Source organism: Brevibacillus sp. HB1.1 (genome assembly GCF_013332445.1).
Taxonomy (GTDB): domain Bacteria; phylum Bacillota; class Bacilli; order Brevibacillales; family Brevibacillaceae; genus Brevibacillus; species Brevibacillus porteri.
The window spans coordinates 227,235-284,905 of record NZ_JABMIV010000005.1; the positions used below are offsets into that span (position 1 = coordinate 227,235).

Annotated in this window: 52 protein-coding genes (1 of these 52 only partly in view); 37 read left to right on the top strand and 15 right to left on the bottom strand. The window is 48.4% G+C overall.

Translation table 11 applies throughout. The annotated features are described in order from the left end of the window. The 7 genes from HPY27_RS15800 to HPY27_RS15830 form a co-directional block, all read left to right on the top strand. Positions 1 to 292 carry the end of a M4 family metallopeptidase gene (locus HPY27_RS15800; protein ID WP_174225406.1) on the top strand. Its footprint begins 1,295 nt before the window's first position, so only the last 292 of its 1,587 coding nucleotides appear in the window; its start codon lies off the left edge, out of view; it ends in the stop codon at positions 290 to 292. 245 nt (positions 293 to 537) lie between these two features. Further along, complete coding sequence (locus tag HPY27_RS15805) at positions 538 to 2,124, top strand: M4 family metallopeptidase (protein WP_174225407.1); 1,587 nt, start codon at positions 538 to 540, stop codon at positions 2,122 to 2,124. 137 nt (positions 2,125 to 2,261) lie between these two features. Beyond that, entirely contained in the window at positions 2,262 to 3,209 is a 948-nt protein-coding gene (locus HPY27_RS15810) for an aminoglycoside phosphotransferase family protein (RefSeq protein ID WP_174225408.1), read from the top strand. 1 nt (position 3,210) lies between these two features. Beyond that, positions 3,211 to 3,648 carry a hypothetical protein gene (locus HPY27_RS15815; RefSeq protein WP_174225409.1) on the top strand — a complete coding sequence of 146 codons (438 nt, stop codon included), beginning with the start codon at positions 3,211 to 3,213 and terminating at the stop codon, positions 3,646 to 3,648. A gap of 233 nt (positions 3,649 to 3,881) precedes the next feature. Then, positions 3,882 to 4,580, top strand: coding sequence for a class I SAM-dependent methyltransferase (locus tag HPY27_RS15820; RefSeq protein ID WP_174225410.1), 699 nt, complete (start codon positions 3,882 to 3,884; stop codon positions 4,578 to 4,580). A 137-nt stretch (positions 4,581 to 4,717) separates the two neighbouring features. After that, the gene (locus HPY27_RS15825) at positions 4,718 to 5,941 is read left to right on the top strand and encodes a Zn-dependent hydrolase (RefSeq protein WP_174225411.1); all 1,224 of its coding nucleotides are present in this window, start codon (positions 4,718 to 4,720) and stop codon (positions 5,939 to 5,941) included. Positions 5,942 to 5,991: 50 nt separating this feature from the next. After that, positions 5,992 to 7,176, top strand: coding sequence for a M20 family metallopeptidase (locus HPY27_RS15830; protein ID WP_017247441.1), 1,185 nt, complete (start codon positions 5,992 to 5,994; stop codon positions 7,174 to 7,176). A gap of 83 nt (positions 7,177 to 7,259) precedes the next feature. Here the strand turns inward: HPY27_RS15830 and HPY27_RS15835 are convergent, their stop codons facing one another. The 6 genes from HPY27_RS15835 to HPY27_RS15860 all read right to left on the bottom strand — a co-directional run bounded on the left by HPY27_RS15835 (position 7,260) and on the right by HPY27_RS15860 (position 11,959). Further along, positions 7,260 to 7,730 carry a DinB family protein gene (locus HPY27_RS15835; protein ID WP_017250699.1) on the bottom strand — a complete coding sequence of 157 codons (471 nt, stop codon included), beginning with the start codon at positions 7,728 to 7,730 and terminating at the stop codon, positions 7,260 to 7,262. Positions 7,731 to 7,746: 16 nt separating this feature from the next. Next, positions 7,747 to 8,250 (bottom strand): HugZ family pyridoxamine 5'-phosphate oxidase, encoded by a 504-nt coding sequence (locus tag HPY27_RS15840; protein ID WP_017250700.1) that lies wholly within the window; start codon positions 8,248 to 8,250, stop codon positions 7,747 to 7,749. A gap of 17 nt (positions 8,251 to 8,267) precedes the next feature. Next, positions 8,268 to 9,047, bottom strand: coding sequence for an ABC transporter ATP-binding protein (locus tag HPY27_RS15845; RefSeq protein ID WP_017250701.1), 780 nt, complete (start codon positions 9,045 to 9,047; stop codon positions 8,268 to 8,270). Between the two features lies 1 nt (position 9,048). Next, complete coding sequence (locus HPY27_RS15850) at positions 9,049 to 10,044, bottom strand: FecCD family ABC transporter permease (protein WP_174225412.1); 996 nt, start codon at positions 10,042 to 10,044, stop codon at positions 9,049 to 9,051. Positions 10,045 to 10,056: 12 nt separating this feature from the next. After that, positions 10,057 to 11,058 (bottom strand): helical backbone metal receptor, encoded by a 1,002-nt coding sequence (locus tag HPY27_RS15855; protein WP_173623129.1) that lies wholly within the window; start codon positions 11,056 to 11,058, stop codon positions 10,057 to 10,059. A 307-nt stretch (positions 11,059 to 11,365) separates the two neighbouring features. Then, positions 11,366 to 11,959, bottom strand: coding sequence for a MerR family transcriptional regulator (locus tag HPY27_RS15860; RefSeq protein ID WP_017250704.1), 594 nt, complete (start codon positions 11,957 to 11,959; stop codon positions 11,366 to 11,368). A 269-nt stretch (positions 11,960 to 12,228) separates the two neighbouring features. Between HPY27_RS15860 and HPY27_RS15865 the strand changes: the two genes are divergently transcribed. The 3 genes from HPY27_RS15865 (at position 12,229) to HPY27_RS15875 (ending at position 14,910) form a co-directional block, all read left to right on the top strand. Then, on the top strand, positions 12,229 to 12,426 hold the full coding sequence (locus HPY27_RS15865; protein ID WP_007726095.1) for a hypothetical protein: 198 nt from the start codon (positions 12,229 to 12,231) through the stop codon (positions 12,424 to 12,426). Between the two features lie 133 nt (positions 12,427 to 12,559). Further along, positions 12,560 to 13,255 carry a metal-dependent hydrolase gene (locus HPY27_RS15870; protein WP_017250705.1) on the top strand — a complete coding sequence of 232 codons (696 nt, stop codon included), beginning with the start codon at positions 12,560 to 12,562 and terminating at the stop codon, positions 13,253 to 13,255. A 1,196-nt stretch (positions 13,256 to 14,451) separates the two neighbouring features. Further along, entirely contained in the window at positions 14,452 to 14,910 is a 459-nt protein-coding gene (locus tag HPY27_RS15875; RefSeq protein ID WP_174225413.1) for a TspO/MBR family protein, read from the top strand. A gap of 12 nt (positions 14,911 to 14,922) precedes the next feature. Here the strand turns inward: HPY27_RS15875 and HPY27_RS15880 are convergent, their stop codons facing one another. After that, positions 14,923 to 16,215: an amidohydrolase gene (locus HPY27_RS15880; RefSeq protein WP_174225414.1), complete on the bottom strand. Its 1,293-nt coding sequence runs from the start codon at positions 16,213 to 16,215 to the stop codon at positions 14,923 to 14,925. Between the two features lie 219 nt (positions 16,216 to 16,434). On the opposite strand from HPY27_RS15880, the gene HPY27_RS15885 reads away from it, so the two are divergent. The 9 genes from HPY27_RS15885 to HPY27_RS15925 all read left to right on the top strand — a co-directional run bounded on the left by HPY27_RS15885 (position 16,435) and on the right by HPY27_RS15925 (position 25,623). Then, the gene (locus HPY27_RS15885) at positions 16,435 to 17,292 is read left to right on the top strand and encodes a MurR/RpiR family transcriptional regulator (protein WP_483296514.1); all 858 of its coding nucleotides are present in this window, start codon (positions 16,435 to 16,437) and stop codon (positions 17,290 to 17,292) included. A gap of 17 nt (positions 17,293 to 17,309) precedes the next feature. After that, the gene (locus HPY27_RS15890; protein WP_174225415.1) at positions 17,310 to 18,347 is read left to right on the top strand and encodes a serine hydrolase domain-containing protein; all 1,038 of its coding nucleotides are present in this window, start codon (positions 17,310 to 17,312) and stop codon (positions 18,345 to 18,347) included. 25 nt (positions 18,348 to 18,372) lie between these two features. Beyond that, positions 18,373 to 19,656 (top strand): ABC transporter substrate-binding protein, encoded by a 1,284-nt coding sequence (locus HPY27_RS15895; RefSeq protein WP_017250710.1) that lies wholly within the window; start codon positions 18,373 to 18,375, stop codon positions 19,654 to 19,656. A gap of 67 nt (positions 19,657 to 19,723) precedes the next feature. Beyond that, a complete protein-coding gene (locus tag HPY27_RS15900; protein ID WP_174225416.1) occupies positions 19,724 to 20,689 on the top strand; it encodes a carbohydrate ABC transporter permease in 966 nt (321 codons plus the stop codon). 33 nt (positions 20,690 to 20,722) lie between these two features. Beyond that, complete coding sequence (locus HPY27_RS15905) at positions 20,723 to 21,547, top strand: carbohydrate ABC transporter permease (protein ID WP_174225417.1); 825 nt, start codon at positions 20,723 to 20,725, stop codon at positions 21,545 to 21,547. Further along, entirely contained in the window at positions 21,534 to 22,514 is a 981-nt protein-coding gene (locus HPY27_RS15910; RefSeq protein ID WP_174225418.1) for an N-acetylglucosamine kinase, read from the top strand. The genes HPY27_RS15905 and HPY27_RS15910 overlap by 14 nt, the downstream gene beginning before the upstream one ends. Positions 22,515 to 22,641: 127 nt before the next feature. Then, positions 22,642 to 24,054, top strand: a complete 1,413-nt coding sequence (locus tag HPY27_RS15915) for a PAS domain-containing sensor histidine kinase (protein ID WP_069846121.1) — start codon at positions 22,642 to 22,644, stop codon at positions 24,052 to 24,054. A 12-nt stretch (positions 24,055 to 24,066) separates the two neighbouring features. Beyond that, positions 24,067 to 24,381, top strand: a complete 315-nt coding sequence (locus HPY27_RS15920) for a DUF3870 domain-containing protein (RefSeq protein ID WP_007725309.1) — start codon at positions 24,067 to 24,069, stop codon at positions 24,379 to 24,381. Between the two features lie 27 nt (positions 24,382 to 24,408). Beyond that, positions 24,409 to 25,623 (top strand): sensor domain-containing diguanylate cyclase, encoded by a 1,215-nt coding sequence (locus HPY27_RS15925; RefSeq protein ID WP_174225419.1) that lies wholly within the window; start codon positions 24,409 to 24,411, stop codon positions 25,621 to 25,623. On the opposite strand, the gene nhaC is transcribed toward HPY27_RS15925, so the two are convergent. Next, positions 25,620 to 26,972 (bottom strand): Na+/H+ antiporter NhaC, encoded by a 1,353-nt coding sequence (nhaC, locus tag HPY27_RS15930; protein ID WP_174225420.1) that lies wholly within the window; start codon positions 26,970 to 26,972, stop codon positions 25,620 to 25,622. The genes HPY27_RS15925 and nhaC overlap by 4 nt on opposite strands. Before the next feature lie 358 nt (positions 26,973 to 27,330). Between nhaC and HPY27_RS15935 the strand changes: the two genes are divergently transcribed. The 4 genes from HPY27_RS15935 (at position 27,331) to HPY27_RS15950 (ending at position 31,110) form a co-directional block, all read left to right on the top strand. After that, the gene (locus HPY27_RS15935) at positions 27,331 to 29,121 is read left to right on the top strand and encodes a hypothetical protein (protein WP_174225421.1); all 1,791 of its coding nucleotides are present in this window, start codon (positions 27,331 to 27,333) and stop codon (positions 29,119 to 29,121) included. 204 nt (positions 29,122 to 29,325) lie between these two features. After that, a complete protein-coding gene (locus HPY27_RS15940) occupies positions 29,326 to 30,249 on the top strand; it encodes an NAD(P)/FAD-dependent oxidoreductase (RefSeq protein ID WP_017250718.1) in 924 nt (307 codons plus the stop codon). A gap of 21 nt (positions 30,250 to 30,270) precedes the next feature. Further along, positions 30,271 to 30,519, top strand: coding sequence for a glutaredoxin family protein (locus HPY27_RS15945; protein WP_017250719.1), 249 nt, complete (start codon positions 30,271 to 30,273; stop codon positions 30,517 to 30,519). 36 nt (positions 30,520 to 30,555) lie between these two features. Then, on the top strand, positions 30,556 to 31,110 hold the full coding sequence (locus tag HPY27_RS15950) for a peroxiredoxin (RefSeq protein ID WP_017250720.1): 555 nt from the start codon (positions 30,556 to 30,558) through the stop codon (positions 31,108 to 31,110). A gap of 106 nt (positions 31,111 to 31,216) precedes the next feature. Here the strand turns inward: HPY27_RS15950 and HPY27_RS15955 are convergent, their stop codons facing one another. Then, positions 31,217 to 32,131 carry an NAD(P)/FAD-dependent oxidoreductase gene (locus HPY27_RS15955; protein ID WP_174225422.1) on the bottom strand — a complete coding sequence of 305 codons (915 nt, stop codon included), beginning with the start codon at positions 32,129 to 32,131 and terminating at the stop codon, positions 31,217 to 31,219. A gap of 399 nt (positions 32,132 to 32,530) precedes the next feature. Here HPY27_RS15955 and HPY27_RS15960 point away from each other — a divergent pair, with 399 nt between their 5' ends. From HPY27_RS15960 to HPY27_RS16010, 11 genes are all read left to right on the top strand, one after another. Beyond that, entirely contained in the window at positions 32,531 to 34,753 is a 2,223-nt protein-coding gene (locus HPY27_RS15960) for a hypothetical protein (RefSeq protein ID WP_174225423.1), read from the top strand. Between the two features lie 21 nt (positions 34,754 to 34,774). Then, entirely contained in the window at positions 34,775 to 35,959 is a 1,185-nt protein-coding gene (locus HPY27_RS15965) for a HEAT repeat domain-containing protein (RefSeq protein WP_174225424.1), read from the top strand. 17 nt (positions 35,960 to 35,976) lie between these two features. Then, complete coding sequence (locus tag HPY27_RS15970) at positions 35,977 to 37,419, top strand: glycosyltransferase family 2 protein (protein ID WP_174225425.1); 1,443 nt, start codon at positions 35,977 to 35,979, stop codon at positions 37,417 to 37,419. Then, on the top strand, positions 37,416 to 38,204 hold the full coding sequence (locus HPY27_RS15975; protein ID WP_174225426.1) for a response regulator transcription factor: 789 nt from the start codon (positions 37,416 to 37,418) through the stop codon (positions 38,202 to 38,204). The genes HPY27_RS15970 and HPY27_RS15975 overlap by 4 nt, the downstream gene beginning before the upstream one ends. A gap of 31 nt (positions 38,205 to 38,235) precedes the next feature. Continuing rightward, entirely contained in the window at positions 38,236 to 39,597 is a 1,362-nt protein-coding gene (locus HPY27_RS15980) for a nucleotide sugar dehydrogenase (protein ID WP_017250726.1), read from the top strand. A 44-nt stretch (positions 39,598 to 39,641) separates the two neighbouring features. After that, positions 39,642 to 41,474, top strand: a complete 1,833-nt coding sequence (gene glmS, locus HPY27_RS15985) for a glutamine--fructose-6-phosphate transaminase (isomerizing) (RefSeq protein ID WP_017250727.1) — start codon at positions 39,642 to 39,644, stop codon at positions 41,472 to 41,474. A 56-nt stretch (positions 41,475 to 41,530) separates the two neighbouring features. Further along, the gene (locus tag HPY27_RS15990; protein ID WP_017250728.1) at positions 41,531 to 41,737 is read left to right on the top strand and encodes a hypothetical protein; all 207 of its coding nucleotides are present in this window, start codon (positions 41,531 to 41,533) and stop codon (positions 41,735 to 41,737) included. Then, entirely contained in the window at positions 41,734 to 42,756 is a 1,023-nt protein-coding gene (gene glmU, locus HPY27_RS15995) for a bifunctional UDP-N-acetylglucosamine diphosphorylase/glucosamine-1-phosphate N-acetyltransferase GlmU (protein WP_173623112.1), read from the top strand. The genes HPY27_RS15990 and glmU overlap by 4 nt, the downstream gene beginning before the upstream one ends. Before the next feature lie 47 nt (positions 42,757 to 42,803). Continuing rightward, on the top strand, positions 42,804 to 43,670 hold the full coding sequence (locus tag HPY27_RS16000) for a hypothetical protein (protein ID WP_371813532.1): 867 nt from the start codon (positions 42,804 to 42,806) through the stop codon (positions 43,668 to 43,670). 3 nt (positions 43,671 to 43,673) lie between these two features. Further along, positions 43,674 to 45,350, top strand: a complete 1,677-nt coding sequence (locus HPY27_RS16005; protein ID WP_174225428.1) for a hypothetical protein — start codon at positions 43,674 to 43,676, stop codon at positions 45,348 to 45,350. Positions 45,351 to 45,425: 75 nt separating this feature from the next. Next, positions 45,426 to 45,932: a hypothetical protein gene (locus HPY27_RS16010; RefSeq protein ID WP_173623109.1), complete on the top strand. Its 507-nt coding sequence runs from the start codon at positions 45,426 to 45,428 to the stop codon at positions 45,930 to 45,932. Between the two features lie 57 nt (positions 45,933 to 45,989). Here HPY27_RS16010 and HPY27_RS16015 read toward each other — a convergent pair whose 3' ends face one another. From HPY27_RS16015 to HPY27_RS16035, 5 genes are all read right to left on the bottom strand, one after another. Beyond that, positions 45,990 to 46,811: a hypothetical protein gene (locus tag HPY27_RS16015; protein WP_174225429.1), complete on the bottom strand. Its 822-nt coding sequence runs from the start codon at positions 46,809 to 46,811 to the stop codon at positions 45,990 to 45,992. 337 nt (positions 46,812 to 47,148) lie between these two features. After that, on the bottom strand, positions 47,149 to 48,456 hold the full coding sequence (locus HPY27_RS16020; protein ID WP_100169659.1) for a YheC/YheD family endospore coat-associated protein: 1,308 nt from the start codon (positions 48,454 to 48,456) through the stop codon (positions 47,149 to 47,151). Between the two features lie 41 nt (positions 48,457 to 48,497). Beyond that, a complete protein-coding gene (locus HPY27_RS16025; RefSeq protein ID WP_017250736.1) occupies positions 48,498 to 49,874 on the bottom strand; it encodes a YheC/YheD family endospore coat-associated protein in 1,377 nt (458 codons plus the stop codon). A gap of 3 nt (positions 49,875 to 49,877) precedes the next feature. Further along, a complete protein-coding gene (locus HPY27_RS16030) occupies positions 49,878 to 50,966 on the bottom strand; it encodes a YheC/YheD family endospore coat-associated protein (protein ID WP_017250737.1) in 1,089 nt (362 codons plus the stop codon). Positions 50,967 to 50,971: 5 nt separating this feature from the next. Next, positions 50,972 to 52,417: a YheC/YheD family endospore coat-associated protein gene (locus HPY27_RS16035; protein WP_174225430.1), complete on the bottom strand. Its 1,446-nt coding sequence runs from the start codon at positions 52,415 to 52,417 to the stop codon at positions 50,972 to 50,974. Positions 52,418 to 52,508: 91 nt separating this feature from the next. On the opposite strand from HPY27_RS16035, the gene HPY27_RS16040 reads away from it, so the two are divergent. Together HPY27_RS16040 and HPY27_RS16045 are read left to right on the top strand one after the other, a co-directional pair. Then, entirely contained in the window at positions 52,509 to 53,666 is a 1,158-nt protein-coding gene (locus HPY27_RS16040) for a DUF445 domain-containing protein (RefSeq protein WP_174225431.1), read from the top strand. A gap of 214 nt (positions 53,667 to 53,880) precedes the next feature. After that, positions 53,881 to 55,191 (top strand): DRTGG domain-containing protein, encoded by a 1,311-nt coding sequence (locus HPY27_RS16045; RefSeq protein WP_017250740.1) that lies wholly within the window; start codon positions 53,881 to 53,883, stop codon positions 55,189 to 55,191. Positions 55,192 to 55,240: 49 nt separating this feature from the next. Here HPY27_RS16045 and HPY27_RS16050 read toward each other — a convergent pair whose 3' ends face one another. Continuing rightward, positions 55,241 to 56,530: an MFS transporter gene (locus tag HPY27_RS16050; protein ID WP_017250741.1), complete on the bottom strand. Its 1,290-nt coding sequence runs from the start codon at positions 56,528 to 56,530 to the stop codon at positions 55,241 to 55,243. A 125-nt stretch (positions 56,531 to 56,655) separates the two neighbouring features. On the opposite strand from HPY27_RS16050, the gene HPY27_RS16055 reads away from it, so the two are divergent. Then, positions 56,656 to 57,513 (top strand): helix-turn-helix domain-containing protein, encoded by an 858-nt coding sequence (locus HPY27_RS16055; RefSeq protein ID WP_173623106.1) that lies wholly within the window; start codon positions 56,656 to 56,658, stop codon positions 57,511 to 57,513. Positions 57,514 to 57,671 lie beyond the last annotated feature (158 nt).

A 57,671-nucleotide genomic window follows, 5' to 3' on the forward strand; every position in this document is an offset into this window, starting at 1 on the left:
CTACACAGGTCCAAATGACAACGGAGGCGTACACACTAACAGCGGTATCAATAACAAAGCAGCATATCTCCTCGCAGAGGGTGGTTCACACCACGGTGTAACGGTCACAGGCATTGGTCGCAATGACACAGCAAAAATCTACTACTACGCCCTAACAAACTACCTCAATCCAAACTCTAATTTCTCCGCTATGCGACAAGCAGCTATTCAATCCGCAACAGTTCTTTTCGGTGCTAATTCCCAACAAGTAGAATCAGTAAAAGATGCGTATGATGCAATTGGAGTGCAATAATCAAATAAAGTATTTTGTTACACGAAATATTTGTCATACTATTTGAAAAATTGCTTTGCTCCTATTGTGGGGCAAGGCAGTTTTTTGTATGTTGAGACAGCAGTGCATCTAAAGCAGAGAAATTTAATTGTAATAAATTTACAAAAAATAGTTTTCAAATTCAGAATTATGATAAATAATAAAAGATATAAACAACTATGAATTTACATAAAAAACAATATTTTCCAAGAAGGGGTTTAACAAGTATGAAAAAATCGGTTTTTGCAGTAACACTCAGCTTCGCATTAGGTACATCCACCTTCCTGCCGCTAGCTGCGCAGGCCGAATCCGAAAGTATCGTCTTTAGCGCTGAGTGGGATACCCCCGAATTTATCGGAGAAGAGTTCGAGGCAGAAGATCTGGATGGCGAAGACAAAGTTTGGGGATTCCTAGAGCAACATCAAGATTCCTTCCGCATTGACGGAGAAGTGAGAGACCACTTTAAAGTGCTAGATGAAGTGACAGACAGAGAGACAGACATGACTCACTACCGCGTACAAGAAATGTACGAAGGTATCCCGGTCTTTGGTTATCAGCAGACGATTCACGTAAACGAGGATGGAAATGTAACGGCATTCCTCGGGAATTACGCACCTAACTTGGCAGATAACGATAAGCTGACGAAAAAACCAAAGCTGAAGGCAGATAAGGCAGTAAAAGAGGCTATGAAGGATTTGGAGGATGAGATTGACGAAAAAGTGGAGAAGTTCGAGGTAAAGCCAAAAGGAAACCTCTATATCTATATCCACGAAGATGAATCGTATTTGGCTTATGAAGTGGAACTGAATTTCCTCGATCCGCTACCAGGCCGTTGGAAGTATTTCATCGACGCAAACACTGGTGACGTGATTAACAAATACAATATGCTCCATGAGATTACAGGGACGGGTACAGGAGTACTAGGTGACACCAAATCGTTTGAAGTAACGAAAGTAAGCAATACCAACTATACGGCGAAAGATACGACGCGCGGCAAGGGAATTGAGACGTACAATGCACAAAACAGATATACCCAACCTGGTACTCTAGGTTCTGACTCGGATAACAACTGGACAGATGGAGCAATAGTCGACGCTCATGCCTATGCTCAGGCAACCTACGATTACTACAAAAACGCACATAACCGCAACAGCTTTGACAACAAAGGTGCGAAAATCATCTCCACAGTCCATTACGGTAGAAACGATAACCGCGCATTCTGGAACGGCGTGCAAATGACATACGGGGATGGAGATGGACGCAGATTCGGCCCATTGTCCGCTGGCTTGGATGTCGTTGCTCATGAATTAACTCACGCTGTCACAGAACGAACAGCCGGTCTGATCTATGAAAACGAGTCTGGTGCGCTGAACGAATCCATGTCTGACATCTTCGGGGCGATGGTTGATAATGACGATTGGCTAATAGGTGAAGATGTATACACACCAGGAACACCTGGAGACGCACTACGCTCTCTCGAAGATCCAACCATTGCTGGCGATCCTGACCACTACAGCAATCGCTACATGGGTCCAAATGACAAGGGAGGCGTACACATTAACAGCGGAATCAACAACAAAGCAGCATATCTCCTCGCAGAGGGCGGTACACACTCCGGTGTAACGGTCACAGGCATTGGACGAGATGACACAGCAAAAATCTACTACTACGCACTAACAAACTACCTCAATCCAAACTCTAACTTCTCAGCTATGCGACAAGCAGCGATTCAATCCGCGACAGTTCTGTTCGGTGATAATTCCCAACAAGTAGAATCAGTAAGAGATGCGTATGATGCAATTGGTGTGCAATAATCACTAAAATATTTTGTGATACGAAATATTTGTCATACTATTAAAAATTGTCTTGCTCCTATTGTGGGGCAAGGCAATTTTTTGTATGTTGGTGATAATTAGTCGCGGGAGTATACGAAGTTAGAGAGGAGTACCACATGGATCATTTCAAAACCATATTGAGACACCATTATGATATAGACGCTGTTGATGTTACCCCTCAGCAAGGAGGATGGTCGGCGCTTGCTTATAAAGTCATCAGCGACCAGCGTTCCTATTTTTTGAAGGTCTATGAAAAAAGCAGAGCATCTACGCCCAAGTGGACAGCGCTGATCGACAAGTATGTCCCCATTATCCAGTGGCTATCACTCCAAAGCAGACTACAAGGCAAAATTCCAGTTCCACTGCTGACTAGAACCGCAGCGTATAAACATGAAGACGACATGGGCATCTATCAACTGTTTGCCTATATTGAGGGGAAAACCATTGGGAACCAAGCGTTAAACTCGTTGCAAGTTCGCCAGTTAGCAGAAATCATAGCGGAGTTGCATTTGTACGGAGAAGAAATCCCGGTCAGTACGGCTGCCATCAAGGAAGACTTCTGTATCCCATTTGCCAAGCAGTTTAGAGAAATGCTGAACGAAGATATCCACCCTCTGCCTGATGATGTGGATGAAATCGTCAAACCTTTTGCCAACATATTGGCTACCCGCATGAATGATTTGGAGAGGATTGCCGAGCAATTGCGAGGCAGTGAGGTAAAAATGAAGCTTTGCCATACGGACATTCACAACTGGAACCTGATGCATTCTGGTCAGCAGCTCATTCTCATAGACTGGGAAGGATTGAAGCTGGCTCCGGTAGAAGCCGATCTGATGTTTTTGGTAGATCAGCCTTTTTTTGAAGAGTTTATGGCTACTTATCGGAAGACACATACAAATTATGTGATCAATCGGCAAGCGCTGGAGTTCTATCAAATTCGACGTATATGGGAAGATATATATGAACTGTTAGAGCAGCTCTTGTTTGATGAGCAAGAGGAACAGGACCGAGTAGAGACGATCCGGCATTTGGAAGGGGAATTGAGGAAGATTGATGGAGGTTAACATGATCGACGTTACATACCTGAAACAATTATTCCTAAATAGAAGGGAAGATTTACATCTCAGATTGGGTGATATTGGTGATTTGCTGGAGTATGGAACCCATAACCCGAATGACGTTATAACATTTACAGAGTATGCCTTAGACCTTGCGATTGCAGAAGAAAGCTTTGTTGTAAAAGAAAGTTTGTTTCATCTACTTATGATTGCAGTAACCTTTCAAGGAATCGCAAGAAATGTAGAATGGGATCCATTAGCAAACGTTCTGCCTACACTAGACGACGCTATCCTCGTTTATGCATTAGCCATCATTGGTTGTTCAAAAAAACGAAAATTTATAAAAATAATTGAACCGTACTTACATTCTCCTACTGAATATATTAGGCAAACTGCCGCGGAAGCGTTGGAGGAAATCAATTATAACGTAGAAGAATCTCCATAAGGAATATAAGGAAGAATGGTGGGGGTGGGACAGCTTCTTGACAAGTTGCATCCAGGAGGTTATTGTGGACACCTAAAGTCTTTGATCTTAACGTATCCCCAGACTCTAACGGAGTCCTAGTCATTGTATAGGACAGCGCCAATTTTTTAAAAATTACGAATATTATATATCTATAAAAACTCTATAATGAAATGCTTTTCGTTTATCACATAATGAAACAATGGAGGTTACCTATGAACGAAGAAATTACATTCAACGCCAAAATGGTTCTTGCGTACGATGCTAACACGCGAATCTCGATTCCCACCTATGATCTTTTATTCACGATGGCCCAATCCTATTTTCGAGCTCAATTGGGAGAAAAAGCGGCATCATTGCTCGTGATTGGGGCGGGCGGGGGAAATGAACTTTCTGCATGGGGACCGTCTAACCCAAAATGGACGTTCACGGGAGTCGATCCTTCTGCCGAGATGCTTGCAATGGCGAAAAATAAAACGGTTCAACTGGGTATGGAAAGCCGCGTCCAACTCATTCAGGGAACGATAGACGATGTGCCATATCCAGACTCGAAGTACGATGCGGCGAGCTGTATCTTGGTTCTGCACTTCATTAACGATGAGCAGGAGAAGCTGAAGCTGCTCAGGTCCATTAAGGAGCATTTGAAACCGGGAGCTCCCTTCGTACTTGTTAGTGCGTACGGAGACCGCCATGATGCCGAACTTCGAAACAGATTACACATATGGAAAAGCTTTTTTTTAGATGTGGGATACGAATCAGCGAAAGTAGAAGAGATGGGAAACACCATCATGACAAAAGTTTCTTTTCTATCTGAACCTAAAATCGAACAGCTATTGAGAGAAGCTGGCTTTACGCATATAGGCAGGTTTCATTCTACGGGACTTTTTGGGGGATGGATTTGCCATGCGGAATGAATGGCGGCGGCAGTCTAGGACTTTATTTCGAGGTCCATGGCTACCGCCTTTTCAAAATAGACAGACTATTATACAATTAAGGACATAACCGTTAATCAACCGTTATTGGCTCTGTATAGAAGGAGGAGTGGCGCGTCATGATCAATTCGGATCGATTGTGGGATCGTTTGGGACAGCTTGGCAACATTGGGAAGCAAGAGGCGGGCGGCATCACGCGGTTGTCTTTTACGCCTGAGGAACGTGCGGCAAAAGACCTCGTCACAGGCTTTATGAAGGAAGCAGGTCTCACCGTTCGCGAAGACGAGGTTGGGAACTTGATTGGGCGAAAAGAAGGGAAAAATCCGGCCGCCCCTGTCGTTTTGATTGGCTCGCATATCGACTCCGTACCAAATGGCGGCGATTATGACGGTCCACTTGGCGTACTGGCTGGCGTAGAAGTTTTACAGACGATGCAGGAACAGGGGATCGAAACAGAGCATCCGATCGAAGTCACCGCGTTCACGGATGAAGAAGGAACGCGTTTTGGTTACGGGATGATCGGCAGCCGCGGTATCGCGGGTCTGATCAAGCGAGACGAGCTGGAACAAGCAGACAAGAATGGGGTCACGATTGCTGAAGCCATGCGGAAAACGGGGCTTGATCCGGACCGCACTAGTCTCGCGGCGAGAACTCCCGGAAGTGTGAAAGCGTATGTGGAGCTACATATCGAGCAAGGCAAGGTTCTAGAGAGCCGCGGGCTATCTGTCGGGATCGTGACAGGAGTGGCGGGTCCGCTCTGGTTGAATTTCGTGCTAGAGGGAGAAGCCGGTCATGCTGGGGCAACGCCGATGAATTTGCGTTGTGATCCGATGGCAGCAGCCGCTCAGGTGATGCTTGCTATCGAGGAAGAAGCGGGACGGACTGGAACCAGTGTCGGGACGGTTGGAAGGCTGCAAGCATTTCCAGGCGGAGTGAATGTCATTCCTGGACGCGTCGAGTTTTCGCTTGATTTGCGCGACGTGGACGAAGCGATCCGTGATGAAGTGGAACAGCGCATTTACGAACAGGCAAAAGCGATCTGTGCTGAGCGCAATGTGACATTGAAAGTAGAGCTGCTGCAACGCATAGCTCCTGCTGTATGCTCGGACGATATCCAGAATGCTGTAGGCGAAGCGTGTGAGGCAGAAGGCTTGGAAGCATTTAGACTACCGAGTGGCGCAGGGCATGATTGCATGCAGCTAGTTGAGCTGTGCCCGGTTGGCATGATTTTCGCTCGTTCCAAGGACGGCATTAGCCACAACCCAGCAGAGTTCACGACAAAAGAGGATTGTGCGAACGGAGCCCAAGTACTGTACCGCACCGTTTTATCCTTAGCAAAATAGGCATAAGAAATAGTAAGTGGGGGAGCCACGTAAATCAGGAGGAGAGCGGCATGACAGCAACGGCAGTGGTAACGCTTAATAAGGCGGTCGAAGAAATCAAGGATCAGGTAATCGCGTGGAGACGCTATTTGCACGAGAACCCTGAATTATCCTTCCATGAAGAAAAAACAGCACAGTTTGTATACGAGACACTGCTTACCTTTGGCAATCTGGAAGTGTCTAGACCGACGAAAAACAGTGTGATGGCCAGATTAATCGGTTCCGAGCCCGGAAAAGTGCTTGCCATGCGCGCTGATATGGACGCATTGCCGATTACGGAAGAGAATACGTTTGAATTCGTATCGAAAAATCCTGGCGTCATGCATGCGTGCGGACACGACGGACATACTTCCATGCTGCTCGGAACGGCAAAGCTGCTGTCCGGTATGAAGGATCAGATCAAGGGAGAGGTTCGTTTCTTCTTTCAGCACGCAGAGGAAGTATACCCAGGCGGAGCGGAGGAAATGGTACAGGCAGGTGTCATGGACGGCGTAGACATGGTGATTGGTACGCATCTGTGGTCGACGATGGAGTTTGGGACAGTGGGTATCTGCCCAGGTCCAATGATGGCAGCTCCTGATACATTCTGGATCACCGTTCTTGGAAAAGGCGGACATGCGGCGCTTCCGCATGAAACGATCGACAGCATCGCGATTGCATCACAAGTGGTGACTAACCTCCAGCACATCGTATCCCGCAATGCGGATCCGCTCGATAATCTTGTTCTCTCTGTCACACAATTTGTGGGGGGAACGACACATAACGTCATTCCGGGTGCTGTAGAGATTTGCGGGACAGTCCGCAGCTTTGACAAAAATCTGCGCGAGTCCGTTCCGGGACTCATGGAACGCGTGATCAAAGGCATTACAGAAGCACACGGCGCGGGGTACAAGTTCAAGTACGAATTTGGCTATCGCCCGGTTATCAACGATGCCGAAGTGACGAAATTGATGGAAGAGGTCGTAGAAGAATCACTGGGAGCAGAATGGGTAGAGCATATGCGCCCAACCATGGGTGGTGAGGATTTCTCCGCCTTCCAACAAAAAGCGCCAGGCTGCTTCTTCTACGTTGCTGCCGGAAACAAAGAAAAAGGTATCACTTATCCGCACCACCATCCACGTTTTACAATCGACGAGGAGGCGCTCGAAGTCGGCGTGAAAATGTTCGTCAACGCGGCAAGAAAAATCGTGATGTAAAGAGAGTGGCACACATGCAAAAAGAGCTTCCAGTCAAGAGAGACGGGAAGCTCTTTTTGGCGTGCGAAAGTCGGTATCAGACGTTAGTGGGTGAGTTCTTTTTCTTTGGTGTGAAATGATTTTTGAATCTGCGAAATTTGTCCGGCATGGATACCCGTGTGATACATGAGGCGACCCAATGCTTCTAAAGGAGTAGAAGACCCCAATGGCGTTTCAACGGGTTTGTGCCAAGCTTCCTCAGGTAAGTCACGCATCGCATCGATCAAGTGTTGGTTGGAAGCGGTCATGAAATCAGCGAGCTCTTGCACGTTGGTAAATGCAACTTTGGTTCCGGCAGGACCGCTTTTCGTCAATAGCTCTACGTCCGCTGGGATGCTCCGACCGAAAAACCATTCGGCAAACATGTACTCGACCTCAGCGCTATGGCGCAGCATATACCCGATGGAGACTGCATTCATGCTCAACCGCAAATCTTGTTCGGGCAAGCTTTTCGCAGTCTTGTGAAAACGTTCCTGGATGGTGAGCCAAAGTGTCAATGCGGTTGAATAGGTCATGAATGATGCTCCTCCGTTATTTTTTGGATGTGTGGCCATCTCGGTTGACGTGGACAAATTTATCGGCTGTCAGGTCAATGTCGTAAGCCTGACCGAACCCAGCTACATAGCGTCCCTCTGATGGTGTTAATTCGAACAAGGAAAAATCAAGGCCACGCAGCATATCCATCATGTTTTTTCCAAATGACTGTGCAAACAGCTCGAAAATCTCATCGTAACCCGCATTACCCAAATTCATGGCCGAACACACGAAGCGGGCGCGCTGGCGAGCAAACAGATTAGTCGCTTTCGACTCGTCTTCAATGAGCATGACATCGACTGCCGGATTTTCTTCCATGTAGCGATAGTGGTTCGCAATTTTACTAATGTAGATGTAAAACTTTCCATCGTATTTGACGAACGGGGCGTAGGAGAGAAACGGTTTTCCATGCTCGTCGACTGTGCTTAACATGAGTGTCTTCATGTTCGCAGCAAACGATTGGTACTGGGCCTTCATCGCTTCCTTATCCATCGCTTTCATACGAGCACCTCACTTGTTTAGTTTGCTTTTTTCAGTATGTGAATCCTGGGGCTAGAGCTGTCTGGCGAGTACTGAATCTCGGTTTCGACGCCGTACACTTTGCGAATCAGCTCCATCGTAAGCACATCTTGAGGTTTTCCAAAAACACGCAGGCTTCCGTCTTTGATCACACAAATTTTATCGCTGTAGGCGCTGGCGTGATTCAAATCATGCAGCACCATGACAACCGTCAGTTTCAAATCCTGATTCAGCTTGCGAACGAGCTCAAGCACATCCAGTTGATGGGCGATGTCCAAATAGGTAGTTGGCTCATCGAGCAACAAGATTTTCGGTCGTTGAGCCAAAGCCATCGCGATCCATGCACGCTGTGCTTCCCCGCCAGACAATGAGACGAGGTAGCGGTCCTTGTAGCTGAGCAAACCGGTTTGTTCCAAAGCCCACGTGACGATCTCATAGTCTTCGCCACTCAGGCGCTCAAACCATTTTTTATGGGGAACGCGACCATATCCGACCAGCTCTCCTACAGTCACGTCTGACGGGCACGTGTTGGATTGGCAAAGCATGCACATGATGCGAGAGATTTGCTTCATACTCAGGCTGTTCAATTCTTGATCCGCAATACATACACGGCCGCTTTTACAAGGAATCAGACGTGAAATCGCTTTGAGAATCGATGATTTTCCTGAACCGTTTGGCCCAATGATCGAAACAACCTCTCCTGCTTGGATATCGAGGGAAAAGTCATGGACGATCGACTTCGGACCGTAGCTGATGTTCAACGATTGCACCTGTAACATGTCACATGCCCCCTTTTCGCATCAAGTAAAGGAAATAAGGTCCTCCCACGATTGCCATGACAATCCCGGCAGGAATCTCCAAAGGAGCGAATGCAGTTCGACCAAACGTATCGGCCACAAGCAAGACAAGAGAGCCAAGCACGAGGCTAAACGGCAAGCTCAGACGGTAATCAGAGCCGACGAGCATGCGAGCCATGTGCGGCACGACGAGTCCGATAAATCCAACAAGGCCGACAGTCGATACCGAAACAGCTGCCAGATAGACCGCGATGATAGAAAGAGAGAGGCGCAAGCGATGCAAGTTCTGTCCTAAATTGTGAGCGACTTGTTCTCCGAGGCGTAAAATGTTTGCCTGCCTGATCGATAATAGCGCTGCGATCCATCCGACGAGCGAGTAGGGAAGCATCACCATGACATCGCCCATGCCTTTTCCGGACAGACTACCATTCATCCATTGCAGCGCACCCGGTAGCTTGTCACTGTACAAGATGGATAATAACCCGATTGCTCCACCGAAGACAGCATTGACGGCAACCCCCGATAAAATGATGCGCACAGGGGTTAATCCGCCCTGTTTTTTCCAAGCCATGGAGTAGACCATGCCTGCTGCTACTCCGCCGCCAATGATGGCAGCTAGGGGTACCAGGTAAGAATAGTCGGGCACGACCAGCATGATGAACAGCACCGTAACGGCTGCCCCGCTGGATACGCCAGTCAAACCAGGATCGGCCAGCGGATTTTGCATGACTGCTTGCAAGAGGGCACCCGATGCAGCGAGATTCGCTCCAATCAATAGTGCGAGAAAAATACGCGGAATCCGGATATCCCACAGAATGGTTTGACTAGCGGCATCGCCGTGTCCGAGTATGGCTTCTATCGTTTCGGCAAGAGAGAGGCGCACGCTCCCCAGACCAATGGAGAGCAGTGCAGCTACAACGAGCATGATGCAAGCTGTCACCAAGAGAGCTGCTTTCTTGCTCGGAATGTTCTGGGTCACTGGAAAAACTCCTTATTTGTTATACAGGATGTTCGCGAGCTCCTCGTAGGCAGCCGGGACTTTTACCAGGGAAGCGATCCCAAATGTGCTGTAATCGAGTGCTTTCATTTTGCCATTTTTGAATGCGCTCAGTTTTTCCCATGCACCGTTTTTCTTCACGTCTTCTTCGAATTTTTTGGTCACTGCGCTCGGATCGCCATGCGCTACCAGTAAAATGACATCGGGATTGGCAGCTACGATCGATTCCATATTGAGCGGCACGTATGTATCGGTTTGTTTCAGGACATAGGAAGCGACGTTGGATGCGCCGAGATTGCGGGCAAGGCTTCCGACAAACGTATTTTCATTCATGACCATAAGGGCCTCGGCTGAACCGAACAAGAACAATACTTTGGGAGCGGATTTCCCTTTGGTTGTGTCGATGATGGTTTTTTCCTTTTCCACGATGGATTGGAGAAACGCTGTTGCTTTCTCTTCCTGCTTGAACAGGCGTCCGAGTACGACGGTAGACAGTTTGAGCTCGTCGATTGAGTCTACAGGCAAGTAAGCAGTAGGTAGCGCGGCGGGCTTGAATTTTTTATCGATGCTCGCTTGGATTGAGGTAGGGCCGAGAATGATGTCAGGCTGAAGCTTCGCGACTTGCTCCAAATCAGGCTGGTGAGAAGTGCCGATACGCGGAACATTGTCGAGGGAGGCTGGTAGCTTGCTGCTTGTCGTCGGTACGCCTACGGGAGTGACACCCAGTTCGTTTAGTATCTCGGTAATCGCTACGGAAACCGTCACGACTTTGGTAGGTGGCTGGGTTTTGAATTGGGAAAGTAGCTCCTCTACTTTCTTTTCATCTGCGCTGATTGTATGAACGGCTTGTTGACTTGATGTCGACGAGTCCGACTGTGAGCTGGTAGCAGATTGTTGTGTTGGTGTGGCAGCTTCGGGGGACGTGGAATTGCTGCATCCAACTACACCTGTCAGTAGTAAAGCAATCATCCCGGTTTTCCATCCTGCGTGTTTCAATGTACGTAGCCTCCTGAAAATTTATGATAATGAGAATCAATCTCTTTTGAATTGATTATGATTATATAGAGAATGATTACTATTATCAATAAGAAATTTCCATAGAAAAGAATGGCGAAAACAGGAGAAAAACCGCGGAAAAAAGAGGAAAAGTAGAGAGGGGTGTGATAAGAGCGAAGGCTGCCCGGAGCAACTGGATAGAGCGTATAGCATGATGATCTGGTTATTTCGTAAGCGAGACGTCCGGGCATCCTAAGTCAGCTGGCAGTGAGAAAAAAGATAGCGATCATATAAATCTTGCAGCCGTTTAGCGAATCCGAAAAAGCTTCTGCCAGATCGATGTTTTCCGTTCAGCGTCTCTAATTTTGGCTAACTCGATTTTGGCATCCATAATGTCATTCATTGCCTTGGTCAAGCGGCGATCACGTTCTTTCAGGTTGTTGGTAATATAGGTTTCCTGCTTTTCTACACGTGCTAACAGCGCTAAGTAGGCGGCGTCTTGTTGCTGGACATGGGAAGCCAAGGCATGTAGCTTTACATCCAGCTCTTCAAGGGCAGCAGTATGGTTTAAAGCCGGATATGAGGAAACAGGGGGAAATGCAACCGCAACGGCCGTTTCCTTTCGGGCAGGTTCAGGTGCGCTTTGCGTAGCAACCATTCGGGCAGCTTCATCTTGTGGAATGAGTTGATCCTTTGTTAAGCTGTAAAACCGCTGAAGGCACGTAATATCTACCTGCCTGTACTCCCGACGATTCTGACTATCCCGCAAAAACCAGTAGCCGTGCTGTTCTAAGAGCATGCTCCACTTGCGCAAGGTGCTCGCCCCAATACCTAGCAGACCCGCAACATCTCTGCCACTGTACGTTCTCTCCCGCGCCAATAATTCGATAACCTCTCCCATGGAAATCCCTCCTCTACAAAAGTCCGCTCATCTCTTGCTATACGGTTTCTGTACGTGAAAATGGTTTTCCTTGTGGAATCGTGCGACAAAATCTCACAGTGTTCGTAAACGGATGGCTGTTTTGGCGTCAATTTGTCACCAGACGACAAAGTTGTTGAAAATGGGGACAAATGACGGACGGGTACAAGTACATTTTCTCTTTGACTCCGCTTTTGCTTAGTAGGGCTATGCCAAATGTTCATAGGATGCATGAGAAGGAGGGATTAACCATGGCATTCAAAGACCAGGTAAAAAAATTCGAAGGCAGAAATGTTAGGGTTGCCACTGTAGAAGGTACTTTTTTCGGTCGTCTGGTACAAGTAAAATCGACCACCATTATTTTGGAAGAGCGCAATGGTAATCGTCGCACCATTATTCGTGATTCGAAAATTATTGCCGTTACAGAGCATGACGGCGACGATTGCTAGGTACTGATTGTAGAAAATTAGGATTTGTTTCTCAGGCTGTCGAGTGATCGACGGCCTTTCCTATTCTTTACACCCTGCGGCATGGTAACATAAAAGGGACTGAAAAAACGCTGCTAATAGAGGGGGTACCACTATGTTGGATATTCGGTTTCACGGACATTCTTCCGTGCAGGTTACAAGTGAAGGGCATTCAATCATGATTGATCCATTTATTTCAGGAAGCCCAGTGGCAGCAACCAAGCTGGAAGACATCTCAGTTCAGTACATCCTTCTGACACATGGACACCAAGATCATATTCTGGATGCGGTAGAGCTGGCCAAGAAAAACGATGCGACAATCGTTGCAACCCATGAGCTTGCTACCTATTTGAGCTGGCAGGGAGTCAAGACCATCTCGATGAATCTGGGAGGCTCTGTCAAACTGCCATTTGGAAAAGTGAAAATGACACAGGCGTTCCACAGCTCCGGTGTCGTACTGGATGATGAGAAACAAATCGTGTACATGGGAATGCCAGGGGGCTTTGTGATCGAGCTGGGAGGAAAAACGCTCTATCACGCGGGGGATACAGGACTGTTCGGTGACATGAAGCTAATCGGAGAGCGTCATAACATCGATTTGGCGTTCCTGCCGATTGGAGATGTGTTCACAATGGGACCTGAGGATGCACTCGTGGCTGCCGAGTGGGTACAAGCCGATTTTGTTGTGCCCATTCATTACGATACATTCCCGCCGATCAAGCAGGATGGGGAAGCATTCGTAGCCGAGTTGGCTGAGAAAGACATCAGAGGCAAGGCATTGAAACCAGGCGAGACATTGCGTTTGCCATAACTCGATCTTGATACATAGAACCGCTAATCTACGGAGGATGAGATTAGCGGTTTTTTTATGGAGTTGCTATGTATGTGGCTGCGGTGGGGAGAAGAATATTTCCAGTCTAAGCTCCAGGCTCCGTCCTGCTGGGGGCCACGACTGCCCGCTCCGAAGGGATTCGCGGGGAAACGCAAAAGTGGTAGCCGCTTCGTAGCTCGGGCACGTTGCGCTTCTTTTGCCCGCAAATCCCTTCTCCGCTCGGTAGGACTCCACAAGTCGCTACGTCTGGAAATATTCTTCTCTGTCGTAACTGATGAGGCTCTACCATCTTTTAAAACTCGGATCACACGGAAAGCTCGTAGAGGAAACAGGAGAAATAAGCGAAGATCTTTGGTACACCGACCGAGACGCAATGAAAAAAAGAGAAACAAGCTCTTAGCGTCCACCTCTGAGACGCCTCTTGAATGGACCACTTTGGACGCGGGTTTCGCTTTTTTTCATGGAGTCGGGCAGTCAATCCCCCAGCGGGTGGGACAAGAAGCTGAGCGTTTTCTCCTGTTTCCTCCCCAGCACTACAGCAACAACTAAAGAATCCTATGTTTGTAGCTGCGGTGGGGAGAAGAATATTTCCAGTCTAGGCTCCAGGCTCCGTCCCGCTGGGGGTCAAGACTGCCCGCTCCGAAGGGATTTGCGGGGAAACGCAAAAGTGGTAGCCGCTTCGTAGCTCGGGCACGTTGCGCTTCTTTTGCCCGCAAATCCCTTCTCCGCTCGGTAGGACTCCACAAGTCGCTACGTCTGGAAATATTCTTCTCTGTCGTAACTGATGAGGCTCTACCATCTTTTAAAACTCGGATCACACGGAAAGCTCGTAGAGGAAACAGGAGAAATAAGCGAAGATCTTTGGTACACCGACCGAGACGCAATGAAAAAAAGAGAAACAAGCTCTTAGCGTCCACCTCTGAGACGCCTCTTGAATGGACCACTTTGGACGCGGGTTTCGCTTTTTTTCATGGAGTCGGGCAGTCAATCCCCCAGCGGGTGGGACAAGAAGCTGAGCGTTTTCTCCTGTTTCCTCCCCAGCACTACAGCAACGTACCAGTTTTTTTCCCATACGAAAAAGAAATCTCTGAAACTAGCATGAAAAGAGAACGACCACTCATAGATATAGAAGAGAAAGAAAAGAAAAGAAAGAAGAGGAAAGGGTGACTTCCTGGATGAGATTGGTGCACAATATTCTTCTATTTCTTGCAGGAGTGGTCGTTTATTCACTAGGTGGTCTTGCTTTTCCAGACGGTGGGGCCTGGTATGCTTCCCTTGCCAAGCCCGATGGAACACCGCCACTCTACTTGTTTCGTATCATCTGGCTCATTTTATACGCACTCATAGCATGGTCGTTACTGATCTTGATTCAAACGAAGCAAATAGACCGCGAGCTTTTGCTTCTATATGGAATCAATTGGTTTTTTCATCAACTTTTTTTCGTCTTGTTTATCGGTTATCAACTGCTCGTGTTGGCTGCGCTGGATACCATTCTGGTGATGTATTCGACATGGGTGCTCATTCGCGCCATTCGTCCCCACCATAAAATCGCATCCTCGCTGCTCATTCCCTATTTCATGTGGAGCGTGTTTACGATGTGTCTCGCGATTGGCTTCTGCCTACTCAACCTGTGAGCACAAAAGCAATTACAGACCCTCGACGAGTCGGCTGGCTCGTGCTGTCGCTTCTCTCTTTATTTCCTCCCAATGGAGGGTTTGGAATTGGCGCTGATGCATCAAGATTTCTCCGTTCACAATGGTTGTATCTACATCGGCTCCCGTCGCGCTGTATGCAAGCAGGGCAGGAATGTCATGGACAGGCTGCAGATGCGGTTTATCCAGATCGATCAGGATGAGATCAGCTCTCTTCCCAGCTTCCAGAGTTCCGACCTCGTGATCGATCGCAAGCAGCTTCGCACTTTCAATAGTAGCCATGCGCAAGGCTGCTTCGGCAGGAAGTACCGTCGGATCACCGTGCTTGAGCTTTTGCATCCAAGTCGCGGCTTTGATCTCGGCAAACATATCGAGAGTCGTAGCACTGCCAGCACCGTCTGTTCCCATCCCGACAGTGACCCCAGCCTCGATCAGCTCTCTGACAGGGGCGATGCCGCAGCCGAGCTTCAAATTGCTGACAGGATTATGTGCGACTCCGCCACTCATCCCGCGAAGAAGTGCGACATCGGAGTCATTCAAATGAACAGCATGCGCGAGCAAAACGTGCGTGTCGTGGAACATGCCCAGTTCATGCAAATACTCCGTGGGAGTCTGATTGTACTTGGCCCGGATTTTCTCTCCTTCCTCAATCGTTTCAGCCAGATGGATGTGGAGCGGGATTTGGCGCTTACGGGCAAGCTCGATGACTCCTTGCAAAGGCTTCGGCGGGCACGTATAAGGAGCGTGCGGACCGAGCATCGTCGTGATTCTGCCATCGCCAGCCCCCGTCCAGTTGTCGATGAGGTCTAAGGCATCGGCCATTCGTCGTCCTCCGTCATCCTCGAAAAAGACCATGCCGCGAGTCAAGGAAGCGCGTATACCGGAATCAAGTACCGCTTGGGCAACAGCATCCATATGCACGTACATATCGGCAAAAGCGGTCGTGCCAGAAGCGATCATTTCCGCGATTCCAAGTGTCGTTCCCCAGTAGACATCTTCTCTTGTCATCCGGGCTTCAGCCGGCAGCATCTTTTTGTCCAACCAATCCATCAGCTTGAGATCATCGGAAAAAGCACGCAGCAAGGACATGCTGGCATGGTTGTGCGCGTTGATGAGACCGGGCATCGCGACTCTATTTTTAGCTAGTATGACACGGTCTGCTTCCTCTTCAAGGGATGGTCCGATTTTGGCGATTCGACCATCCACGATCCAAATATCCCCGAGAAATGGCTTCTCTCCCTCAACCATCGTCAATATCATGCAGTCTTTAATCAATAACGTTTTCATGGAAAAATCCTCCTTTTTATTCCTGTTAGCGATGCAAGCGTAAAGCCTGACGCCACGAGAAAGTCAAGGAGGGAATTTTTAGAAAAAGAGAGAACAAATTCAGAAGAGTTGTGCTGAGCTTCGTGGTTTTGAAATATTGTTTATTAGATAACAATTGACGAGAGAAATAATGCTACATAAAATGTAGATAAGATTTGGGGGAAGAAAGCGATGTCACATATGTTAAATGGAGGGCTTGTCAGCCTACAAGCAATCTTGGATCAATTGAAGCCTTCGGAGCGAAAAGTCGCTGATTATATCCTGGCTCACCCGGAAGATGTCGTGAAGCTTTCTGTCCAAAAATTGGCGGAATTGAGTGGGGTTTCTGAGGCGACGATTATCCGTTTGGCTCGCTCTCTAAATATGAAGGGATATCAGGAGCTAAAGCTGCGCGTCGCAGGAGATTTGACGAAACAGACGGCGATGGGCAGTTATCAGGAGATTATGATGGAGGGTTCAGTTGAATCGATTATGCAAGCGGTCAGCTGGAACAACATTCAATCCATCCAAGATACGCTCTCCGTCTTGTCCAACGAAGAAGTAAAGAAAGCAGTCGACGTGCTGTCAGTAGCGAGGAAGATCGATGTCTACGGCGTCGGTGCATCGGCAGTCATCGCTGACGATATCCGGCAAAAATTTTCGCGGATTAACTTGTGGTGTGAGGCTTATTCGGATTTTCACGCACAATTGACGTCGGCAGTCACTTTAACGGAAAAAGACGTGGTTATCGGCATATCTTATTCAGGACAGACCGAAGACATTATTCAATCGTTGACGGAGGCCAAGCAGCAGGGAGCGACCATCATTACCCTGACCAAATTCGGACCCTCGCCAGTAGCCGAACTAGCCAACATCCGGCTGTTCACTAGCTCGGTAGAAAAAAGCATTCGCAGCGGAGCCATGGCTTCACGCATTGCCCAATTGAACGTCATCGATATTTTGTTTATTACCATGATCAGCAGGATGCAAGAGCAAGTCATTCCCCTGTTGGAAAAATCAAGGCTTGCTGTCAGTCGGACGAAACGCTCATCGACGTAGGAGAAGGGAGGGAAGACATGGACGATCTGGAGCTGCTATTGCAAGGATGGGTGGACAACGGTTTGCTGCCGGGAGCTGCCTTGCGAATCGTACGTGATCATCGTATCTGGTATGCGTGTGATGTCGGAACGACGAGTATCACCAAAGACCAGCGGATGACGCCGGATACCATGTTTGACCTGGCGTCGCTCACCAAAGTGACAGCGACGCTGCCTGCTATCCTCTTGCTCGTGCAGGAGGGAGTGGTAGCGCTAGATGATCAGATTGGCCGATTTTTTCCCGATTGTCCCGCTGATAAAAAGCGGATCACACTCGCGCAACTGCTTGCGCATACCTCAGGAATGCCAGCAGATTTGGCAGAGAGAAGACGCGATAGCGCGATCGATTTGCCAGAGTTGTTGTATGCGCAAGAATTGATTCACGAGCCAGGGACCCAAGTAGTTTACAGTGATTTGGGCATGATCTGGTTGGGCCTCGTTATCGAGCAAGTAACCGGAGAGCGCTTGGACCAGTTTGTTACCCGACGCATCTTCACCCCATTGGGCATGGTACATACCGTCTACTGTCCAAATCAACAAATTTATCGGAATATTGCGTCTACTGAGTATTGCAGACTCACCAACGCCTACATTACAGGCGAGGTTCATGATGAGAAAGCATTTGCGATGGGAGGGGTTGCCGGACATGCTGGACTATTTTCAACGGCTGACGATCTGTGCCGATACGCGATGAGCTGGTTGTACCAAGATCCTCGAATATTTGCGAGCGAATGGTACGAACTGGCGATTCGCAATCATACGGAGCAAGCAGGGGGGAGTAGGGGCTATGGCTGGGAGCTCAATCAAGCACACACCACCTTGAGCTGTGGAAGCGGCTTGCATCGTAAGAGCTTCGGGCATACGGGCTTTACTGGAACCAGTATGTGGATCGACCCGGAGCAACAGTTTGCTGTCATCTTTCTCACTAACGCCGTTCATCTAGGCCGCAATCATCAGCTTCGGCAATTACGTCCGATTTTGCACGATGCTGTTACGGCCCAGCTTTTTCAGACCTAAGAGAAGAAAAAGGGGAGGGTTTCGCATGAAGCAATTTCGTTTGCGCTATGTAGCTTCAATGGTGTTGGCTGCAGTTATGGTGGTGACAGGATGTAGCAGTGGAGGAACCGAAACAGATTCTGGCGGCGGGCAGAGTGGAGGACAGCAGGTAACACTCTCGATGCATAGCTGGCGTGTAGAAGACACGGAGGGCTACAAAGCCATCATCAAAGCTTTTGAGGCAGACAATCCGAATATCAAGATCGACTTCAAACCATTCAAAGCAACGGAGTACAATACCATCCTGAACACGGCGCTCCAAAGCGACAGTGGTCCAGATATTTTGCAACTGCGTCCTTACGCTCCAGGGATTACCCTAGCTGAAGCTGGACATCTGGAGCCTCTCGACAATGTACCAGGAATATCTACCATACCAAAAGACGTCCTCGCAGCGGCCACAGGTAAAGATGGGAAAGTCTACGGTGTCCCACTATCCCTGAACTCCACCCAATTTTATTACAACAAGAAAATCTTCGAGCAAAATGGCCTTCGGGCACCGAAAAGCTGGGATGAGCTGATCGCGACAGCCAAAACATTGAAAGAGAAAGGAATCGTCCCGATCTCTTTCGGAGCAAAGGAAGGCTGGCTCCTCTCTCTCAGTCATGGTGTGATTGCTCCAGCTAGCTACAACGGAACGGACTATCTCGACAAGCTGCTGAAAGGAGAAAGTGACCTGAAAAGCGCCGAGTTCCTCCAATCCGTGCAGCGTATGCAAGCACTTATCCCTTATTTCCCGGAAAATTATGTGGGTCTCGAATTGAATGATATGCGGACGTTGTTCGCCACGGAAAAAGCAGCGATGTTCATCAATGGCAGCTTTGAACTGGAAGGAATCAAGAAGCTCAACCCCGATTTGCCACTTGATTTCTTCCCGATGCCAACCGATGACGGAAAACAAGTCCTGACAACCTGGGTCGATGGTTCCTATGCCGTCAATGCCAAGTCCAAACATAAAGCAGAGGCATTAAAATTCATGGAATTCATGGCGACGAAAAAGTTCGGGGAGCTATTCGCAAATCAGTTCAAACGAATCAGCGCGGTGCCAGGTGTATCGACTGACGATCCGTTGGTAAACAAGATGGCAGAGCTGTCCCAAACAAGCGCCACACCTTATTTAATGGTCGTCAACTTCGCGGAAGGAAAACCGACCACGAAGCAAACATTGGAAAACGCCCTTCAAGGCATGTATTTAGGCAAGCTCACCCCTGAACAGGTCGTAGAAGAAGTACAAAAGTCGGCGGCTACCTGGTTTCCTCCCTTTAAAAAGTAGAAAATAGCAGACGGAAAGTGGGAGTGGACCCGAGTGGGGTTCACTCCCGGCTTCTGAATAGGCCGCGATGATTTTCGTAAAAAAGGGGTGGGGTATCATCGAGACGGTAAATAGGAAAAGCATTCGAACAAAGGGGCAAGGGCGTTGGCTGATTCACTTGTTTCCGTTGCCTGCACTTGTTATTTATACGTTGTTTGTCGTGTACCCGATCTTTTCGGCATTCTTATACAGCTTGTACGACTGGAATGGCATCAAGCGCGGGGTTTTTGTCGGACTGCAAAATTTCATTACGCTGTTTACAGTAGAGCCTTTCAACGAAATGTTCTGGAATGCTTTTCGGCATAACGTCTTCTACTTTGTGGTCGAAATGATTGTGCAAAATGGGATAGCTTTCGGACTGGCTTTTCTCATCTATCGCAAAATACGAGGTTCCGGGTTCCTCAAGATCGCTTATTTCATGCCAAGGCTGTTGTCTGTTATTGTAATTGGATTTTTATGGAAGTTGATCTTAAATCCGAATTACGGTGCACTCAATACATTTTTGGGAAAAATTGGTCTAGAAGAGTGGGCCAGACCATGGCTCGGTGACCCGGATACAGCGCTTCTCGCAATTATTTTGATTAACTGCTGGTTTGGCATAGGCTTTGCCATGCTGATCTTTTTGGCGGGACTTCAGTCGATCCCGGAGGATTTGATCGAGGCGGCAAGGTTGGATGGGGCAACAGGCTGGCGGATGCTGTGGAAAATGATTTTGCCGCTGTGCATGCCAGCGATCACGATTATGACGATATTTACGTTCATTCAGGCGTTTGAAGCGTTCGAGCTCGTCTACGCCATGCAAGGCTCGATGGGTGAGCCGTTTTATTCGACGGATACGCTAGCTGTTTACTTTTATCGTATGGCGTTTAGCAGCGGAGCTGGGGATGTCACACTTGGACTCGGTTCGGCGTTGGCTGTCGTGTTGTTTTTTATCGTGGGATCTGTGTCGGCGCTGTCACTCTATTTGATGAGGAAACGAGAAGTCCAACACTAGTTGCGTATTCCTGAGTGGAAAGGAGGATGCGATGTGAAGATGACTGTAGGTGGGAGAGCTGTATCTTATGTGCTGGCGTATTTATTTGCGTTAATCGCGCTATATCCGATCGTACTGATGATTTCTTCTTCCTTGAAAACAAATATGGAGATATTTGCGAGTCCGCTCTCGCTTCCGAAGGCGTTTAGCCTGGATACGTATAAAAAGCTGTGGGAAGCCGTGCCTTTTGCTGATTTTTTATGGAACAGTGTATTCGTCAGTGCCATGTCTGTCATGTTGATTACGGTTTTTTCAGCGATGGCGGCTTTTTACTTGTCGCGATTTTCTTTTAAATGGACAGGGGGGCTATACTTCTTTTTCATTATTGGCCTGATGATTCCGATCAAGCTGGGGATCGTTCCTTTGTTTTTGCTGATGAAAAATCTCGGGCTCTTGAATTCATTGTGGTCGCTGATTCTGATTTATACGGCGAGTGGTATCCCGATCTCTGTTTTTATTTTGACGGGCTTCTTTCGGACGTTGCCGATTGAGCTGGAGGAAGCGGCGCGGATTGATGGGTGCAGCCATTTTCAGGTGTTTTGGCGCGTGCTCTTGCCGCTGATTCGTCCGGCCTTGGCTACGGTAATCATTATTAATTTCATCCATGCGTGGAACGACTTTTTCTTCCCGTTGATTTTCATTCAAGAGGAAGCGCTCAAGACGATTCCGGTAGGCATGATGGTGCTGTTTGGAGAATATGAAACGGATTGGAGCCTGCTGTTTGCTGGGCTCACATTGTCTGCCTTACCGATGATCATCGTGTTTTTGATGGCATCGCGGCAGTTTATGGAGGGGTTGACGGCAGGTGCAGTCAAGTAATGCGGAAAAGTGGTTTATCGGGATCGATGGAGGCGGAAGCAAAACCAGGGCAGCGATCTGCAATAAGGCGGGACAGGTACGGGCAATTGTGGTGGGGGAATCATCAAACCCGCTCTCCAGGAGCTGGGGGGATGTGGAAGCTACTCTGCGCCAACTCATTGAAGCTGTGAGAATAAAGGCAGGTGCCAGAGAAGAGGAAGTAGCCGGGCTGTTTATCGGGCTTGGCGGTGCAGATCGTCCGCAGATTAAGGAAAGAATTCAACATGCCTTTGCCGATGAGTGGGGAGAACGGCTGCTGATTGATAACGATGTAATCGCAGCTCTTTATGCGGGAACATGGGGGCAGCCAGGCGTCGTTCTCCTTGCCGGTACAGGTTCGATTGCCTGTGCCTTTTCAAAAGACGGAGCGCGGCACCGCGTAGGCGGATGGGGGTATTTGGTAGGAGATGAGGGCAGCGGGTTTGATTTGGGCAAAAAAGCGGCAATCGCTGTATTGCGCGAATACGATGGGCGCGGTGAATCGACAGTACTGACGCGTATGTTTATGGATCACTATGGCGTAGAACGTCCTGATGAGCTGATCAATCTGATCTACGGGGGAAGCAATCCGCGAATGGAGCTGGCAAAAACGAGTCAGCTCGTGGAACAAGCCGCAACACTAGGCGATGCGGTGGCGAATGCTTTGATCATGCAAGCAGTGGAGGATTTGCTAGAGTTGGCCGATGCTTGCTTACAAAAGGTCCAGGAGCCTGTACCGGTCGTTTTGGCGGGGGGATTGTTAACTGCCGGTACAAACCTTCGGGAACAACTGGTTGCGAGAGCTTCGTTTCAAACAGTGATTCCCACGATTTCACCTGTCGCCGGTGCACTGGTCGCGGCAATTACGAGGCTGGGCTTGGCTGTTGACGATAAAATGGCAGAGCAACTGCGTGTGAGCGCAGCGGTACTGGAAAAATTGCACATTTAAATTTTCCGGGGGATGGAAACAACAGAACGAATAGGGTAAAATTGGGTGAGAATAGGATTTGAGAACGTTGCAGGCTATTTCCGTAATTTGGAGTAGCCGTTTTCTCGTCCCAGGAGGGAGGGGCACGATGAAAAACTTATTGGACAGTGGATGGAGAAGTGGTCATCTCTATCGTTCCTTCTTTGATCAAATGATTCAGGCCACTTTTCTGCTCGATCAATTTGGTAGAGTTTTTAAAGGCAATCCTGCCTGCCAAGTGTTGAATGGCTACTCCGTAGAAGAATGGGAAGGGTCCTCATTTTGGAAGCTGGCTGTTTCGGAAGAACAGGAAATGGTACGCCTTCAAACGCAATTTGCGATGAATGGCGATCCGAGACCTTTTTACACCGCTTTTCGTCATAAAGATGGGACAAATATTCCTGTGCATATTACATATGGAACTTTTTGGGAGGAAGGCACGTCTATTGGGTATTATGCGATGGTGCAGAGGCTGCCGGCCGCGTTTGGGGACGGATATGGTTCCAAAAGGTGCAGAGTATTGGATATTTCCGGTGAAGGTGCGTTCATCTACCATGCTGGGGAGCTTCAATACGTCAACCAGGCAGGGATGCAACTAGTTGGGGCTTCCGGCTTGGACGAACTGTTATGGTATCCTTTTCAGTCGTTTTTCCATCCCCGTGATGTACCGAAGATCAAGGGACTCCTCCGCATTTTGGAGCAGGGGGAAACGGCCGCGCCGATTGAGGTTGAGCTGATCCGCTTGGATGGCAGTCGAACGGAGGTAGAAGTATGTGGAACATCCGTGCCGATGCAGGACAAGCCCTCTATGTACATACTGATCCGAGATATCACGGAACGCAAACGGGCGCAAGAATTTTTGCAAAACTCGGAAAAACTCGCGCTAGTCGGGCAATTGGCGGCAGGGATCGCACATGAAATACGCAATCCGCTTACCTCGTTAAAAGGCTTTGTGCAATTAATGCAAAAGGATGGCATGAGAAAGCCAGAGTATTTTTCGATCATGAGCTCGGAATTGGCGCGGATCGAGATGATTGTCTCAGAGCTGTTGGTCTTGGCGAAGCCGCATACTGCGGTGTTTGAAGCCCGCGATCTGACCAACCTGATCACGCATGTGGTGACGCTTTTGGAGACGGAGGCGATTTTGAAAAAGGTCATGATTCAGGTCGTTTTCGAATCGGAAGTCCCCTTGATCCACTGTGATGAGAATCAGTTGAAGCAAGCCTTCATTAACTTTTTGAAAAATGGGATCGAAGCGACCGCAGGGAATGGAGAAATTGTGATTCGACTGCGATGTGAAGATGACCGAGTCGTCATTCGGTTTGAAGACAATGGAGTGGGTATCCCGGCCCATCAGCTGGCGAGATTGGGAGAGGCTTTTTTCACGACCAAGGAAACGGGGACGGGCCTGGGATTAATGGTGAGCCGCAAAATTATCGAGAACCATCGGGGGACTCTGCGGTTGATAAGCACTCCAGGTAACGGAACGGCAGTCGAGGTATGCTTGCCGATCAGCAGCTAGGAGGACGACTGGATGAACAAAAATACGGTACTGACAGCAGGCTTCGCCCAAATCCCCAAGGGAACTACCTTGTACGAGGTTTCTACCATGGTAGGCTGTGTACTCATCATTGATGTAGACGCCGAAGTGATTTGCGATGCCAGCTTTACCTTTGTCATGGACAAGACGAGCGAGTTTTTAGTGAGCTTGCTTGTAGGCAAGACGGTTGCAGATGGAATGCAGGAGATCACAAAGGCGATCCAAGAACGTTTTTTAGCACCTGGTCAGGGAGCTGTCTTGCAAGCCATCCGTGCAGCTATTGAGCGATATCATGAAAAAAAAGCGTAAAGCTACCCAATAGCCGGAGGGTTGAATATGCATGAGAAGCACGACGTTAGAGAAGCGTATGCAAGACAGTTGTTGGAGCGTTATAGCCAATGGCTCAGCAACATAGAAGAAGTCGAGCTTGGCGAGGTTGAAGCTTTATCGCGTGAGGTAGACAGTATGCTGTCGGAACAGGACAGTGTCTTGCATGCGGAGCTGCTGAAGCAGATTGTGGAGCTGCGAAATAAGGTAACCGAAATGATGTGGATCTCCGAGCACATGAAGATTTTACACGACCTTAGCCACATTTTTGCGAAAACGTTTGAGGAAAGCAAAATTTTGTGGAAAGCATTCGAGCTGGTCTCGCGTGTGATGCGAGCAGATGCTTTCTTTATTGCCTTTTATGATGAAGGCGACAGTGAGATCAAAATCCCGATCAGCATCGATGATGGGGTCAATTACGGTCCACTCACGATTCCCTACGGGCAAGCGATGGTGTCCAAAGTGATTGATACACGGGAAACAATCCACATCAAAACGATGAAGAACGAGCCAAGTGAGCCAGAAATGATCCGTTGGGGAAGTCCGGAAGTTGATACGAATACATGCATTTTCGTTCCACTCATGCTGGGGAATCAGATCAAGGGCGTTGTTTCTGCCCAGTCTTATCGCGAATTCGCCTATAAAAAAGAGCACGAGGAACTACTGAAAATCATTGGTTTTCAGGTAGCAAGTGCTATCGAAACGGCGCGTTTGTATGAGCGAATGTACCAGATGTCGTTTCAGGATGAGCTGACAGGGATTGCGAACTATCGTGCTTTCCATCGTGATTTGGAAAAGTTGCTGAGTGAAGAGGATGCGTCTGTCTCTTTGATTATGCTGGATTCAGACAGCTTAAAAGCGGTGAACGACCATTACGGTCATCATGCAGGGGACGCACTGATTAAGCAAATTGCCGAAGCGATGAAAGAAGTGGCGGGACCAGAGGATACTGCCTATCGTTATGCAGGAGACGAGTTCATGCTGCTCTGCCCAGGATCGTCCCTAGAGATAGCGGAGGAAAAAGCGCATGCCATTCGGGAGTATTTGCGCCTGCGCCCCTTAACACAGGACGATTGCTGCATCTTGATTGCGGTCAGTGTCGGCATTGCGCGCTATCCTCAAGACGCAAACACGGCAGATGGCTTGAAGCGGGCAGCAGATGAGGCACTGTACCGCTCCAAGCGCAAAGGAAAAAACTGTACGACCGTGTATGCAGCCGGCTAAGCTTTCTGCCGACGCATGGCAAATAGAAACGTCAAAATTGGCGAGATCCACAGGTAGATGACGTAAGGCAAGTATTCCAGTGTGGATACATGCAAGGTAGCGGTAAAGAATGCACCACTTACCCCCCATGGAATGAGTGGGTTGACGAGTGTCCCGCAGTCTTCTAGAGTACGAGACAGTCGTCTGCCCGCCATTCCGCGAGCTGCGAATGCTTCACGGAACATCTGTCCAGGGAGTAGGATGGACAAATATTGTTCTCCTGTCAGCAGATTCACGAGAATAGAAGAAGATCCGGCAAGTCCGACCATCTCAGCGTCTCGTTTGATTCGATTGATGAATCCGGAAAAGAGTGAATGAAACACACCGCTGTATTGCAGGATGCCCCCTAAAGACAAGGCAATCAAAATCAAGGCGAGGGACCAGGTCATTGACAACAGTCCACCGCGGTCCACAATTGATGCAACGGCTTCATTGGCGATATTGCTGACGAAGCCTTTTTGCATGACAGTCATCCATTCGACGGGAGAGGTAACGCCTTCCGAAAGAGCAGCTGTGACAATCCCGCTCAAAATCCCGAATACCAATGTAGGCAAAATCGGTTTTCGCAGCGCTGAACATAACAGGACGACGAATGCTGGCAGCAACGATAAAAGGCCAAGTGAGAAGTTTTGTTCCAAAGCAAGCTGGATTTCTTGAATGGCGTCTAGGTTAACACTGGCACTTTGTCCTTGAAATCCGAAGAAAATAGCGGTAATGAAAAGGGCAGGAATCGCAGTGCGTGACATGAACTTGACGTGCTCCGATAAGGAAACGCCTGCAATGGCTGCTGCAAAGTTGGTCGTGTCTGAGAGCGGCGACATTTTATCCCCGAAGCATGCTCCACAAATAATGGCTCCGGCTGTAATCAATGGATCAAGTCCGAGTGCAGTCGAGACCCCCATCATCGCGACCCCTACCGTACTAATCGTGGTAAAAGAGCTTCCTGTAACGGAAGAAACGATTACTGTCAGAAACAGGGCGGAGAGTGTGAAGTACTCCGGTGAGATGATCGAAATGCCGAGGTGCAGAATCATCGGAACGGTTCCACTCATCATCCATACCCCGATCAAAATTCCGATTAAGGAAAGAATCAGCATGGGGGCGATCGCGGTTTGAATTCCTTTGATCAAGCCCTCCTCCATTTGCTTCCACGGAACGCCGAACAGAAAGAGAAGAGTGGCAGCTCCAATGGTTGCGAGGAAGAGCGGCATATGCGGCTCAACTTTGCCCCAGAAAAGGGCGGGAAACAAGATTCCGAATACGGTGACAAGCACCCAAATACTTTGCGAAAAAGATAATGGCTTGTTCATAATGGCAACTCCTTGTAAATCAGGCTGAAGCAGTGAGAAGGTACATTTTTACTTTCGTACTTTTGTGCTTTCTTGCTTTTTTGCTTTTGTGCGTTCAAGTGTTAGTGGTACTTTATCCTGAATTACTTGTTTCGTCAACGAAATCGGGTGAATTCGGAATCATAAAATAATTCAGGGTAGTGGGGTTTTAGGATCGACCAGGTAACTTTGAATAGCAGGAAGTTATACGGCGAACTCAGAATATACTATTCTTTGCACCATCCATACTCTGTGAAAATATCCCATTTCATACCAAATGTAATTCTTCTGACTCATGTAGAGGATATGGATAGAAAAGTTGTGCAAGGAGTGATCAGCGGTGTTTAGGAACAAAGCGCTTACTACCAAGCCGCAAAGCAATCTAGCTAACGGTAAACTTCCCTCAAACAAGGATACCGACTTAAATGAACGTACTCAATTAATCGGTGGCGCTGCACTAACACCGAAAAAGGCACTACAATTGCAAAAGACTTTAGGAAATCGAACTGTCATACAGCTTATGAAAAGTTTGTCTGGCGGAAAAGAAGAAGATAAAGATGAAGACCCGGCTGAATTACCTACGATGAAATCTGAATCATCTATGGAGGATGACGACATTTATTTTTCAGGGGATGAAGTCGAAGAAAGAGATGAAGAAACAACTTTAACAGAGAGAGAAATGATGGAAATCATTCTGAAAGTAGGCAATAAGAATAAGCAAATACTGGACAAAAGTCCGCGTCCAGTTCCAAATGAAGAGGGAGTTTATTATATAGATGATCCATATAAACGTAAAGTATTTGCCAACTGGAGAACCCAAAATTATATAGAGTCAAATAAATTTCAAATTGGACATCAATATTTAAGCATACAAAATGGGAGGGGCAACTTCATAGCCGCTGGGGGAAACCAGCTCCATTCGCAAAAGACAAAGCGGGACGAAAATATGAAGGAGCCGCCAGCTGATTATGATAATTTGATTGAGGGCATGAAGCAAGAAGGAGCTAAAGATCCAGTTGCAATCATGATCTACAAATTAGCGACAGGAGGAAAAATAACAGGACATGAAAGAGAAGCAGCTGGAGAAATAATAGAGAAAGAGATAAAGGAAGATACGAAACAAGAAGAAGATCGGGTATTTAAAAATGATAGATTATCAGATGCCGAGCTCTCTGTTATTTTGCTTTATTGCTTGAATCATGAGGTTCCCTATATGAAATGGCGTCGAACATACATGACTGAGTCCCTGCAAAAATTTGTGAGTATTACCGGTATCTCAGAGCTTGCTCGAAGTTTTGATGCCGAAAAAGTGGATGAGCATACCAAAAAAACTTCGAAGAGTCCTTACTCAGCGGAAACGTTAATAAAAATGAGCTTGAAGACACTGATACAGAATACAAGCAAACTTTCGGAGAAAGAGCCTCCAGAAAAAGGACCGACGCAGATTACTACACTGAAAGAGTTGTTTTACAATGGGGAAAATAGTATCTTTCTTGGCGCCAAGACAGGTAGAGGAGCTCAGGTTTTGAAGCATCCGCTCGATTCCAATTACGATAAAGAATTGAAACGACAGATGTCGATATTCCCTAAAAATAAGAAGATGTTTAAAGAACTGCTAAACTCAGTAACTAGAGGAAGAAAAACGATCTCCATAGAGGAGATAGAGCAAATTCGTAAGTCGTCTGAAGCTTTGATCGAAGCCGAGTGGACACGTTACTTAGTGGAAGTTGATACTTTGATTAAGGATATCAATGCTGCCCTCGATGATCACAAAGAAATAGCAGACGATAACATCTACGATATGGAAAAGATTATTACCGTTTATGAGGGGTACCTGAGTAAAGTTGATAAAAAAATCAAGAGATTAAATATTGAGGTAGATAGATTTCAAAAGGCAGAGACGAAGGATGAAAAAGTAAATAATAAAATAGCTGATGCAACAACTAAAATAGGCCAGTTGAATGCTGTTCATCTAAAACTAAAAAATGTGATTGGGGAAAAGAAAAAAAGAAAATACGTTATGTATCGTAAAAAAACCAGAAGTGGTAGCGCAACTGTGAACAGTGATAGCACACCCAAGAACAGTGATAGCACAACAGAAGAGATCAAAAAAAAGCAAAAGACAAATTAATAATTAGATTGCCTAAACGGCACTGATCAGTCAAGTCCGCTCCTCCTAAGAGGGGCGGACTTTTTTGATGTGCTTCTTTATAATAAGAACTTATTTAAAATGATTATAAAAAGATATTGACTTTCAAATTATATCAAGTACAATGATAATTGTTCCTAGTTGATAATAATTATAATTTGATAATAAAGAAAGGGGGAGCCGTTCATGTATGATGTCATCATCATCGGCGGAGGACCAGCTGGTGCTTCCGCTGCCATTTATACAGCTCGTGGAAATCTAAAGACGCTCGTCATCGATAAGGCACCCGGAACAGGGGCACTTGCCCTGACACATAAAATCGCCAACTACCCAGGGGTGGAAGGCGAGATGACTGGAAAAGAACTGTTGGATAAAATGCGCAGACAAGCGGAGGGCTTCGGTGCAGAATTCATCCAGACTACGATTTCTGCGGTAGATGTAGAGGATGAGGAAAAAAGCATCTTCACGGCGCATGGTACTTTTGAAGCGAAGGCCGTGATCGTAGCGACTGGTTCCAAAGGACGTAATCGTATGCTTCCAGGAGAAGAGCAATTGCTCGGGCGAGGCGTAAGCACTTGCGCGACATGCGACGGAGCTTTTTATGAAGGCAAGCATGTTGCGGTCATCGGTGATACGGAGGAAGCATTGGAAGAAGCGCATGCACTGACCAAATTTACGGAAAAAATCACTTTCTTGGTGCCGCGTGCTGATCTTCAAGGGGTAGAAGAATTACCTGAGCTACCGAACACGGAAATACATTTCCGTACACGCCCGTTGGAAATTGTGGGAGAGAAGTCGGTCGAAGGGTTGCGCATTCGCACAGCAGAAGGAACAGAAGAAATGCTGTCCGTAGATGGAGTATTCGTCTTCCTGTCTGGCAGCAAGCCGGGTACCGATTTCTTGGATGGACAAGTTCCCCTCGATGAGGAAGGATTTATGATGCTAGATGAGTTCATGCAGTCTTCTGTTCCAGGCGTGTTTGGAGCGGGTGAAGTGCGCAAAACACCTGTGAAGCAAGCAGTAGTCGCTGCGGCAGACGGTGCTATTGCAGCTATGGCTGTAGACAAATACATCAACAAGCGTTCCAAAGTTGTCCCTCAATATAAATAGAAGAAAAGGAGAGAAACAATCATGGCACAAGCAATCGTATACTCCAGCACGAATTGCAACTTCTGCAAGCAATTGAAGACGTATTTGACAGAACAAAACATTTCTTTCGAAGAGCGAAACATCGATGAAAAAGAAGAGTACGGCCAGGAGCTGAGCCGTTTAGGAATGATGTCTGTTCCCTTGACACTCATTGGCGAGAAGCAAATTTTGGGCTTCAACCCGACACGTATCAAAAAAGCACTGACAGCATTGGAAGAGGCTGCGAAGTAATTTTCATCAGAAACCATATCAAAGGAGAGATTTATCATGACAACACAGCAAACGATTCAACTTCAAGTAGGAAAACCAGCACCTGACTTTCACATGCTCACGACCAAAAACCTCGAGACACTGGAAGAACGTGTGTCGCTGGCTGATTACAAAGGAAAATGGCTGATTTTGTTCTTCTGGCCGTTTGACTTCACATTCGTTTGCCCGACAGAGGTAACTTCGTTTAGTGACAACATGGAAGAGTTCGAAGATTTGGATTGCGAAGTGCTGGGCGTATCCACGGATAGCGTACATACGCACCGGGCATGGATCAAAACACCACGAGATGAAAACGGCATCGGTGAAGTAAACTTCCCGCTTGCGAGCGATTTCAAAAAAGAGACGGCACGAGCTTATGGTGTCTTGGATGAAGAGACTGGTGCCGCTCACCGTGGCTTGTTCATCATTGATCCAGACGGCATTCTGCGCTACCAAGTGGTAACTGACATGAACGTAGGCCGCAGCGTTGCAGAGACGACTCGTATTTTGCAAGCCCTGCAAGCTGGCGGTCTGTGCCCGGCGAACTGGAAGCCAGGACAGAAGACGTTGTAATCAAAAAGGAGCCATTGCTTCTATAATAAAGAAGAGGGACAATCCCACCCGTCAATGCAGACGGAGGGATTGTCTTTTTTTATGAAAGGAACATGTCGAGATGGAGTTAACGTTGACGGTTCCATTCCTCTAAAAGCAGTTCGTTGTTGATACTCATTCCAGCCGCAGAGCCTAGAGCTGCGGCAGTAATCACCTGGTACTGTGTAGTTGCTGCATCGCCTGCACTGTAGACACCCGGTACGCTCGTTTTCCCAAAGCTGTCGACGATGACCGTTCCTGCTTCCGTTACCTGGCAACCTAATGCTTTCGGCAAGTCAGATCCAGCTACGAGCTTGGGAGCAAACAAGATCCCCGTGCACGAAATGCTATTGCCATCTGTAAGCTCAACGCGCTGCACCATCCCATCGACAGAGTCAATGCATTCAATCGGGGAGTCAAAGACAGGAACGCGATGCTGCAACAGCTCCAACCTTTGTTCTTCTGTGAATTCATCTGGTCCATTGGTGCAAATGGTGTATTGATTAGTCCAACCAGACAGCATTTTTGCCAAATGAAATGCCTTTTCTCCGTTAGCGATCAAGACGAGTGGCTGGTCGCGTAATTCCCATCCATCGCAATATGGGCAGACAAAAGCACTTCTTCCATACACTTCTGCTAATCCGTTAACAGGTAAAGGGAGATCCTTCATTCCCACTGCGAACAGCAGCTTTTTGCTTTGATAAGTCGTTCCCTGTGCAGTCGTAAGGAGAAAGCTACCATCGTGTCCTGTGATCGTTACAGCTGTATCCTCCACGAAATGGACAGAGGGGTAGGCGCTGATTTGCTCCCTTGCAATGTGGCGAAAATCGCTCGGAGTGATGCCGTCTCTCGTAAGAAAGCCATGCGACTCCCGTGTAACGCGATTGCGTGGACGGCCTTCATCGATAACGACCACACTTTTTCTTGCCCTGCCAAGTACGAGAGCGGCACTCATACCTGCTGGTCCGCCGCCAATAATCCCTACATCGATAAGTTTATTCATGTTTGAACACCACCCTTATAGATCCTTTATATCTATAATAAACAAACCTTTTTAAGAGTCAAGCTGAGAAACACTTTATATTCTTTTTGTAAATAATCCCTTATGTCGACAAAATCTACCGACTTCCAAATAGTAGCAACCTACCATTTTCACTAGCGAAAAGGAAAAAAAAGGAACGAGCAAATGTACCCAGTCGCCAAAAAATGTGGGCCAGAAGACAGGGCGGGTTGCAGGACTTCCCTACAAAAAACGTAGGACGATGGAGCCGAATCTGTCCTAACATTACAATTTCATGACAAATCTGAAAAAGACACAATAGTGAATTTTGTCTATGGGAACGATTTGCTCTCTATGTTTACAATGACTGTGACGTGGCAACATATCGGAGGTTGACGAGGAATGGAGCCAACAAAAAAGAGAAGATGGCGCTGGATGAGCCTGACTATGCTGTTCGTGGTGGGGGTAAGTGCTTTCTGGTGGTTTTGGGCAGCAGATCGTGTCGAAAGTATGGAGACGAATACAGGTGCTCAATTAAAATTTCGCGCGAATGGCGAGCTGTTCGAGGTCTATCAGAATCAGAAATGGCAGCCCTTTTTCGCGAAAGGCGTCAATCTGGGGGCATCGTTACCGGGTCATTATCCGGGTGAGCTTCCCATCACAAGAGAGGATTACATGCGCTGGTTCGCGATGATCGACGAGATGGGAGCGAACGTCATTCGTGTGTATACGATCCATTCTCCTGTCTTTTATGAAGCATTGGTCGATTACAATCGGCAAAAAGAAGGGGACCCTCTCTATTTGATGCAGGGCATTTGGAGTCCAGAAGAGCTGTTGATTGAAAAGAAGGATGCCTATCTACCAGAGATTCGCGAGGAGTTTCGACAGGAAATCAAGGATGCAGTCGGCGCTGTCTACGGAGACATCACTCTGCCGGAAAAACCGGGAAAGGCAAGTGGTACATACCATGCGAATGCAGGCAAATACTTGATCGGCTGGCACACAGGGACCGAGTGGGACCCCGCGATGGTGCAAAACACCAATCGCCTGCATCAAAAAGTTACTCCCTATCAAGGGAAGTACTTCCACGCGAAACCGAATGCAACCGCTTTTGAGACATGGCTTGCTGAAATGGTGGATACCGTCGCAATGGAAGAGAGCAAATACGGTTGGCAGCATCCGATGACCTTCACCAATTGGGTGACCACAGACCCCTTATCGCATCCTGGAGAGCCGATCCATCATGAAGATATGGTCAGTGTCGATCCTACCCATATAGAGCCAACGCAGTGGGAGGCAGGCTACTTCGCTTCCTATCACGTGTACCCGTATTATCCGGATTTCTTCCGCTACGACACTACCCTGCAACAGCTGAAGAACGATGCAGGGCAAATCGATACGTACAAAGCGTATTTGCGACAACTGAAGCAATATCACAAAAACATGCCGATCATGGTGACGGAATTCGGGGTCCCGGCATCGGTAGGAGTCGCCCATCTGGGCAATTTAGGGCGCAATCAAGGTGGTCATTCAGAAAAGCAGCAGGGAGAGGTCGATGTCGAGCTTTTGCAAGAAATTCATCAGGAAGGGTATGCGGGAGCAATCGTATTCGTCTGGCAGGACGAGTGGTTCAAAAAAACGTGGAACACGATGCGGTTTGAGCTGCCCGAAGATCGGCGCTCTCTGTGGATCAACGTGTTGACCAACGAATCTCTGTTTGGAGTTCTCGGCATGTACCCGAACAAAGAAGGCGTGCTGACCATCGATGGGGATCGCACAGACTGGGATCAGCTCGTGCCGGAAGAGAAGCAACGCCTCGATGTGCAAGTCCCAGGCGTCGACGAAATCTGGATGACACATGATGAAGGGTACGTCTATTTCCTTGCCCAATTGAAGGAAGAGTTTGACCCTGCAAAACAACAGCTCTATGTGGGCGTTGATACGATTCCTGGCGGGAACAAGCGAGCTGCTCAGCTTCCCGGCCTGACGCTGGATGAGGGGCTAGAGACGTTGATCGCGTTGGGAAAAGCAGACGAGAGCCAGATTCAAATCGCTGCCAATTACGACTTTCACGCACGCTTATACGGAAAACGCTACGGCATGCTTGCGGTCAAGGAAGAGGAGAAAAAAGACAATTCCGGGATTTTCAAGCCGTGGAAGCTGGCCGTTAGCCTGGAGATGGAGCCGCCAGACAGCAAGAAGTACTATCCGATGGAGGAAGTCGATGTCGGCAAGCTGATCCGGGGAACGACAAATCCCCAAGACCCGCAGTACGACTCACGAACCGCGTGGCAAGCGAAGGGCAAAGTGGTAGAGCTGAGAGTACCGTGGATGCTGCTTGGATTTACAGACCCGAGCTCCTTGTCCGTTATGAGCTATGAAGATGATGGCAAAAGCTTTACGACGAAAAAGACAAAAGGCATTCGCATCCTGCCGCTCCTGGTGGATACAGCGACCAAACAAATCGTCGGGCAAAACGATTATGCAGTGACGAAGCTCCCGATGTATACATGGCAAGGCTGGGAGCAGGTCGGCTATCACGAACGCAAAAAACAGAGTTATTCCATACTAAAAAAAGCATTCCATGAGATTGAGGCTCCGGTGAAGCTGGAGACTCAGCCTTGATTGGATAGGAGAGTGGCAAACGTGCAAACACCATTGGCGACGGCAATTGTTTTTCTGTACGCGCTATGTGGATTGACAGTACTAGGCTTGATTGTCTTGTTCGCACTGAAGCTACGCAACATTTCGGTGGAGAAACAGACCATGCGTTGTCTGGAAAAATATCGCGACTATTTCGTTTACCTGCAAGCACACGGGGAAGAAGAGGAGCGCTTGCAAGTGCCTTATGGCGTAGTAACGCAAAAAGAAAAGCAAATCATTCAGAAAAAGCTGTTTGAGCTGATGGAGCGGGTCACAGGCATACATCGGGACAAGCTGATCTGGCTCTGCGAGGATATGGGACTCGTAGAGCTGGACATGCAAAGACTAAATGGCAGGTGGAAATGGACGAGAGTGGATGCCGCTTACAATTTGGGGATCATGCGCTCCAAGCTCGCCGTGCCTGCCCTCTTAACCTTCCTGCAAAAAAACACGAATGACACCAGTGTTTTTATCATTGCGCGCTCTGTCGCCAAATGTGCACGCAACACAGAAGATTTGCGGGAAATGGTGACCCATGTCGTCGGAGCGAAGAAAAATGTCCACCAGCTTATCGTGGACATCATCAGTGATTCGCAGGTGGATACGGCACCGCTTTTTGCACAGTTTTTACAAGAATCCGATGCTGAACTGGTCCAAATCGGACTGATTGGATACACCGTTCATGTCCAGCCCGGCATTGAGCCTGCCCTATACCAGCTCATTCAATCACCTGACAAGGAAGTCCGAATTAAGGCAGTCAAGCTCATGTGTCGGGATATCCGCTATATGAATGAGCAGACAGTCACTGACTTTATGAATCACAAAGATTGGGAAATTCGCGCAATGGCAGCGAAGGCAATTGGCTCACTGAAATTGCTTTCGTACATTCCCTTGCTGAAAAAGGCGGTGGGCGATGCGAACTGGTGGGTTCGTCATCACAGTGCACGCAGTCTGGCACAGCTAGAGGTCGAAGGCTTTGCGGCCCTTTGTGAAATTTTGCAGGAAGAGAGAAACGGTCATAAGAGCGAGATGGCTCATCAAGTGATCCAGGAGGAGCTGGAAAAAGAGAAGCTGGTTTTACAGGGTGCGACAGCGACAGAGAAGCTCGTGCAATACAACGAAAAGCTGCATTTGTACCGCAAGTCGTATCGCAAAACGATCTCCACGGTTCATGCATTGGAAAGATAGAGCGAAAGGAGGCTGTCATGAGAGATTTTCTACTTTACTACGGAGTATTTGCGGTCTATTACGTCATCGCGATCAACTCTTTGTACTTCATCATCATGCTGTTCTCGTTCAAGAGCATCATGGGAATCTTAAAAAGCTCCATCTATTCGAGATTCCAGACACTTTCAGGCTCTGAGCACGTTCCGCCGATTTCGATTCTCGTGCCGGCTTACAATGAGGAACTGACGATTATTGAAAATGTAAGGTCGCTCTTATCCTTGAACTATCCACGCTACGAGGTACTCGTAGTCAACGATGGATCAAAGGATGCTACCTTGCAAGTAATGATTAACGAGTTTTCAATGGTTTACTCCGAGCACATGCCGGTACAGCCGCTTCTTCATACGTCGAAGATCAGGGGAATCTACCACAATCCGGCTTTTCCGAATCTGTATTTGATCGACAAAGAGAACGGAGGAAAAGCTGACTCGCTCAATGCGGGGATCAATCTCTCCCACTATCCGTTGATCGCTTCCATTGATGCAGATTCCTTGCTGGAAAAAGACGCGCTGATTCGCATTGCGAAGGTGTATATGGAAAACCCGGATGAAACAGTTGCCATCGGCGGAGATATCCGCATTGCCAACGGCTGCAAGATCGAAGACGGTGTCGTGAAGGACATTCGTTTGCCAGACAAGTTTTTGCCGATGATGCAATCCGTCGAATACCTCAAGGCGTTTCTCGGTGGACGGATCGGCTGGAGCGCGATCAACGGATTGATTATCGTCTCAGGCGCGTTCGGTGTTTTTCGCAAGGATTACATCATCAAGGTAGGCGGTTATCGCGAGGGGTATCCGGGTGAAGACATGAACATTATCATCAAGCTGCACAAGTACATGCTGGAAAACAAGCTGCCGTACCGAGTGGCATTTTGCCCCGATGCGGTCTGCTGGACACAAGCGCCGGATACGCTCAAAATCTTGGGTAGTCAACGGCGCAGATGGGGACGCGGCAATCTGAAAAACATGATTGAGTACGGCAGATACATGGCGTTTCGCCCCAAGTACAAGCTCTTCGGGATGCTCACGCTACCGTTTAATATCTTGTTTGAAACCTTGAATCCGTACTTTCGCATCACGGGTCTATTGGCCCTCATCGGTTATACCATGCTGGATATGACCAACGGCTACGTCCTCTTAATCTACGGCTTGCTCAATGTGCTGTATGGCATGCTGCTTGGCATTGGCTCCTTATTGCTGGAGGAAATCGCGTTTCGACGGTATCCGCGTTTTCGAGACATCGTCAAAATGCTTTTCTATACGATTCTGATGTTCTTCGGCTATCGGCAAATCGGCGTCATCTGGAGATTCCTCGGTCATATTGAATATTTGCGCAACAACAACTCGTGGGGAACGATGACGCGGACGAGCTGGCAGACGAAGGGCAGCGAAAACATTTCAAGTTTGGAGGCTAGATCATGAGTAATCTCGTACCTGTTTTTTACGAGCATCTGAGCAAGATGGAAGAGAAACAATTGGCGTGTGGGGTTATTCTGGCGGCTTGCAAAACCCTCACCAAAGAGTCAATGGAGCTGATCAAGCAAGACCTGGGCACTCGTTCAGGAGACGGCTCCGAGATTGCTTTGCACTACGCGTATGACAAAAACAAGCAGCTCTTCGGAATACTGCTTGAGGGACAGAAGCTCTCGAACACCCATTTCTATGCTTTGCGTGTAAAAGACTATTTGCAAGAGCACAAACTGCTTGCGGGCAGCTTCTTGATTGCGAGTTTTCCCGAAAGCTCGCGCTCGTCCGGTCAAATGCTGATGCGGATGATCCAAGAGATGAGAGAGCCAGGCGCTCATGGGGAGATCAAGATTTATGAGCAGAATCCCGCGCAAAAAGAGGAGCCGGCAAGTATTTTACTGGTTAACCATGATGAGACTGTCAACGAGTTTTTGAGCATCTACTTTCAGCGCAAAGGCTATCTCGTTACGGTAGCCAATGACGGGATGGACGGCATGGAAAAATATCAGGAGGTCGCCCCTGATCTTGTGATTACCGACCTGAATCTCCCTATCCTCAATGGATACCAGCTCATGGAAAAAATCAAGCATATCAGCGCTTCCATGAGCAAGATTATGGTGCTCACAGACAAACGTCTGGAAGAAGATGTGCAGAAATCATTTGCGATGGGAGCATCTGACTACATTACGAAGCCATTCTCCCCGGTAGAACTGGAAGCCAGGGTGAAAAGGCTGATATAAATTCTAGAAAGAGAAAGGGAGAGAAACGAGGATGGCGAGATACGAGGAACTGCAACAAAAGATTCAACGAAAGACAGCGAGAGTGGGTGTCATTGGGCTTGGGTATGTAGGGTTGCCGCTGGCGGTAGAGACGATCAAGAGTGGTTATACCGTAATCGGAATCGATCTGCATGGCGGGAAAATCGAGAGCCTAAAAAGAGGAGAGTCTTACGTACAGGATATTTCCAATGAAACCTTGCAGGAATGCCTCGCGACCAATCGCTTTTTTCCGACGACTGATTATAGCGTAATCGAAGAGCTGGATGCGATCAGCATTTGCGTTCCTACTCCACTTAGTCCCAATCAGGACCCAGACACCTCTTACATTACAAGCGTTGTCGAGCAAATCAAGAGATTCATGAAAAGAGGAATGCTCATTACGCTGGAGAGCACAACCTATCCGGGAACGACGGAAGAGCTGATCCAGCGCGAATTTGAAAAGCTGGGCTATCGTGCCGGCATCGACTTTTTCCTCTGCTACTCGCCGGAGAGGGTCGATCCGGGCAATCGCAAATACAGTACGTACAATACGCCAAAGGTGATCGGCGGGACGACAGAACGTTGCATGGAGTTAGGCACACTCTTGTATGGCAGCTTGGTCAAAACCGTTGTGCCAGTCTCCTCGCCAAAGGTGGCGGAGATGTCCAAGCTTTTGGAAAACACCTTCCGCAGCGTCAATATTGCCTTCATGAATGAGATGGCAATGATGTGCGACAGAATGGGCATCAATGTTTGGGAAGTAATCAAGGCCGCATCGACCAAGCCTTTTGGGTTCATGCCGTTTTACCCGGGACCCGGAATCGGTGGGCATTGCATACCGCTCGATCCGATGTATTTGTCGTGGAAGGCCAAGGGCTTTCGTTTTCACAGCCAATTTATTGAGATCGCCCAATCGATTAACGACAACATGCCGGACTATGTGCGCAATAAGACTGCACAGGTGCTCAACATTTACGCCAAAGCAATCAACAGCTCGCGCATCTTGATTCTCGGCATGGCCTACAAGCCGGAAGTAGATGACCTGCGTGAATCACCTGGGCTGGAGATTTACGAGCTGTTCAAGAATAGCGGAGCAACTGTCGACTATTACGACCCGTATGCGCAGAGCTTTGTGAATAAAAAAGGCGAGATCGTCCATTCCATTGCCAATGACTATGAGGCATTCAAGACTTACGATTGCATGGTGCTCATTACGAATCACCAATGCTTTGCCTATCAGGAGCTGGCGGACTTGGGAGTGGCCATTATCGATACACGCAATGCGTTTGAGGGCATCACGAATCCGAATGTATATCGCATCGGAACCTCCGTCGCTATTAGGCAGGAGAAGGAAGTCGTCAGCTTGCTCGCATAATACAAAGTCCGAACATTTTACGCAACAAGGGAGGAACCGAAGACATGTGCGGAATTATGGGATATATCGGAAACAGGGAAGCGCAGCCGATTCTAATCAATGGGCTGCGAAAGCTGGAATACAGAGGCTACGATTCAGCTGGCATTGCGATTTGTGATGGAGCAACCATCGGCATTCGCAAGGCAAAAGGCAGAATTGACGTACTGGAGAGCCAAACCCAAAAGTCCGGCTTGCAGGGCTCCATCGGTATTGGTCATACGCGCTGGGCGACTCACGGAAGACCGTCTGACGAAAACTCTCATCCTCATTTTGATCAATCCGGCAAGTTCTCGATCGTGCATAACGGCATTATCGAAAACTATCTGGATCTCAAGCAGGAATTGATCGAAAAGGGCGTGACGTTTACTTCGGAGACGGACACGGAGGTCATCGTGCACCTTTTGGCGCAGGAATACGACAACAACCTGGTTGCGGCAGTACAGAAGGTCGCTGGCAAAATTCGCGGAGCATTTGCCCTCGGTGTGATGACGGAGCATGAGCCTGACAAGCTGATTGCAGTTCGTATGGCGAGCCCGTTGATTATCGGGGTAGGGGAGAATGAGAATTTCATTGGTTCTGATATCCCGGCGATCCTGGAGCATACGCGCGATGTGTACGTTCTCGAAGATGGAGACCTGGCGATTCTGACCAAAGATTCTGTTCACGTCATGCGTCTGGATACGACGGAGCCAATCGAGCGAGAGCTGGTGCGAATTGAGTGGGACAAGGAGCAAGCGGAAAAAGACGGCTTTGCTCACTATATGCAAAAGGAAATTTATGAGCAGCCGCGGGCCCTGCGTAATACCATGACAGGTCGAATCGATGCTACCCAGCAAAAGGTTATTTTTCCTAATCTTCAGTTATCAGAAGTGAATGCCAAGCGTGTGGAGAAAATCTACATTGTCGCATGCGGTACCGCTTATCATGCAGGCTTGATCGGCAAGCATGTGATCGAGCGACTGGCACAGATTCCGGTAGAAGTAGATGTAGCGTCGGAGTTTCGTTACCGTCGCCCACTCTTTCAACCCAATACGCTTACGATTGCCGTCAGCCAATCAGGGGAGACAGCAGATACGTTGGCAGCCATGCGTGAAGCCAAACGAAACGGCTCAGCCGTACTCGCTATTACGAATGTAGTCGGCAGCTCGATTGCCCGTGATGCTGATGACGTGATTACGACGAATGCAGGTCCGGAAATCGCGGTGGCTTCTACAAAGGCATACACCTCGCAGCTGATTGCGTTTTACTTGCTCGGCATCTATTTGGCGCAAGCGAAAGGGACACTGGACGCTGACACACGTGCTTCACTGCTTCACCAACTGACCGCACTCCCGGATCAAGTCGAGCATATACTCGCGCATGCGGATGAGATACGTCATTTCGCTGAATCAATCAAGGACGAGCAGCATCTGTTTTTCATCGGACGAGGACTCGATCATGCCGTATCTATGGAAGGCTCGCTCAAGCTGAAGGAAATCTCATATATTCACTCGGAGGCGTATGCGGCAGGGGAGCTAAAGCACGGCACGCTGGCGCTGATCGAAGAGGGAACGAGAGTGATTGCCTTGGCTACACAGGATGAGCTGCATGAGAAAATGATCAGTAATATTACAGAAGTAAAAGCCCGTGGAGCAAAAGTTCTCGGTATTACCTTAGATGGACATGTAGAGCTGCATCGCTCGGTTGATGATGTTTGCCTGATTCCGCAGACAGATGCCTTGCTTACACCTGTTCTAGGCGTTATCCCCCTCCAGCTCATTTCCTATTACACTTCTGTTGCGCTCGGCAATGACGTAGATCGTCCACGAAATTTGGCCAAAAGTGTAACAGTTGAGTAAACACAAACGTCAGTCGTTATGAAGTAAGACAGGAATGAAGAAAGGGGGAACGATGAATGAACACCTCGAAGCGGACGTTGAATCAGGAGAAATTACTGGAGATTATGCTTCAGGCCTATCAGCTGGGCGTGCAGAGGAAAGACATTGATTTGACCATGATGATTGACACACTGACCTATGAATTGAAACCATACTTCGATAAGCAAATCCAACAAGGTCAGCTTGCAAAAGGGGAGCTGACCAAGACGGAGGCGATAGGATGAACATACATGCAGTAGTATTGGCAGCAGGAAAAGGAACCAGAATGAAATCTTCACTCTACAAGGTCATGCATCCAATATGCGGGAAGCCGATGATTAAGCATGTCGTAGAGACATTAGAAGCATTGTCACTTCGCCACTTGGTCGTCGTTGTCGGTCACGGAGCCGAAATGGTCAAAGAGGAACTGAAAAACCGCGTTCAGTATGCGTATCAACCGGAACAGCTTGGGACCGCTCATGCTGTTTGGATGAGCCACGAAATTCTCGGGGCGCAGGATGGCGTGACGATTGTCATGAATGGTGATACACCACTTGTACAAGAACAGACGCTGCGAAGTTTGCTCGAGTATCACCAGCTCAAACAGGCAGCAGCCACGGTCTTGACCTCCATTGTGGACGAGCCTACTGGCTATGGCAGGATCATTCGCGACGAGAACGGCGATGTCCGAAAAATTATCGAGGAAAAAGACGCGACCTTGGGACAAAAAAAGGTGAACGAGATTAGCACCGGAATCTTTTGCTTCGACAATCAAAAGCTGTTTTCGATGCTGCCGATGGTCTCAAACGAAAATGCGCAAGGGGAGTTTTACTTGCCGGACGTTCTGGGGCTTTTGCAAGAGCAGGGTCATTTGGTAGCGGCGTTTGCAACGGATGATCCCGAAGAAGGCAATGGCGTCAATGATCGTGTGCAGCTCGCAGATTTGGAACAGCTGATGCGCAAGCGAATCAACGATTTCCATATGCGAAACGGAGTTACAATGATAGACCCGAGCTCGACGTACATCGATTCTGACGTAATGATCGGGCGTGATACGGTGCTCTATCCAGGAACCTGCCTTTTTGGCGACACGCAGATCGGTGAAGGCTGCCAGATCGGGCCGCACGCTTTGGTCAAAAACAAGAGCATCGAGGATTACACGAGAATTCAGCCGTTTTCAGCAGTTGACGGCAGTACGTTTGGTGAGCGGGCTTTTGCGGGAGTGGGTGCGACGACACAACAGTACGGTATCGACCAGCACTGATGCAGGTACTTCGTCGATATAGCTGGCTTTGGATAGCACTGCTCCTTGTGACAGTGGTTTCGATCATCATGCTGTCGTTGGCAAACACCCGCTCCGCCCTGACAAAAGCAACCTGGATATGGGATGCCAAGCAAATGGAGACCCAAACCGATGAAATGATCGAGTTTGCCAAGAAAAACGACATCAACCTGATCTATCTTCACGTTGAACCAGCAGCAGTTGCGCCTCAGACGTATCGTACCTTTAATGAGAGAGCCAACCAAGCAGGCATCAAAGTAGAGGCGCTTGGCGGTGACCCCAATTGGGCGTTAACAGCGAATCGCCAAAGCATCGATGATCTCATCTCCTGGGTGAAGGCGTTCAATCGCAGTGCCAAGTCAGATGAACGATTCTCGGGGATTCACGTCGATATCGAGCCGTATTTGTTGCCTGCATGGAAGGAAGACCAGGAAGAAATCGTGAAGCAATGGCTGAAAAACGTCAGCTATCTGGCAGCAGAGACGAAGAAGGATACGGACCTCGCTGTCGGTGCCGACTTGCCTTTTTGGATCGACTCCGTAAACGTTCCTGGCAGTGATGAGAAAGTGAGCAACTGGATGGTGCAGCGACTCGACAGTATTACACTAATGGCCTACCGCAATCAAGCCCTTGGGCAAAATGGGATCGTCGAAATCGTAGAAAAGATTGTCGATGATGCCAATGTACGAAAAAAAGGGTCGGTTATCGTGGGCGTCAACATCATGGAAACGATGGAAGGCGCTCATGTGAGCTTTTATGAAGAAGGCACAGAAGAGATGAACAACCAGTTGGCCATTTTACAGGAGGAGCTGTCAAACAATCCGGCGTTTGCAGGAAGTGCGATCCATGATTACGAGAGCTGGAAGCACGCAAGTCAACGAGAGGGGCAACTTTGACGAATGAAAGCTGCGCGCATCTATTTGAGTGTTCTCTGCCTGACAGTCGGCTTTCTGTTCGGCTTTTCCCCCGCGGAGAAGAAGAGTAAAGCAACGTGGATCTGGCAATCCGAAATGATCGGGAGAGAGAAACAAGAGATTCTCGATTTCTGCAAAAGTAACGATATTAATCTCGTTTACTTGCGAATCGAAATGAACAAGCCCTATGAATACTACCGCGATTTTATCCGCGAAGCGACAGAGATGGGTATCGAGGTTCATGCGGTAGCCGGCCACCCGGCGTGGGCGCTCAAAAGCAATGAAAAGCGGATGATGAACATCGTCCACTGGGTAAAAAGCTACAACCGTGAAGCGCAAAAGAATGAGCGGATTCGCGGGATTCAGTTAGACATCGAGCCATATCTTCTGCCATTTTGGGAGACTGATCAGAAGCGGATTATCCGTGAATGGCAAGCTAATGTGCAGGCGTTCACAGCCGAGGTGTCAAAAGAGGATTTGGTTGCCAGTGCAGCCATTCCATTTTGGCTGGACGATATTCCCGTGCCGGGACCAGAAGAGATATCTCTGTCCAAATGGATGATGAGCCAGTTTGATACGGTATGTATCATGGCGTATCGTGACACACTTTCCGGTCAAAACGGCATCCTGAATTTGATTGATCAGGAAATGAAGGAAGCGGATGAATTAGAGACGCGTGTCTTGGTTGCTGTAAATATAAAGCCGCTAGATGAAGACCACTCTTCTTTTTCAGAGGAAGGCCCGACTCTCATGAAACAGCAATTAGAGCAATTGCCTGTACATTTGGCACAGCATCCGTCCTTCTCCGGTGTCGCGATTCACGATTACCGCTACTGGAAGGAGGCGAGCCCCCTGCCCCCGGTAACGAAGCAACGCTACAAAGGCACCTACATATGGCGTGCAGAATTAATTGGCACGGAAAAGGAGGAAATTCTTTCCTTCGTGAAACAAAACGGGGTGAATCTCCTCTATATTCGTCTAGATTTGGAGCAGCCGATTTCCTATTATCGCGATTTCGTGAGAGAGGCGCGTGAAGCGGGTATCGAGGTTCATGCCATGGGCGGTCATCCGATTTGGGCGTTGTCTGAAAATCGGAGCAAGATCATGAAACTCGTGAATTGGGTGAAAGCCTACAATGAGTCTGTTTCGACAGAAGAGCAGTTTCACGGCATTCACTTAGATATCGAGCCATATGTCCTTCCTGTCTGGCGCGAGGATAAAGAGGCAGTCTTACGCCAGTGGATGGGCAACATCGAGGCTTTCGTTGAGGAGACCAAGAACGGAACTTCCTTAGAAGCAAGCGTCGATCTCGCTGCCTGGCTGGACAAGACACCGACTCCGGGTCAGCCCGAATTGCCGTTTTCGCATTGGATGATCAAACAGCTTGATCATACGACCTTGATGGCATTTCGCGATCGAGCTCCTGGCATCATTGGCTTGGTTGAAAATCAGATGAAGTATGCAGAGAGCCTCCAGAAAAAGCTGGTCGTTGCCGTGGAGACAAAAGAGAGCCACGAAGGGAACGGTATCACCTTTTACGAGGAAGGCATGGGCGAAATGGATCGGCAGTTGGATCTGGTGACAAAAGCACTGGATCGGTACTCCTCTTATTGGGGGCTCGCCATTCATGCTTATGACTACTGGAAAAACGGGAAAGAGTAGGCTGCCTGCATCGTGCACCATGCACCATTGTTGTACAATAGAAGAAAACGAGCGTCGGAAAGAGGAGAACAAGCCATGCGAGATGTGCAAAACCGACATCGAAATCTTCCGCAGCGTACGCCAGAGATGTTGTACAACGTGGTGCGCAAGTTTTACCGTGGAGCAGTCAGTCATTTTGACCTGATTCAGGAGAAAAAGCAGGAAGCACGTGCAGCCTTGGAAGCTGGTGACCACGACAAAATCCGTGCAGCTGTACACACGTTATTTTTGGAGTTCCATTTTTATGTGACCTGCTGGCTCCAGATTGAGCTTGCCCTGTATCGGCTGGCCCGTCAGGATGAACGCCTTGCGCAAGTGATGGAAAGATATCGATCATCGTTGGAAAGGCATGTAGCGGTACGGCAACTGCTGGATCAGACGGAGGCGTGTGTGGAGGCGCAGTTTCAACCAACCGGGGATGGATGGTCCTGCGTGCAGAATGATGCCTACATGTTTGGTAGCATCATTTTTACAGTGGATGAAGAGAGTCTGCAAGATTTGCATGCCGTGTATCAGGCGATTTGGGAAAATGCAGACCGCTAAACTAGCACCTATAACAAAAAGCGTGACCGTCGCGTTGGATGGTCACGCTTTTCTCATTTAGTAAGTGCCAGGGAAAATGGAGCCTGTGTGAGGAGCCATCTGGCCTGGGGTGTTCAATTGGCGAACCTCTTGTGTGTTCGTGCCTGCAAAGCCAGGAGAGAAGACCGATTGTGCTCCTGCGCCAGCCTGATTGCTGTATGCTTGATTAGCATATGCCTGTGGTTGAAGCTGAGGTTGCTGCTGCTGACCTTGTTGCGCTTGCATGCCGTAGCCAGTGTTATTCAACTGGCGAACTTCTTGGACATTGGTATTGGCAAAACCAGGCGCAAAAATACTGCCAGTCATCGATGGTGGATACGCTGCTTGATTCGTATAGCCAGCTTGTCCTCCGTAACCGCTATAGCCAGCTTGATTGCGGGCTTGAACCTCTTGTACATTCGTGCCGGCAAAGCCCGGAGAGAAAATGGAGCCTTGTCCAACCGATTGCTGATAAGAAGGCTGTGCTTGTATGTAGCCAGCTTGCTGGCCTTGTGCATAGCCGGTGAATTGGTTTTGCATGGATTGAAGCGCTTGATTTTGCCCATAGCCATATTGTTGCTGATGTTGTTGTTGAGGATAACCAGCCTGATTGAGCTGTCTCACTTCCTGGACATTGGTATTCGCAAAGCCAGGGGAAAAGATCGATTGTGCACCACCATAGGACATGCCCGTTGTAGGGGTCCCGATGGATTGGGCATGCCCTCCGTGGTTCCAATGCTGTACTTCCTGTACGTTTGTTCCGGCGTATCCTTGTTGGAACATCGTGCCTGCAGGGCTCATTGCTCCCAAAAATTGCGGTTGTTGTTGGGAGTGCATCATATTGTTAAGTATATGGGTCATGGTTAAGACCACCTCCATGGAGTATTTTTTCCAAGGTCGATCAGGTCATACATCCGATAACGAAAAAAACATGCCGGAGTCTAAACGGCATGTTCCTTTAGATCAAAACGTGAGACTTGCCTCATTGTTCAGTGCTACCCGCACGTACAGCCAGCATGCCGATTCACTTATTGCGGTAGCGTATATCTACAATCAGGAAGGATTGACCCATTATGAGCCAACATCCTGAGGGTCAATCGCGTCAGCCAGTCGTTCGCTGGGTGATGCGCCGTTCCCCTTCCTGACGGGCAAATCGCACCAAGGTCGTCTGTGAATCAGCTAGTGCTGCTCGACTCCCTTATCCTGCGGCAATCCCTCGCTTGTTTTGCAAGCAGGAGACATGCTGTGCGTAATGGATCAGATTCGCTAACGATAATCGACGAATCGATGGTTCATCGAATTTCTCCGGCTTTGCGTTCGCTTCAAAGAGCCATAGCTGTCCTTCTTCTGTCAAGCCAAGGTCCATCGACATCTCAGCCAAATCCGTCCATTCTGCATTTAAAGACCGTGCGATGGCGAGTGCCGTATCGTGAATGTGTCTTTCCATTTGCTCGTGATTATTAGTAAACAAGGCTTGCATAACGGTTGATAACGAGTGGATCGAGCCGCCGCGTGGCACATGAGTGGTGATGCTTTGCGAGCCAGACCTTCTGATGCCAACTCCGGTTACGCACCATTCGCCCTCGCCATCTTTCTGTACGAGGACGCGCACATCAAAAGGTTTGCCGTTGTAATGGGCACGACGGATCCCTTGCTGCATAATGTACTTCTGCTGTTTGACATGAAGTCTAATGTGCTTCCATACATCATTCAAATTGGAAAAGCGGCGAGTAATGGCCTTGTGCTCCTTTAACCGTTGCAGGAACCACTTATCGTTTTTGAAATCAATGCGCATAATTCCCTGACCAGCTTTACCGCGCACAGGTTTCAAGTAGACAAAGCGATGTTCCGTGCAAAAGCTTCGAAAGCGAGCCAAGGTGTCCAGTTGTTTCGTCTCCGGTAGAAAAGCTTGCACTTCTAAGTGGGATTCAAGCATTTTAAACAGCTGTTGCTTGTCGAAAAAGCCGCGATTAAACAATGTGACATTTGGCATCTCATGAATGCGGTTCAATGCTCTTCGGACTTCAGGTCGTCGTTCTGCTTTTCTCGTCGGAATTCGGTTGTAAACCACATGGGGGAAAGGTAGAATCACCTCTTGCCACGAGTTTAGTCGATTGTTGTACAAATAGCCCCGCACCTTTTTCTTCTCCCAATTGATTCCTTGTGGAGTGAACACATATACGAGTGCACCCCATTGTTTTCCCGATTGAGTAATATCCTTGAAGTTCTCGCGATTTCCTAAAAATGTTGCCCCTTCACCAACGGTCAATATGCCAAATAATGGGCCAAGCTTCAGGGAGTCGCCCGCCATTTTCCAGTTAATACGTGTACGAATACGGCTTGCTTGCACGCGGGGTAAACCAGCGTATATCCGTTTCGTATGAGAAAAGGGACCGAGACTGGCGACCAGTGGCTTTGGCGAGCGTTTAAGGACTAGCCGAGGTAACTGTACGAACCATCTACCGCTAGGGAGGATCGTCAGCCACCCGGAGCGCTGCTGAAGCATGGTGTTCCTCCTTCCTGAAACACGGTACAGATCGCGTGCGACTAGAAATTGGCCAAGTAACAGCTATAATCGACGAGCAGCTTGCGTGATTCGTGATCAGCCTCCCTGAGACGGGCGTGCTTGAATATAGAACGTCCAGGCTTGGAATTCGCTTCGAACATCCAGACATGGCCTTGCGTATCAATCCCCATGTCCAGCCCCAATTCGCCTAAATCAATCCCTTTTGCCAGTTCAATCGCGGTAGCGAGTCGAATCGACGCTTCGGAAACGCGCTGGGTCATGAGGGCTTTTTGTCTGCCAAACAGGTGCTGCAACAGGTCATCGCCGGGAATGACAGTACCACCTGTGCGTACGTGGGTAGTTACGCTACCAGAACCGGCAACCTTGGCTGCTGTGCAGGAGACGACCCACTCGTTTTGCTGGTTTTTATGCAAGTGAACACGGAAATCAAACGGTCGTCCATGGAATGTCATGAGCGAAATGCCCTGTTGTGCCAGATACGCACTGACCCGACGACTGCGGAAGACATGCTGATAAAGGCTGGACAGCTTGGAAAAATGTTTTTTTACATTGCCGCTACCTGTATGATAAGAGGCAGTAAAGCCACCGCCTGCCTGGGAAACAACTTTGACAATACCGTACCCGAGACTACCATTTTTGGGCTTCAAATAAACGATAGGGTATTTACGCAGCAAGTTTCGAACAGTTGTAAGAGAAGGAGAGGTGTAAGTCTCCGGGATATGCTCATTCACTTCTGGATTCGGGTACAGCAGCTGGTGCACACCCCATTTGTTAAAAAAGCCCTGATTGAACATCGGTAAATTGGGGTAACTGGCGAGTCGATATTTGAATTCCTGAACGGCTTCATGTTTTTCTGCCGAACGAGAGGGAATACGATCATAGACGACATCGGGCATGGCAGTAACATGCTTTTTCCAAAAGTAGACGCCTGACTTGCTTCTGCGCAAAAACCACGCTTTGACTGTATTGGATTCCCAGTCCACATCGGATGGGGAAAATATATAGTAGAAAACGCCTTTCCCTTCTTGAGCCTGTAACAGATTGTGAAAAAACGAGGTGCGAGGGCCAATTGGTTGCTTGGGATCTCGTCTTATGCCAGTCGTAACGATCCCGATTGAAGGACCGATCCGGAGTGCGGAGCCCTCTAGTTTGAGCTGGATTAAGCCAGGGTGAGGAATGCCGAGCTCCGTTTGCAAGAGCGTCGTCACTTTCATAACGTTCGTATCCGGATTGCGTTTATCTTGTAAGACCGTTGCGACTACTTCCTTTTTACCCAGTAAGACTTTAATTTTTTGGCGTTGCCGTAGCTGGAGCTGTTGGAAGAGAGTAGCTGGCAGGATAATCCCACTGATACGGGGGTTGGAAAGGAAGCGAAGCCGCATTCTGAACGTTTCCATGCTTTAACCTCCTACACGCTCTTTCATAAGATAGTGGGCGTAGCGAACAGGCTGAGTAATCGAATGCAGTTGTGCAGTCGGGTCGTCAATCATGCGAAAAACGGTTCGCCCTGGTCTGCTGTTTACCTCGATGATCCAAACATTACCTGCGGTGTCAATGCCAATATCGATTCCCAGCTCAACGAGTCTGCCGTGTGACTCTTCCAAAAAACGGGGAAGTTCTTCTGCCACTCGGTTGATTGTTTGCTCGATGCGTGCCGCTTTTGCGGATGTGAAGTGAAGGGGCAGGAAAGAGGCCAGAGATGTTGCTTTCCCTCCTCCGTGCAAATTGGAGGTAATACTGCGTTTGTCTCCCAGGCGCACAGCTTTGCCAGTTGTCCCCCATTTACCCAGCCCGTTTTTTTGAACCAGTACACGGACATCGAAAGGGGTACCATCCGGGGTATGCAACTCCAAATAGGGCTGTACCAGGAACTTGCGGCCGGCAGTAAAGATAGACACAAAACTTTTTAATTCGGCAGTGTCACGAATTCGCTTGGTGAAAGGCTTATTGTCTTGGTTTCGTCCAGAAGCTTCATAGCCACTGCGCATTTCTTTGATTCTCACGACGCCAATACCGTGAGTTCCCGCCATCGGCTTGATGATGGCTGCCCCGTATTTTTGCAAGGTTGCATGGAGCATAGGATATGAGAATATTTCAGTAGGTGGTAGCAGCGGGGCGAGGAGAGAGGACTTCACGAGCATCTGGTGCACCTGCCATTTTCCAGACAGTCCATGCCCCAAAAACGTAATGTTGCGATCGTTTTGCAACTTTTCCACAAATGGTTTATAGTGGCGATAAGATGGGCCCACAAAGCAACGATCATAGATAAAGGCGGGGATTGGGAAGTCTTTTGCGTGCCAGGACCCATTGCGATATTCGAAGCCTTTTACCATACGGGTGGAAAAGTTAACCTGACGTGGTGAAAAAACGAAGACGCGAATGCCGTGCTTGCGTCCATAGAGCGTAAGCTTTTTGTAGTACCCTTTGTCTACAAAGTGGGAGCCTTGGCACCGGGCCATGATACCAAGACTTCTCTCGGATGCTGTCATGTAGGTCACCTTCGCCTGTTTTTGTTGCGCTTCGGTCTTCTTTTTATCGTCTTTTGTGGTTGAATGGTCCGGGGAAAACCACTTAGAAAGGCGGAATAATCCAGCATGCGAAGGACAGAAGGGCGAGCACGCCGAGGCAGGTCTTCGGCACCCTCAGGCAGCGGAACTGTTTTGGCTGACTTGGATGGCTTGCTGTTGACCTCCAATAGCCACACCCGTCCATGGACATCGACTCCCAGATCAATTCCGAATTCTGCGTACTGCCCAGACAGTGATTCTTCTAAAAGGATCGCGAGCTTAAGTGCTACTGCGCGTAACGTTTGAGGGGATGGTCGAGTCGTGCCCGCCCATGGTCCACAAACTCGCAGGGCCTGAAGGGGAGTCATCATCTGCCCGCCTCTGGATATATTGGAAACAATGTGGTTTAATCCCAGGCGAGCTACCATGGAAGTGACGGACCATTCGCCTTTTCGGTCTTTTTGTACCAATACACGAAAATCTGTCGGTCGTCCTTGGATGCCGATTAACGGTAACCCTTGTTGCAGCAAATAGGATGTGCCTTTTGTCCTTTTTTGCAAATACTGATGTAAGCCCTGAATGCTAGCAAATGATTTGCGCAATCCTCCGGGGAACGCTAGCTGGTATCCCTCGGGCGAACTGCGAACTCGAATGATCCCGCGTCCCATGCTGCCGTTAGCTGGTTTAGCATAAATGGTGCGATACGTAGATAGCATTTGCCGCAGGTCTTCCTGTTTCAAATAAGGAACCATACTGGGAAGATGTTCGGAGGCTGTCGGTTGATTCTCGAGAGCGGCGTGTACATGCCACTTATTCAAAAAACGCTCGTTAAAAAAGGGAATGGAAGCGTCCTTGCAGCGTTGAACCCAGTTGGCCATCTGTTCACTTCGTTCGCGTTGGCGGGATACGAGTCGGTTGTAAATGCATTGTGGAAGCGGAAGTAAGGTTTGTCTCCAGACGCCTCCTTTTCTAACGATTCCGCGCACGATTCCCGCATCCCAGTTGACATCCTGAAGCCGAAATGCGCAAAGGATACCTCCGCGTTTACGGGTGATATCGGACATCTCCTGGAAGAAAGAGTTTAGGTGTCCAAACGGTCCTTGCGAGAACGCTGCATTGTAGCTCGAAACAAGAACACCTACATACGGTCCGAAAACGATTGTTTTCTGACTCGCATCATAACGGACTAAGAGTGGAACGCCCCTGGGTAGATGAAGTGATTGAGCTAATGATGGTCGAATGAAGGTTTTACCCGAGGTTTTGCCTCCCCGTTCCCAAACGCCTACGCGTGCGGAAACGGTTTTGCTCCCAAATTGGACCGCAATGGTGGACGGTGTTGAAAGATTCCATTTGCGCAAGTGCGCCTGGGGCAGGTAAAGGTCTACTTCCGATATTATCTCGTTTTCGACAACGATTGTTGGAATGTAGGACATGAGTATCCCCTTCCCATCAGGCAAAGTTAGTCTATGGTATGAGCATCCAAAACGTTTGGTGCCATGTAGAGAAGAGAGGTTGTTAGGATTTATGAACGCTTGGATACTATTAGTGAATATTGCAGTAGGCTCTGTCATCGGCGGAGTGACGAATGATTTAGCCATCCGAATGCTGTTTAAACCAGTAAAACCGTGGTATATAGGCAGGTGGAAAGTGCCTTTTACCCCGGGATTGATCCCGAGAAGACGGGACGATATCGCGATACAAATGGGCAGACTCGTCGAAGAACATTTGCTGACGACAGAGGGGGTCAAGCGTGCACTGAATCAGAGTGGTTTGGAGAGCACGCTGACAGGATGGATGAACACCATCGCTCGAGACTGGATGACAGATGAGCGCAGCCTACGTCAAGTAATGCAGACGGCGATGCCTCAGTTATTTAAGGAAGACGGAACGTGGAGTGAGAGTGTCCGCGCGCCTATCGAGGCGAAATGGGGTACTTTTGTCGATCAGGTTCTGGCACAATATGAAGAGAAAAAACTGCGAGAGTTGGTTACGGACAACGGACGCGAGCGTCTGGATGCTGCACTTGGCAGTGTGAGCGAACTGCTTTTGAAACGTTTCCGCGAATATTTACATTCCCCGGAAGGCCAGCAAACCTTGCAAAACATGGTTCGCGGATTGCTCGGTGGAGGCGGAGGCATGTTTGGTGGCTTGGTTGGGATGTTTCTTGGGGATGACAAGATTTTGGGCAAGATTCTCCCGTATCTCGATGAGCTTTTGCAAAGCAGAGAGCTTTCGGAGCGCGTGCACTACTTTTTGCATAAGGAAGCGGACAAGCTCTTGGACAAAAATGTGGGCGAAGTGGTTGCCTGGATTGGGCGAGATCAAGTGGACGATTGGGCGGGGAAGCTTTTTGCCAAGCTGGAGGAGCAAAGCCTGCGCATCGTGGACGAGCCTCTGTCTCGTTTGACAGCGCCTTTTTCTGAGACGGTAACAACGGAACTCGTTCCTCGTTTGTCAAAGTGGATGGTGGACACACTGCAACAAAACATCGAGAGAATATTTTCGCGCCTGGCTATCCGAGAGATTGTTACACGGCAAGTAGAGGGTTTCCCGATTGAAAGAATTGAAGAGATGGTAGTCGGGATCTCAGGCAAGGAATTTCGCATGATTACCGTGCTCGGATTTATCCTTGGCGGGATTATTGGGCTGGTCCAAGGTTTATTGTCCATTTTGGTCAGTTAAACAAAACTGAAAAGAAACTGTAACTGTGTTGTAATAATCCTGTAATATTCCTTGGGTATGATAAAAGCACGATGAAAACCCCCTTAATGATATACTTTCTGGTCGGTAGCTTTCGAAAAAGCTACCCTTTTTTTTTGCCCCGCCTTCGGGTATATTGGTCGAAGGAGCGCACGTACATGGAACGGGTGGGAGAAAAGGAAGGGGGAATAGCAATATGGCAACGAAGCATGAACAAATCTTGCAACATATTGATCGCCTTCCGATCGGTTCGAAGATTTCCGTGCGGCAGATCGCGAAAGACCTTGATGTGAGTGAAGGGACTGCATACCGCGCGATCAAGGAAGCGGAAACGCAAGGATACGTCAGCACGATTGAACGTGTCGGTACGGTGAGAATCGAGAAGAAGCAAAAGGAAAATATTGAACGTTTGACCTTTGCGGAGGTTGTGAACATCGTCGATGGTCATGTGCAAGCTGGACGTGAAGGCTTACACAAGACCTTGAATAAATTTGTAATAGGGGCCATGCAGCTCGAAGCCATGATGCGCTATATTGATGCCGGGAGTCTCTTGATTGTCGGTAACCGCTATCAGGCGCACAAAATCGCTTTGCAACAAGGGGCTGCCGTATTAATTACCGGGGGATTCGATACAAGCGAGGAAATCAAGCAGCTGGCTGACCGCTTAGCGCTGCCAATCATCTCCTCCAGCTACGACTCCTTTACGGTAGCATCGATGATTAACCGAGCCATTTACGATCGCCTCATCAAAAAGGAAATCGTAATGGTAGAGGATATTTTGAAGCCGCTTGCAGAAACGCCTGTCTTATTGACATCAGATTCTGTTGCCAAGTGGCACCAGTATACGGAGCTGTATCAGGACACGAGATTCCCCGTCGTAGACGAGCAGATGCGCCTGATCGGGATTGTTACCTCCAAAGACATCATCGGTCATGAGGAAACTGCGACGATCGACAAGGTCATGACGAAGAACCCGATTACGACCTCGCCGCGGGTATCCGTAGCGTCATCCGCGCATACCATGGTGTGGGAAGGAATCGAGCTATTGCCTGTCGTAGATAACCATCGCAAGCTCGTAGGGGTCTTGAGCCGCAACGACGTGTTAAAAGCGCTGCAATTTACAGCCAAGCAACCACAGATGAGTGAAACGTTCCCGAATCTGATCATGTCGCATTTCCGTGAGGAGCGTCAAGCAGATGAAATGGTTTATCTGGGAGATGTAAGCCCACAAATGACCAACCATCTCGGTACGATTGCCAGCGGAATCATGACGACGGTCATGGTCGAGGCTGCTTGTAACCTGCTGCGTCATCATCGTCGAGGCGACATGGTACCGGAAAATATCACCGTCTATTTCCTAAAGCCAGTCCAGATGGAAAGTCATATCGAAGTGAAACCGCGACTTTTAGATATCAGCCGACGCTTCGGAAAAGTCGAAGTATCCGTATTCCACGGCGAACAGCTCGTAGGGCAGGCCATGATTACAGCGCAAATTATTGAGCGTTAAAAGAAAGGAACAGTCTTTCGGGACTGTTCTTTTTTTAGTCGGTAAGCAATTATAAACCGTCACTCATTTTTTGCGTTGAGTTGGGGCAAGAGGCGCGCCTCCTTTTTTCCATGCGCAGAAAAGGGATGTGAATGAAGATTTTAGCCAGCATGCCTACGCCCAAAACAAATACTGCATAAACCAATTCAATTGAGTCAAACAGCGCTCCGTATAGTTGAAAACCGATCAGCCTGCCCACAGCAAACAGCATGACCATGACGGAAATAAACCGTCCCAGCATATGTGATTCGATGGTTTGCTGATAGAAGGTACGGAAAAATACACCGTAGATATTGAACATGGAAAACAGAAAATAGCTTACCAATGAATAAAATAGGACTACGGCAAACGGAGAGGTTTGCAAGTGCTGTAAAAAAGAATGACTGCCCAAGAGCAGTAGGGGAAAGACCGCTGCAACGATCCCGATCAGACCGATACCAATACTATGGGAAACGGAAAAGCGTTTCTTTAAAAGGATCACCCCAATAATCGAGGAGACGGAGCCCATTGTTTGTGCACTTTCGACCAGTCCGAAATCGATGTCCGATCCACCAAATACCTGTTTGATCATGTACGGGAAGCCAATCATGACAAAAGGAAAGAGAAAGATATGGGTAAAAAGACCGTTTAGTACAAGTGAACTAATTCGAAGATCCGTGGTGAAAATCTGTAAACCTTCCTGTAGTTCCTTTATAATCGAAGAAGAACTGGGTGCTCTTGGAATCGAAGGAAGCTTCATGAAATACGTGGATGCTGCTGAGCTCAAGGAAAGTACCGCGTTTAGTAAAAAGACGGCTTCAATTCCGCTCATCGTATACAGTAGTGTGCCTATGAGTGGAGCAAGGACACGAACGCTCTCCACGACAGTACTATCCAGAGCGATAGCGTCAGTCAATTCTGTTTTCTTCACCACATGCTGCAAGAGTGTAGTATACGCGGGAACTGCCAGTAGATTGCATACAGAAAAAAATAGAACGGCCACATAAATCATCGTCTCTTTGATGGGCTGAAACAGCGAGAAAAAGAACAGCGACAGCAGAAAAATACCGTAAATGAGATCGATGCTGCAAAGCAGCTTTCGCTTGTCCAGTCGGTCAGCCCATACACCTGCAAATGGACCGAACAGGATTTGCGGGATTACCCCCAGCGCCAGTATGGAAGCAAATTTTCCTGCTGATCCTGTGAGTGCCAGGATGTACAGGGCAAAGGCAACGTTCAGGCAGATCGTTCCAAACTCGCTGGTAGAATGGCGAAACAAAAACAATGAGAAATTCGGGTTGGCAAACAAATTGAATTTCATAGCTGATCCCTCCAAGTGCTCTTAGGCAAAACACATAGGTTGATTGTAGAGGGATCAGGAAAAAAAGCCCGGCAAATTTTGCTGTTAGGATGAGCAATTATTGACATCGGAAGGTGGGGATGAGAATGACGAGCCAGATTACCAAGCCGTTATCCTTGAAGATTGTGAACAGCGCTATTACCATCTATCAGATAGAGGCAGGCGGTTCTGATGAGCTACATCAGCATGATAGTTGTTTTCAAATCAGCATGTTGCTTCAGGGCAATCCGCTGGTGCAATGTGAACAGCAATTTCGCAAGTTGGCAGGACGTCAGCGTCTGGTTGCATCCCCTGGGTGCCAGCACCGTCATTTTTCTGAAGCTGAGGCTATGCGGTTGATGCTCTTCTTTCTCAGCCCAAGCCTTCTGGAGAGCGTCTATGCTGACAAAATGGAAGCTGTTAGCGGACCGATTGAATTTGTCCCATGGTCGGAGGATGAAACGGATGGTTTTCAAAGAATCGCGGAAACAGTCTGTACACAAATGATTACACAGCAGATGGAAAAGCTTGCGCTTGAACAGCTAGAATGGGAGCTGGCCAGCCTGCTGTTAACCGTTCAGGAAGGATCACACACGCAAAAATGGCGGGGCAAGCATCTAGCCGCTTATCCCGCCATCCCTGTATCGATCCATCCTGTCCTGAAAAGGGTGACTGATTTGATCCAGGATGATGTAACCGTAGATTGTTCACTGGATACACTGGCGGGGGTTGCGGGTATCAGCAAATTTCATCTGATTCGTCTATTCCGTGAGCAGATTGGTCGCACCCCGGCGCAATATGTGACAGATCAGCGTGTAACACGGGCGGCCTGGTTGCTCCGACACAGTAAGCTCGCCGTTACGGCCATCGCCTTTGAAGCGGGCTTTGGCAGTGTAAGCACATTTGAGAGGGCATTTAGAAAAAAATATAGCGTAAGTCCGCTCCATTACCGCAATAGCATGTAGGTGCGTACGAATATCGAAAAGTTGGGTTTGCGATGAGGCTATGGGGCCAACCTGCACTCCCTTTTCCATTGTCACCCATGAATTGACAGGGTAAGGAATGTAACTTATCATCTAATTAGAACACCATCTAATCAGATTGAGTAAACGAAGAAAGGAGT

Coding starts and splice junctions, on each gene's coding strand:
- HPY27_RS15805 (WP_174225407.1), top strand. CDS start 538: ATGAAAAAATCGGTTTTTGCAGTAACACTCAGCTTCGCATTAGGTACA.
- HPY27_RS15810 (WP_174225408.1), top strand. CDS start 2,262: ATGGATCATTTCAAAACCATATTGAGACACCATTATGATATAGACGCT.
- HPY27_RS15815 (WP_174225409.1), top strand. CDS start 3,211: ATGATCGACGTTACATACCTGAAACAATTATTCCTAAATAGAAGGGAA.
- HPY27_RS15820 (WP_174225410.1), top strand. CDS start 3,882: ATGAACGAAGAAATTACATTCAACGCCAAAATGGTTCTTGCGTACGAT.
- HPY27_RS15825 (WP_174225411.1), top strand. CDS start 4,718: ATGATCAATTCGGATCGATTGTGGGATCGTTTGGGACAGCTTGGCAAC.
- HPY27_RS15830 (WP_017247441.1), top strand. CDS start 5,992: ATGACAGCAACGGCAGTGGTAACGCTTAATAAGGCGGTCGAAGAAATC.
- HPY27_RS15835 (WP_017250699.1), bottom strand. CDS start 7,730: ATGACCTATTCAACCGCATTGACACTTTGGCTCACCATCCAGGAACGT.
- HPY27_RS15840 (WP_017250700.1), bottom strand. CDS start 8,250: ATGAAAGCGATGGATAAGGAAGCGATGAAGGCCCAGTACCAATCGTTT.
- HPY27_RS15845 (WP_017250701.1), bottom strand. CDS start 9,047: ATGTTACAGGTGCAATCGTTGAACATCAGCTACGGTCCGAAGTCGATC.
- HPY27_RS15860 (WP_017250704.1), bottom strand. CDS start 11,959: ATGGGAGAGGTTATCGAATTATTGGCGCGGGAGAGAACGTACAGTGGC.
- HPY27_RS15865 (WP_007726095.1), top strand. CDS start 12,229: ATGGCATTCAAAGACCAGGTAAAAAAATTCGAAGGCAGAAATGTTAGG.
- HPY27_RS15870 (WP_017250705.1), top strand. CDS start 12,560: ATGTTGGATATTCGGTTTCACGGACATTCTTCCGTGCAGGTTACAAGT.
- HPY27_RS15875 (WP_174225413.1), top strand. CDS start 14,452: ATGAGATTGGTGCACAATATTCTTCTATTTCTTGCAGGAGTGGTCGTT.
- HPY27_RS15880 (WP_174225414.1), bottom strand. CDS start 16,215: ATGAAAACGTTATTGATTAAAGACTGCATGATATTGACGATGGTTGAG.
- HPY27_RS15885 (WP_483296514.1), top strand. CDS start 16,435: ATGTTAAATGGAGGGCTTGTCAGCCTACAAGCAATCTTGGATCAATTG.
- HPY27_RS15890 (WP_174225415.1), top strand. CDS start 17,310: ATGGACGATCTGGAGCTGCTATTGCAAGGATGGGTGGACAACGGTTTG.
- HPY27_RS15895 (WP_017250710.1), top strand. CDS start 18,373: ATGAAGCAATTTCGTTTGCGCTATGTAGCTTCAATGGTGTTGGCTGCA.
- HPY27_RS15900 (WP_174225416.1), top strand. CDS start 19,724: ATGATTTTCGTAAAAAAGGGGTGGGGTATCATCGAGACGGTAAATAGG.
- HPY27_RS15915 (WP_069846121.1), top strand. CDS start 22,642: ATGAAAAACTTATTGGACAGTGGATGGAGAAGTGGTCATCTCTATCGT.
- HPY27_RS15920 (WP_007725309.1), top strand. CDS start 24,067: ATGAACAAAAATACGGTACTGACAGCAGGCTTCGCCCAAATCCCCAAG.
- HPY27_RS15925 (WP_174225419.1), top strand. CDS start 24,409: ATGCATGAGAAGCACGACGTTAGAGAAGCGTATGCAAGACAGTTGTTG.
- nhaC (WP_174225420.1), bottom strand. CDS start 26,972: ATGAACAAGCCATTATCTTTTTCGCAAAGTATTTGGGTGCTTGTCACC.
- HPY27_RS15940 (WP_017250718.1), top strand. CDS start 29,326: ATGTATGATGTCATCATCATCGGCGGAGGACCAGCTGGTGCTTCCGCT.
- HPY27_RS15945 (WP_017250719.1), top strand. CDS start 30,271: ATGGCACAAGCAATCGTATACTCCAGCACGAATTGCAACTTCTGCAAG.
- HPY27_RS15950 (WP_017250720.1), top strand. CDS start 30,556: ATGACAACACAGCAAACGATTCAACTTCAAGTAGGAAAACCAGCACCT.
- HPY27_RS15955 (WP_174225422.1), bottom strand. CDS start 32,131: ATGAATAAACTTATCGATGTAGGGATTATTGGCGGCGGACCAGCAGGT.
- HPY27_RS15960 (WP_174225423.1), top strand. CDS start 32,531: ATGGAGCCAACAAAAAAGAGAAGATGGCGCTGGATGAGCCTGACTATG.
- HPY27_RS15970 (WP_174225425.1), top strand. CDS start 35,977: ATGAGAGATTTTCTACTTTACTACGGAGTATTTGCGGTCTATTACGTC.
- HPY27_RS15975 (WP_174225426.1), top strand. CDS start 37,416: ATGAGTAATCTCGTACCTGTTTTTTACGAGCATCTGAGCAAGATGGAA.
- HPY27_RS15980 (WP_017250726.1), top strand. CDS start 38,236: ATGGCGAGATACGAGGAACTGCAACAAAAGATTCAACGAAAGACAGCG.
- glmS (WP_017250727.1), top strand. CDS start 39,642: ATGTGCGGAATTATGGGATATATCGGAAACAGGGAAGCGCAGCCGATT.
- HPY27_RS15990 (WP_017250728.1), top strand. CDS start 41,531: ATGAACACCTCGAAGCGGACGTTGAATCAGGAGAAATTACTGGAGATT.
- glmU (WP_173623112.1), top strand. CDS start 41,734: ATGAACATACATGCAGTAGTATTGGCAGCAGGAAAAGGAACCAGAATG.
- HPY27_RS16005 (WP_174225428.1), top strand. CDS start 43,674: ATGAAAGCTGCGCGCATCTATTTGAGTGTTCTCTGCCTGACAGTCGGC.
- HPY27_RS16010 (WP_173623109.1), top strand. CDS start 45,426: ATGCGAGATGTGCAAAACCGACATCGAAATCTTCCGCAGCGTACGCCA.
- HPY27_RS16015 (WP_174225429.1), bottom strand. CDS start 46,811: ATGACCCATATACTTAACAATATGATGCACTCCCAACAACAACCGCAA.
- HPY27_RS16020 (WP_100169659.1), bottom strand. CDS start 48,456: ATGCTTCAGCAGCGCTCCGGGTGGCTGACGATCCTCCCTAGCGGTAGA.
- HPY27_RS16025 (WP_017250736.1), bottom strand. CDS start 49,874: ATGGAAACGTTCAGAATGCGGCTTCGCTTCCTTTCCAACCCCCGTATC.
- HPY27_RS16030 (WP_017250737.1), bottom strand. CDS start 50,966: ATGACAGCATCCGAGAGAAGTCTTGGTATCATGGCCCGGTGCCAAGGC.
- HPY27_RS16035 (WP_174225430.1), bottom strand. CDS start 52,417: ATGTCCTACATTCCAACAATCGTTGTCGAAAACGAGATAATATCGGAA.
- HPY27_RS16040 (WP_174225431.1), top strand. CDS start 52,509: ATGAACGCTTGGATACTATTAGTGAATATTGCAGTAGGCTCTGTCATC.
- HPY27_RS16045 (WP_017250740.1), top strand. CDS start 53,881: ATGGCAACGAAGCATGAACAAATCTTGCAACATATTGATCGCCTTCCG.
- HPY27_RS16050 (WP_017250741.1), bottom strand. CDS start 56,530: ATGAAATTCAATTTGTTTGCCAACCCGAATTTCTCATTGTTTTTGTTT.
- HPY27_RS16055 (WP_173623106.1), top strand. CDS start 56,656: ATGACGAGCCAGATTACCAAGCCGTTATCCTTGAAGATTGTGAACAGC.